Annotated in this window: 54 protein-coding genes and 1 pseudogene (1 of these 55 running past the window's edge); 14 read left to right on the forward strand and 41 right to left on the reverse strand. The window is 65.0% G+C overall.

The annotated features are described in order from the left end of the window. Positions 1-168: 168 nt before the first annotated feature. The 3 genes from queD to F3I16_RS14795 form a co-directional block, all read right to left on the reverse strand. A complete protein-coding gene (queD, locus tag F3I16_RS14785) occupies positions 169-525 on the reverse strand; it encodes a 6-carboxytetrahydropterin synthase QueD (RefSeq protein ID WP_160494340.1) in 357 nt (118 codons plus the stop codon). Between the two features lie 89 nt (positions 526-614). Continuing rightward, positions 615-986: a DUF5329 domain-containing protein gene (locus F3I16_RS14790; RefSeq protein WP_160494341.1), complete on the reverse strand. Its 372-nt coding sequence runs from the start codon at positions 984-986 to the stop codon at positions 615-617. Positions 987-1,008: 22 nt separating this feature from the next. Beyond that, positions 1,009-2,088 carry a patatin-like phospholipase family protein gene (locus tag F3I16_RS14795; RefSeq protein ID WP_160494342.1) on the reverse strand — a complete coding sequence of 360 codons (1,080 nt, stop codon included), beginning with the start codon at positions 2,086-2,088 and terminating at the stop codon, positions 1,009-1,011. Between the two features lie 185 nt (positions 2,089-2,273). On the opposite strand from F3I16_RS14795, the gene F3I16_RS14800 reads away from it, so the two are divergent. From F3I16_RS14800 to F3I16_RS14815, 4 genes are read left to right on the forward strand one after another with little or no spacing between them, the layout of a single operon-like run. Further along, positions 2,274-2,579 (forward strand): PepSY domain-containing protein, encoded by a 306-nt coding sequence (locus tag F3I16_RS14800; protein ID WP_160494343.1) that lies wholly within the window; start codon positions 2,274-2,276, stop codon positions 2,577-2,579. Continuing rightward, positions 2,579-2,893, forward strand: coding sequence for a PepSY domain-containing protein (locus F3I16_RS14805; protein ID WP_160494344.1), 315 nt, complete (start codon positions 2,579-2,581; stop codon positions 2,891-2,893). The genes F3I16_RS14800 and F3I16_RS14805 overlap by 1 nt, the downstream gene beginning before the upstream one ends. Then, positions 2,893-3,561 (forward strand): response regulator transcription factor, encoded by a 669-nt coding sequence (locus F3I16_RS14810; protein WP_160494345.1) that lies wholly within the window; start codon positions 2,893-2,895, stop codon positions 3,559-3,561. The genes F3I16_RS14805 and F3I16_RS14810 overlap by 1 nt, the downstream gene beginning before the upstream one ends. Beyond that, entirely contained in the window at positions 3,558-4,880 is a 1,323-nt protein-coding gene (locus F3I16_RS14815) for a sensor histidine kinase (protein ID WP_160494346.1), read from the forward strand. The genes F3I16_RS14810 and F3I16_RS14815 overlap by 4 nt, the downstream gene beginning before the upstream one ends. Positions 4,881-4,905: 25 nt before the next feature. Here the strand turns inward: F3I16_RS14815 and F3I16_RS14820 are convergent, their stop codons facing one another. The 3 genes and pseudogenes from F3I16_RS14820 to F3I16_RS21420 all read right to left on the reverse strand — a co-directional run. Then, positions 4,906-5,502, reverse strand: a complete 597-nt coding sequence (locus tag F3I16_RS14820; protein WP_160494347.1) for an NADPH-dependent FMN reductase — start codon at positions 5,500-5,502, stop codon at positions 4,906-4,908. 131 nt (positions 5,503-5,633) lie between these two features. After that, positions 5,634-6,389: a methyl-accepting chemotaxis protein gene (locus tag F3I16_RS21415; protein ID WP_372239638.1), complete on the reverse strand. Its 756-nt coding sequence runs from the start codon at positions 6,387-6,389 to the stop codon at positions 5,634-5,636. 102 nt (positions 6,390-6,491) lie between these two features. After that, a pseudogene (locus F3I16_RS21420) lies at positions 6,492-7,778 on the reverse strand (HAMP domain-containing protein); the annotation flags it as partial. A 254-nt stretch (positions 7,779-8,032) separates the two neighbouring features. Here F3I16_RS21420 and F3I16_RS14830 point away from each other — a divergent pair. Continuing rightward, positions 8,033-9,352 (forward strand): Na+/H+ antiporter family protein, encoded by a 1,320-nt coding sequence (locus F3I16_RS14830; protein WP_160494349.1) that lies wholly within the window; start codon positions 8,033-8,035, stop codon positions 9,350-9,352. A gap of 350 nt (positions 9,353-9,702) precedes the next feature. Here the strand turns inward: F3I16_RS14830 and nuoN are convergent, their stop codons facing one another. The 24 genes from nuoN to F3I16_RS14950 form a co-directional block, all read right to left on the reverse strand. Next, a complete protein-coding gene (nuoN, locus tag F3I16_RS14835; protein WP_160494350.1) occupies positions 9,703-11,178 on the reverse strand; it encodes an NADH-quinone oxidoreductase subunit NuoN in 1,476 nt (491 codons plus the stop codon). An 8-nt stretch (positions 11,179-11,186) separates the two neighbouring features. Next, a complete protein-coding gene (nuoM, locus tag F3I16_RS14840) occupies positions 11,187-12,716 on the reverse strand; it encodes an NADH-quinone oxidoreductase subunit M (RefSeq protein ID WP_160494351.1) in 1,530 nt (509 codons plus the stop codon). A gap of 15 nt (positions 12,717-12,731) precedes the next feature. Continuing rightward, positions 12,732-14,582 (reverse strand): NADH-quinone oxidoreductase subunit L, encoded by a 1,851-nt coding sequence (gene nuoL / locus F3I16_RS14845; RefSeq protein WP_160494352.1) that lies wholly within the window; start codon positions 14,580-14,582, stop codon positions 12,732-12,734. Beyond that, positions 14,579-14,887, reverse strand: a complete 309-nt coding sequence (gene nuoK, locus F3I16_RS14850) for an NADH-quinone oxidoreductase subunit NuoK (protein ID WP_160080851.1) — start codon at positions 14,885-14,887, stop codon at positions 14,579-14,581. Before nuoK ends, nuoL begins: the two co-directional genes overlap by 4 nt. Continuing rightward, entirely contained in the window at positions 14,884-15,393 is a 510-nt protein-coding gene (gene nuoJ / locus F3I16_RS14855; protein WP_160494353.1) for an NADH-quinone oxidoreductase subunit J, read from the reverse strand. Before nuoJ ends, nuoK begins: the two co-directional genes overlap by 4 nt. A gap of 9 nt (positions 15,394-15,402) precedes the next feature. Next, positions 15,403-15,951 (reverse strand): NADH-quinone oxidoreductase subunit NuoI, encoded by a 549-nt coding sequence (gene nuoI / locus F3I16_RS14860; protein WP_160491034.1) that lies wholly within the window; start codon positions 15,949-15,951, stop codon positions 15,403-15,405. A 13-nt stretch (positions 15,952-15,964) separates the two neighbouring features. After that, positions 15,965-16,957 carry an NADH-quinone oxidoreductase subunit NuoH gene (gene nuoH / locus F3I16_RS14865; RefSeq protein WP_160494354.1) on the reverse strand — a complete coding sequence of 331 codons (993 nt, stop codon included), beginning with the start codon at positions 16,955-16,957 and terminating at the stop codon, positions 15,965-15,967. Beyond that, positions 16,954-19,662, reverse strand: a complete 2,709-nt coding sequence (gene nuoG / locus F3I16_RS14870; RefSeq protein ID WP_160494355.1) for an NADH-quinone oxidoreductase subunit NuoG — start codon at positions 19,660-19,662, stop codon at positions 16,954-16,956. Before nuoG ends, nuoH begins: the two co-directional genes overlap by 4 nt. A 94-nt stretch (positions 19,663-19,756) precedes the next feature. After that, positions 19,757-21,112, reverse strand: a complete 1,356-nt coding sequence (gene nuoF / locus F3I16_RS14875) for an NADH-quinone oxidoreductase subunit NuoF (RefSeq protein ID WP_160494356.1) — start codon at positions 21,110-21,112, stop codon at positions 19,757-19,759. After that, positions 21,109-21,609 carry an NADH-quinone oxidoreductase subunit NuoE gene (gene nuoE, locus F3I16_RS14880; protein ID WP_178116682.1) on the reverse strand — a complete coding sequence of 167 codons (501 nt, stop codon included), beginning with the start codon at positions 21,607-21,609 and terminating at the stop codon, positions 21,109-21,111. Before nuoE ends, nuoF begins: the two co-directional genes overlap by 4 nt. Continuing rightward, positions 21,606-23,387 carry an NADH-quinone oxidoreductase subunit C/D gene (gene nuoC / locus F3I16_RS14885; protein ID WP_160494358.1) on the reverse strand — a complete coding sequence of 594 codons (1,782 nt, stop codon included), beginning with the start codon at positions 23,385-23,387 and terminating at the stop codon, positions 21,606-21,608. Before nuoC ends, nuoE begins: the two co-directional genes overlap by 4 nt. A 58-nt stretch (positions 23,388-23,445) precedes the next feature. Continuing rightward, positions 23,446-24,123: an NADH-quinone oxidoreductase subunit B family protein gene (locus F3I16_RS14890; RefSeq protein ID WP_160491040.1), complete on the reverse strand. Its 678-nt coding sequence runs from the start codon at positions 24,121-24,123 to the stop codon at positions 23,446-23,448. 10 nt (positions 24,124-24,133) lie between these two features. Further along, positions 24,134-24,547 carry an NADH-quinone oxidoreductase subunit A gene (locus F3I16_RS14895; protein ID WP_160080833.1) on the reverse strand — a complete coding sequence of 138 codons (414 nt, stop codon included), beginning with the start codon at positions 24,545-24,547 and terminating at the stop codon, positions 24,134-24,136. An 817-nt stretch (positions 24,548-25,364) separates the two neighbouring features. After that, positions 25,365-26,960, reverse strand: coding sequence for an isocitrate lyase (locus tag F3I16_RS14900; RefSeq protein WP_160080831.1), 1,596 nt, complete (start codon positions 26,958-26,960; stop codon positions 25,365-25,367). A 459-nt stretch (positions 26,961-27,419) separates the two neighbouring features. Next, entirely contained in the window at positions 27,420-28,229 is an 810-nt protein-coding gene (locus F3I16_RS14905; protein WP_160494359.1) for a secretin N-terminal domain-containing protein, read from the reverse strand. After that, positions 28,226-28,855, reverse strand: coding sequence for a histone acetyltransferase HPA2 (locus F3I16_RS14910; protein ID WP_160494360.1), 630 nt, complete (start codon positions 28,853-28,855; stop codon positions 28,226-28,228). Before F3I16_RS14910 ends, F3I16_RS14905 begins: the two co-directional genes overlap by 4 nt. 41 nt (positions 28,856-28,896) lie before the next feature. Beyond that, complete coding sequence (locus F3I16_RS14915; RefSeq protein WP_160494361.1) at positions 28,897-29,322, reverse strand: GNAT family N-acetyltransferase; 426 nt, start codon at positions 29,320-29,322, stop codon at positions 28,897-28,899. Continuing rightward, on the reverse strand, positions 29,315-30,481 hold the full coding sequence (locus tag F3I16_RS14920; RefSeq protein ID WP_160494362.1) for a cupin domain-containing protein: 1,167 nt from the start codon (positions 30,479-30,481) through the stop codon (positions 29,315-29,317). The genes F3I16_RS14915 and F3I16_RS14920 overlap by 8 nt, the downstream gene beginning before the upstream one ends. 60 nt (positions 30,482-30,541) lie before the next feature. Next, positions 30,542-31,912: an adenylosuccinate lyase gene (purB, locus tag F3I16_RS14925; protein WP_160494363.1), complete on the reverse strand. Its 1,371-nt coding sequence runs from the start codon at positions 31,910-31,912 to the stop codon at positions 30,542-30,544. 419 nt (positions 31,913-32,331) lie between these two features. Continuing rightward, positions 32,332-33,846, reverse strand: a complete 1,515-nt coding sequence (locus F3I16_RS14930) for a M28 family metallopeptidase (protein WP_178116673.1) — start codon at positions 33,844-33,846, stop codon at positions 32,332-32,334. Positions 33,847-34,220: 374 nt separating this feature from the next. Then, the gene (locus F3I16_RS14935; protein ID WP_160494364.1) at positions 34,221-35,084 is read right to left on the reverse strand and encodes a DMT family transporter; all 864 of its coding nucleotides are present in this window, start codon (positions 35,082-35,084) and stop codon (positions 34,221-34,223) included. Position 35,085: 1 nt separating this feature from the next. Continuing rightward, positions 35,086-35,706: a high frequency lysogenization protein HflD gene (gene hflD, locus F3I16_RS14940; RefSeq protein ID WP_160494365.1), complete on the reverse strand. Its 621-nt coding sequence runs from the start codon at positions 35,704-35,706 to the stop codon at positions 35,086-35,088. Continuing rightward, positions 35,703-36,833: a tRNA 2-thiouridine(34) synthase MnmA gene (mnmA, locus tag F3I16_RS14945; protein WP_160494366.1), complete on the reverse strand. Its 1,131-nt coding sequence runs from the start codon at positions 36,831-36,833 to the stop codon at positions 35,703-35,705. The genes hflD and mnmA overlap by 4 nt, the downstream gene beginning before the upstream one ends. A gap of 64 nt (positions 36,834-36,897) precedes the next feature. Further along, positions 36,898-37,344, reverse strand: a complete 447-nt coding sequence (locus F3I16_RS14950) for an NUDIX hydrolase (RefSeq protein WP_160494367.1) — start codon at positions 37,342-37,344, stop codon at positions 36,898-36,900. A gap of 323 nt (positions 37,345-37,667) precedes the next feature. Here F3I16_RS14950 and icd point away from each other — a divergent pair, with 323 nt between their 5' ends. Continuing rightward, positions 37,668-38,924, forward strand: a complete 1,257-nt coding sequence (gene icd / locus F3I16_RS14955) for an NADP-dependent isocitrate dehydrogenase (protein WP_160491050.1) — start codon at positions 37,668-37,670, stop codon at positions 38,922-38,924. A gap of 64 nt (positions 38,925-38,988) precedes the next feature. Here the strand turns inward: icd and cspD are convergent, their stop codons facing one another. Then, positions 38,989-39,252: a cold shock domain-containing protein CspD gene (cspD, locus tag F3I16_RS14960; protein WP_160080807.1), complete on the reverse strand. Its 264-nt coding sequence runs from the start codon at positions 39,250-39,252 to the stop codon at positions 38,989-38,991. A gap of 231 nt (positions 39,253-39,483) precedes the next feature. Here cspD and clpS point away from each other — a divergent pair, with 231 nt between their 5' ends. Both clpS and clpA read left to right on the forward strand, forming a co-directional pair. Next, positions 39,484-39,846 carry an ATP-dependent Clp protease adapter ClpS gene (gene clpS / locus F3I16_RS14965; protein ID WP_160491052.1) on the forward strand — a complete coding sequence of 121 codons (363 nt, stop codon included), beginning with the start codon at positions 39,484-39,486 and terminating at the stop codon, positions 39,844-39,846. A gap of 29 nt (positions 39,847-39,875) precedes the next feature. Beyond that, positions 39,876-42,146, forward strand: coding sequence for an ATP-dependent Clp protease ATP-binding subunit ClpA (gene clpA, locus F3I16_RS14970; RefSeq protein WP_160494368.1), 2,271 nt, complete (start codon positions 39,876-39,878; stop codon positions 42,144-42,146). A gap of 61 nt (positions 42,147-42,207) precedes the next feature. Here clpA and infA read toward each other — a convergent pair whose 3' ends face one another. From infA to trxB, 4 genes are all read right to left on the reverse strand, one after another. Continuing rightward, the gene (gene infA, locus F3I16_RS14975) at positions 42,208-42,426 is read right to left on the reverse strand and encodes a translation initiation factor IF-1 (RefSeq protein ID WP_002553999.1); all 219 of its coding nucleotides are present in this window, start codon (positions 42,424-42,426) and stop codon (positions 42,208-42,210) included. 100 nt (positions 42,427-42,526) lie between these two features. Continuing rightward, positions 42,527-43,234, reverse strand: coding sequence for an arginyltransferase (locus tag F3I16_RS14980; protein WP_160494369.1), 708 nt, complete (start codon positions 43,232-43,234; stop codon positions 42,527-42,529). A gap of 54 nt (positions 43,235-43,288) precedes the next feature. Beyond that, positions 43,289-43,969: a leucyl/phenylalanyl-tRNA--protein transferase gene (aat, locus tag F3I16_RS14985; protein WP_160494370.1), complete on the reverse strand. Its 681-nt coding sequence runs from the start codon at positions 43,967-43,969 to the stop codon at positions 43,289-43,291. A 45-nt stretch (positions 43,970-44,014) separates the two neighbouring features. Then, entirely contained in the window at positions 44,015-44,962 is a 948-nt protein-coding gene (gene trxB / locus F3I16_RS14990) for a thioredoxin-disulfide reductase (RefSeq protein ID WP_160494371.1), read from the reverse strand. Positions 44,963-45,181: 219 nt separating this feature from the next. Between trxB and ftsK the strand changes: the two genes are divergently transcribed. From ftsK to cysG, 6 genes are all read left to right on the forward strand, one after another. Continuing rightward, the gene (gene ftsK, locus F3I16_RS14995) at positions 45,182-47,587 is read left to right on the forward strand and encodes a DNA translocase FtsK (RefSeq protein WP_178116674.1); all 2,406 of its coding nucleotides are present in this window, start codon (positions 45,182-45,184) and stop codon (positions 47,585-47,587) included. Positions 47,588-47,616: 29 nt separating this feature from the next. Then, positions 47,617-48,243: an outer membrane lipoprotein chaperone LolA gene (gene lolA, locus F3I16_RS15000; protein ID WP_160494372.1), complete on the forward strand. Its 627-nt coding sequence runs from the start codon at positions 47,617-47,619 to the stop codon at positions 48,241-48,243. A gap of 19 nt (positions 48,244-48,262) precedes the next feature. Next, positions 48,263-49,588: a replication-associated recombination protein A gene (locus F3I16_RS15005; protein WP_160494373.1), complete on the forward strand. Its 1,326-nt coding sequence runs from the start codon at positions 48,263-48,265 to the stop codon at positions 49,586-49,588. Next, positions 49,585-49,959, forward strand: coding sequence for a fluoride efflux transporter CrcB (gene crcB / locus F3I16_RS15010; RefSeq protein ID WP_160494374.1), 375 nt, complete (start codon positions 49,585-49,587; stop codon positions 49,957-49,959). The genes F3I16_RS15005 and crcB overlap by 4 nt, the downstream gene beginning before the upstream one ends. Before the next feature lie 18 nt (positions 49,960-49,977). After that, positions 49,978-51,258, forward strand: coding sequence for a serine--tRNA ligase (gene serS / locus F3I16_RS15015; RefSeq protein ID WP_160494375.1), 1,281 nt, complete (start codon positions 49,978-49,980; stop codon positions 51,256-51,258). A gap of 74 nt (positions 51,259-51,332) precedes the next feature. Then, positions 51,333-52,721 (forward strand): siroheme synthase CysG, encoded by a 1,389-nt coding sequence (gene cysG, locus F3I16_RS15020; RefSeq protein WP_160494376.1) that lies wholly within the window; start codon positions 51,333-51,335, stop codon positions 52,719-52,721. On the opposite strand, the gene F3I16_RS15025 is transcribed toward cysG, so the two are convergent. The 6 genes from F3I16_RS15025 to F3I16_RS15050 all read right to left on the reverse strand — a co-directional run. Beyond that, positions 52,706-53,692, reverse strand: coding sequence for a glycosyl transferase family protein (locus F3I16_RS15025; RefSeq protein ID WP_160494377.1), 987 nt, complete (start codon positions 53,690-53,692; stop codon positions 52,706-52,708). The genes cysG and F3I16_RS15025 overlap by 16 nt on opposite strands. A gap of 11 nt (positions 53,693-53,703) precedes the next feature. Further along, entirely contained in the window at positions 53,704-54,039 is a 336-nt protein-coding gene (locus F3I16_RS15030; protein ID WP_160494378.1) for a TusE/DsrC/DsvC family sulfur relay protein, read from the reverse strand. Next, a complete protein-coding gene (gene tusB, locus F3I16_RS15035; protein ID WP_160494379.1) occupies positions 54,036-54,335 on the reverse strand; it encodes a sulfurtransferase complex subunit TusB in 300 nt (99 codons plus the stop codon). The genes F3I16_RS15030 and tusB overlap by 4 nt, the downstream gene beginning before the upstream one ends. Next, positions 54,335-54,694: a sulfurtransferase complex subunit TusC gene (tusC, locus tag F3I16_RS15040; protein WP_160494380.1), complete on the reverse strand. Its 360-nt coding sequence runs from the start codon at positions 54,692-54,694 to the stop codon at positions 54,335-54,337. The genes tusB and tusC overlap by 1 nt, the downstream gene beginning before the upstream one ends. Next, positions 54,694-55,086 carry a sulfurtransferase complex subunit TusD gene (gene tusD / locus F3I16_RS15045; protein ID WP_160494381.1) on the reverse strand — a complete coding sequence of 131 codons (393 nt, stop codon included), beginning with the start codon at positions 55,084-55,086 and terminating at the stop codon, positions 54,694-54,696. Before tusD ends, tusC begins: the two co-directional genes overlap by 1 nt. Positions 55,087-55,197: 111 nt before the next feature. After that, positions 55,198-55,250 carry the final stretch of a Bax inhibitor-1/YccA family protein gene (locus F3I16_RS15050; protein WP_160494382.1) on the reverse strand. It continues 616 nt past the right edge of the window, so the window shows 53 of its 669 coding nt (coding positions 617-669); the start codon falls outside the window, past its right edge; its stop codon occupies positions 55,198-55,200.

Genomic DNA, 55,250 nt, shown 5'->3' on the forward strand with positions numbered 1-55,250 from the left:
GCTCCTATCCCAAACCCCCGATCATCGTAAGATGGTCGGGGGTTTGTCTTTGCGCGACAGAAATCTAAACGAAGCCTGCTGTTGTGTGGCAGGGGCATCAGCCCCGGCGCACCGCACTATGCGCACAAAAAAGCCACCCGCAGGTGGCTTTTGCATTTCCAGGCTCTCTCAGTCCCCGCGGTATTCGCAGCCGCTGGTACAGGTTTCCTTGATGCAGATGCGCGAGAGCTCCGGCAACAGCGGTTTGAGCTGTTGCCAGATCCACTTGGCGAGGTTTTCGCTGGTCGGGTTTTCCAGGCCTGGGATGTCGTTCAGGTAATTGTGGTCGAGCTGTTCGTAGATAGGCTTGAAGATGGCCTTGATCTCCGAGAAGTCGCGAATCCAGCCGGTGTAAGGGTCCACTTCGCCTTCGATATAGATGGCGGCGCGAAATGAGTGGCCATGCAGGCGGCCGCACTTGTGGCCTTCCGGCACATGCGGCAGGCGGTGGGCGGATTCGAAAATGAATTCTTTGAACAGTTCCAAGATCTGACGCTCTTCGAAGGGGGTGGCCGCGAGGGGCGGCCAAAGCAGGTGGCCAGTTTAACAGCTCACCCTGCGCTTGGCCCCCACCGTCAGTGCTGGATCTGGCGCAGGCGCTGCAGTTCGGCCTTGAGCCAGTCGGCCGAATTCTGCTTCTGACCGTTGCAGCTGACCTGGTAGGGGGTGCCGCTGAAGCTGCTCTCCGTGGCGGCACGGGCTATGAAGGTTTCTGCCGAGTCGACCAGACCCTTGTCATTCAGGTAATCGAGTTTTTTCTGCAGATGGGCGCGCGCATCCTTGGGGCTGTGCTCGCTGCCGTTGCGGATGAAGTTGCAGCCACTGCTCTCGACGAAGCGGAGCAGGCCATCGACTTCCTGCTGACCCTGCGCGTCCAGGGCCGCTTCGGCATTGCTCAGCAAGCACAGGCTTGCACAGGCAAGCCAGAGCGTTTTGCGGGGTGTCATGGATACAGTCCTTTGCTGGGGGTTAGAGCGGTTGGAGCCGGTCAGCCAGACGGCCGCTGTCGGCCAGCTCGAGAAACTCGTCGCCGAGTCGTTCGCTCTCGGCCATGGCCTGGCGCCAGTAGCGTTCGCGTCCGCCATCGTCACCGAGGAAGCGCTTGAAGTCGCTGCGGTCCGGCAGTTTGCCATGCGGCAGCGCCGCCAGGTATTCCCGTGAAGGGGAGAGCAGCAGCACATCCTGCAGCTGTTCGGGGTTGCCGCGGCGCCAGGGCAGGCTCTTATCGAACCAGCCGGGAATGACCTTGTCGGTGAAGTGCGGGTAGAGCACCACGCCATCACCGACATAGGGTAGATCCAGGTGATAGTCGAGCAGGCCGCCATCACGGTAGGCGCCGGGCTCCAGGCCCGGGATCTCGCGGATGGCCTCCATCACCATGGGGATGGATCCCGAAGCCAGCAGTGCATGGCGCAGGTTGCCGCCGTCGAGCGCATGAAAATGCGAGCGGAAGTCCTTCAGCTTCGCCAGCGGTGGTGCCTGGCGCGCATCGTGGAGAATGACTCGGTCGAAGTGGCGGGCCAGGCGCTGGCGGGCCAGCAGGTTATTGCCGATGACGGAAGACAGGCCCAGGCCCAGCTTGGCCTTGTGATCGTGCTGCATCAGGCCGTGGCTCTTGACCACCACGATATTCAGACGATACAGCGGGTTGTCCAGAATGGCAGCATCCTGCCCTTCGAGCAGGTCGTCGAGCAGTTGCACGCAGCTGCGCGAAACCTCGGCCATGCTCACGTCCTTGGCGAAGCGCTGGCTGGTATACAGCTCACCGAGGCGGCGGATACCCGCGCAGGCATCCGGCAGGCAGGCGCTGGCGAAGCGCCAGGAGCCGATCGAGGCACCGATCAGCGCGCGTTCCCGTGGGGCCCGCGGCAGCCAGTCACCGAACAGCGCCAGGTCCAGGCCCTGGATGCCCAGGCCCTTCGGACCGCCTGCCGCACCGGGCAGAATGCCGACATCGGCCGGCTGCAGGCCGCGCTCGCGGATGCGTGCGAGTGCGCGCTTGCCGGCGCGCAGGCTGAGGGCGGGTGACTTGATCTGGATGCTGCTCATACGGGTCTCCATGGGGCAAGCCAGCGATTATAGTGCGCTGCATTTCCAGGCCAAGCAGGTTCAGCCCGTGAATGATGCGCTCATCGCGCATGTGCTGGGGGCAGGATGAATTCAGCTTGAATTAAGTCGGCCTGGGTATCTTGGCTCTCGTAGCAAGCCAATAGCCTTCCCCAAGGAGAACCACCATGAACAAGTTGACTGCCCTGTTTGCCGTTGCCGCCCTGACTTCTGCCGGCATTGCCCAGGCTCGCGATCTGGGTCCGGATGAAGCCCTGAAACTGCGTGATGCGGGTACCATCCAGTCGTTCGAAAAGCTCAATGCCGCGGCCATGGCCAAGCATCCGGGCGCGACTGTCGAGGATACCGAGCTGGAACAGGAACATGGCCGCTATATCTATCAGGTCGAGCTGCGTGACGCCCAAGGCGCGCAGTGGGATCTGGACCTGGATGCCAGCACCAGCGAGGTGCTGCAAGATCAACGAGATGACTGATGAAATTCGTGGCACGTTATAGCGGCATCGTCGCCCTGGTCCTCGCCGTACTGGCCCTGCAGGTGCAGGCGCGCGACCTGGACCATGACGAGGCGCTGCGCCTGCGCGAGAAGGGCGCGATCCTGCCCCTGGAGCAGCTGATGCAGCCGGCCCTGGAGCGTTACCCCGGGGCCACCTTGCTGGAGGCCGAGCTGGAAGAGGAGGATGAAGTGCGGGTTTACGAGGTCGAGTTGCTGACGGTCGACGGCAGGGTGCGCGAACTGGAGCTGGATGCCCGCAATGGTCGCATCCTGAAGGACGAGGTGGAGGACTGATGCGCCTGTTGCTGGTTGAGGATCATGTGCCGCTGGCCGACGAGCTGATCGCCGGCCTGGGGCGCCAGGGCTACGCGGTGGACTGGCTGGCCGACGGCCGCGATGCGGTCTACCAGGGCGCCAGCGAACCCTATGACCTGATCATTCTCGATCTGGGCCTGCCCGGCAAACCCGGCCTGGAGGTATTGCGCGAGTGGCGCAGTTCGGGCCTGAGTACCCCGGTGCTGATCCTCACCGCTCGCGGCTCCTGGGCCGAGCGCATCGACGGCCTCAAGGCCGGGGCCGACGACTACCTGACCAAGCCCTTTCACCCGGAAGAACTGGCCCTGCGCATCCAGGCCTTGCTGCGCCGCGCCCACGGCTTGGCCAACCAGCCGCAGCTGGAAGCCGCCGGCTTGCAGCTGGACGAAGGGCGCCAGTGCGCGACGCGCGAGGGTGAAGAGATCGAGCTGACTGCGGCCGAGTTCCGTCTGCTGCGCTACTTCATGTTGCACCCGGGGCAGATCCTGTCGAAGAGCCATTTGGCCGAGCACCTGTACGACGGCGAGACCGAGCGCGACTCGAATGTGCTCGAGGTGCACGTCAATCGCCTGCGCGGCAAGCTCGGCCGCGAAGTGATCGAAACCCGCCGCGGCCAGGGTTATCGCTTCACCGGGGTGACCGGGTGAAGTCGATCCAGCGCCGCCTCAGTCTCGGTCTGGCCGGGGCCCTGCTGGTCGTGGGCCTGGCGCTGGCGCAGACCAGCCTGTGGCTGTTCGATCACAGCCTGCGCGGCTATCTGGAAGCGGGCCTGCGCGATGAAGCCGAGGCCCTGCTGATTGCCATCGTGCGGGGCCCGCAGGGCCTGCAGCTGGACGAGCGGCGCCTGACCTCGGCCTACCAGCGGCCCTTTTCCGGGCTGTATTTCCGTATCGACTTCGCCGACAAGACCTGGCGCTCGCGCTCGCTGTGGGATCGCCAGCTCGACCAGGCTGCCAGAGCGGGGCTGCAACCGGGCCTCGGCGACGGCCCGCGTGGCCAGCAGCTGCTGCGCTTTCGCGCCGATTACCAGCGCCACGGCGAGCGGTTCGCCATAGTCGTGGCGCAGGATTACACGCCGATCCTGCAGAGCTTCCGGCGGATCCAGTGGATCGGCCTGGGCCTGGGCGCCGCCGCCTTGCTGCTGATCCTGCTGGCGCAGCGCTATACGGTACGCAGCGCATTGCGCCCGCTGGAGCAGGTGCGCCAGCAGATCGCGCAGTTGCAGCAGGGCCGGCGCAGCGAGCTGGACAGCACGGTACCGCAGGAGTTGGAGCCCCTGGTGACCCAGGTCAACCACCTGCTGGCCCACACCGAGGACACTCTCAAGCGCTCGCGCAACGCCCTGGGCAACCTGGGCCATGCGCTGAAGACGCCGCTGGCGGTGCTGGTCAGCCTGGCTAACCGCGCGGAGTTGGACGCTCAGCGCGAGCTGCGCAGCGGCCTGCTCGAACACCTGGCGCAGATCGAACAGCGCCTGGCCCGCGAGCTGGGGCGCGCGCGCCTGGCCGGGGAGGTATTGCCGGGCGCGCATTTCGATTGTGCGCAGGAGCTGCCCGGCCTGCTGAGCACCCTGCAGATGATCCATGACCGCGGCTTGCAGCTGGACTGGCAGGCCGCCGCCGGTCTGCGTCTGCCCTGGGACCGCGAGGACATGCTGGAACTGCTGGGCAACCTGCTGGACAACGCCTGCAAGTGGGCCGCCAGTCGCGTGCGCCTGAGCCTGGCGGCAACGGCGAGCGGCTACAGCGTGCTGGTCGACGACGATGGACCGGGTATTGCCGAAATCCGCCGCGGCGAGGTACTAGGGCGCGGCGTGCGCCTGGACGAGCAGGTCGCCGGCCACGGCCTGGGCCTGGGCATCGTGCGCGATATCGTCGAGGCCTGGGGCGGCAGCATTGAGCTGCACGACAGCCCCTGGGGCGGCCTGCGGGTGGCCATCGAGTTGCCGCAGCGCAAGGCTCGCTAAAGCCGCCCCTGCCAATGGCCGCCTGTTACATGCCGTTGGCGAAGGCGCCCTGGTTGAGGTCGATTGAGGCGCGTACCTGTTGCAGCGCCCGGGCGTACTTGGCGAGGATGTCCAGGGCGTAGTCGATGCGCTTGCGCAGGCGCTGGTCGTCCTCGCTGGCGGGTTGCGCCTGGTTCAGTACGGTCTCCACATGACGCACGATCAGGTGTTCCGGCAGGTAGCAGAGGCGGCAGTTCTTGTAGCTGGAGGCGCGCAGTTCGCTGATCGGATAGGCGCCACCGATGCCCGAGGAAATCCCGACCAGCAGGCCCGGCTTGTGCCCCAGCTCGGCTTTGCCGGCATACAGGAAGAAGTTCTTCAGCGCCGGCGCGGCCATGCCGTTCCACTCGGGGGCGATCACCACCACGGCGTCGGCACCCTGCAGCAGCGGCTGGTACTCGGCCCACGGGCCGTTGTCGTCGGCCGGCCAGAGCGGCAAGGGCTGCCGGCCGAGGTCGAGCACGGTGGTACTGCCCGCGGTACTCAGGCCCAGTTCGATCATGCGCCGGCCCAGGTAGCGGGCGACCTTGGCGGATTGGCTGTCAGTGCGGCTGGAGCCGGCGAGCAGAACGATATTCAGCATGCGGTGGATCTCGGCAGGGGAAGGTGGCGGCAGAGGCTAGCGGGCGCTCTGCGCCGGGGCAAGGGCCGTGGCGCCAGGCGCAGGGACGGCAGGCGTCAACCTGGCGCCATTGCGGCGCCAGGGGCTGGCGATCAGACGCGGAACTGGTCCATCAGCCCTTGCTGATGGTTGGCCAGGCTGTTCAGCGACTGGCTGACCCGGGCCGATTCCTCGGCCTGGCCGGAGAGGGTCTCGGTGACATCGCGGATGCTCGCCACGTTGCGGTTGATCTCCTCGGCCACCGCGCTCTGCTCCTCGGCGGCACTGGCGATCTGCAGGTTCATGTCGCTGATCACACTGACCGCGTCACCGATGCGGCGCAGCGCGCCGACTGCCTGTTCGACCTGCTCGACGCTGCCCTGGGCCTGCTTGTGGCTGCTGTGCATGGAGCCAACCACTTCGCGGGTGCCATGCTGCAGGCCCTCGATCACTTGGCGGATTTCCTCCACCGAGTCCTGGGTGCGCTTGGCCAGGTTGCGCACCTCGTCGGCCACCACGGCGAAGCCGCGCCCGGCCTCGCCGGCGCGCGCCGCTTCGATCGCGGCGTTGAGCGCCAGCAGGTTGGTCTGGTCGGCAATGGCGCGGATCACCTCCAGCACCGAGCCGATCTGTTCGCTGCTGCTGGCCAGGCCTTCGACTTCCTGCATGGCCGCGTTCAGTTCGCCGGCCAGCTGTTCGATGGACAGGGTGGTGCGATCGATCACTGCCAGCCCCTCGCGGGTTGCCGCATCGGCGCCGCGGGCGGCGTCGGCGGCCTGCGAGGCGCTGTTGGCGACGTCATGGGCGGTGGCGCTCATCTCGTGGGAGGCGGTGGCCACCTGGTCGACTTCGCGGAACTGCTGCTGCATGCCGGCGCTGGTCTGGCTGGCGATGGCGGCGGACTGGTCGGCGGTGTGGCGGGCGTCCTGCACGCTGTGTTTGACGTCGGCGATCACCGGCTGCAGCTTGTCAAGGAAACGGTTGAACCAGCCGGCCAGGGTGCCCAGCTCGTCGGCCCTGGCGTAGTCGAGGCGGCGGGTCAGATCACCTTCGCCGCTGGCGATGTTCTGCAGCATGGCGGCCACCTGGAGAATCGGTCGGGTCACGCCGCGGGCGGTCAGCCACATCAGCAGTGCGCCGAGCAGGATGGCGATCAGGGCCAGGGTCAGGGATATCAGGGTGTCGCCGGTGCGCTGCTGGTCCAGCTGTTGCTCCAGCTGATGGGCCGGGCCGAGCAGGGTGTCCATCGGCACTTCCAGCAGCACGCCCCAGGGCTTGCTCTCCGGGATCGGCAGCAGCGGTTCGAGCACGCGCAGCGTGCTGCCCTGTTCGCTGTACTGGGCCTTGCCGCTGTCGACCATGCGTTTGAGCTCGTTGCCATGCTCGGGGTAGCCGCTGGCCACGGGCTTGCCGAGCATGCCGGCATCGCGGCTGTGGCCGGCGAGCAGGCCTGCCGGGCTGATGATGCTGACATGGCCCTGGCCGTCGTACAGCTCCTGACTGGCCTTGGCGCTGAGCTGCTGCAGGCTGGCCAGGCTGATGTCCACGCCGAGTACGCCGATCACCTTGCCGTTCTGCTCGAGGGGGAAGGCGATGCTGGTCATCAGCACCTGCTGGCCATTGATATCGTCGTAATAGGGGTCGAGCACGCAGGCCCTGCGGCCGTCGCGCGGGCAGGTGTACCAGGCGTTGTAGGGCGTGCCGCTGGGGCCGGCGGTGGTGTCGTTGAGCATTTCCTCGCTCAGGGCCTCGGACTCCAGGGCGCCGGGCGTGCTCTGCGACCAGTAGAGGGCGAAGCGGCCGCTGTCATTGCTGCCCAGTTCGGCCTGGCTGGCGAACAGCTCGTCCTTGCCATCCAGGGCATTGGCCTCGAACACCACATAGAGGCCGAGCAGGTCGGGGTTGGCCGCCAGGGCGGTGCGCACTTGCCGGGTCAGGTCTTCGCGCAGGTCGAAGGCATCCAGAAAGCGCTTTTCCGCCTGATCCTTGAGGAACAGCACCTGGCGCGAGAAGCCCTTGCCGTACTGGTAGGCGTCCATGAAGTAGCGCTGGATGCGGATGCCTTGCAGCTCGCCGCGGGCGGCCATGCGCAGGCGCGCCGACTCGTCGAGCATCCGGCTGCTGGACGCCTTGACCAGCTCGGCGCTGCGGGTGGACTGGAATAGCGAGGCGCCGACCAGCAGCGTCACGATGGCCAGCAGGCAGAGGCCGGCGAGCAGGGTGATCTTCCATTGGATGGACAGGCTACGGGACTGCATTGGCGAGGGTCCTTATCAGTTCAGACTTCTAGCCCCAGATCGGTGCGCAGGGTGCGGGCTTGATCCGCGATGCGGCGAAATAGGCGGCTACTTGAGCTTCACGTTGAGCAGCTGAAACGGTTGCAAGAATTATGCACAGGTCGCTCAGTATTCTGCACGTTTTTACTTTTGACAGAAGCTGACCCATCGGGCAGAGTGCTGCGCTTTTTTCCTGGGCTTGCGGGCCCGCTTTATCGTCCTGATGGGAGCAAGTCATGAACGCAGTTGTGGCCGCAGTCGGCATCATGCTGATCCTCAGCCTGTGCCGGGTGCATGTGGTGGTGGCACTGATCATCGGCGCCCTGGCCGGCGGCCTGTTCGGTGGCCTGGGGATCGAGGGGGCGCTGGCCGCCTTCAACAAGGGCCTGGGGGCCGGCGCTACCGTGGCGCTGTCCTATGCGCTGCTCGGCGCCTTTGCCGTGGCCATCGCCAAGTCGGGCCTGGCCCATGCCCTGGCCGACAAGGCCCTGGCCCTGGTCGGGCGCAACCACGAGAAAGGGGCCCGCGAGGTCAAGTGGCTGCTGGTCGGCCTGCTGCTGGCGGTATCGGTAGCGTCGCAGAACATCCTGCCGATCCATATCGCCTTCATCCCGCTGCTGGTGCCGCCGCTGCTGTATGTGCTGACCAGGCTGCAGATCGACCGCCGGCTGATCGCCTGCGTGATCACCTTCGGCCTGATCACCCCCTACATGTTTCTGCCGGTGGGTTTCGGCGGGATTTTCCTCAACGACATCCTCCTGGCCAACGTGGCCAAGGGCGGGGTCGACGTGGCGGGCGTCAACGTCACCGAGGCCATGCTGATCCCGGCCATCGGCATGCTGGCCGGCCTGCTCGTCGCGGTACTCTTCAGCTACCGCAAGAAGCGCGTCTATGACCTGGAGAAGATCGAGCAGGCCGAGCAGGTCCGTGTGGTCTACAACCCGCTGAGCCTGCTGGTGGCGGCCGTGGCCGTGGCGGCGGCGTTCGTCGTGCAGCTGTGGCTGGACTCGATGATCATCGGCGCGCTGGTCGGCTTCGTGATCTTCTCGGTGTCCGGCGTGGTGCGCTGGAAAGAGGCCGATGACCTGTTCACCGAAGGCATGAAGATGATGGCCATGATCGGCTTCATCATGATCGCCGCCCAGGGGTTTGCCGAGGTGATGAATGCCACCGGCGACGTGAAGACCCTGGTGGACGCCTCCACTGCCTGGATCGGCAACAGCAAGGCCATCGGTGCGTTGCTGATGCTGCTGGTCGGCCTGCTGGTGACCATGGGCATCGGTTCGTCCTTCTCCACCGTGCCGATCATCGCCGCGATCTTCGTGCCGCTGGGCGTGCAGCTGGGCTTCAGCCCGCTGGCCATCGTCAGCATCATCGGCACCGCGGGCGCCTTGGGCGACGCCGGTTCGCCGGCTTCCGACTCGACCCTCGGGCCGACCTCCGGCCTCAATGTCGACGGCCAGCACAACCATATCTGGGACAGCGTGGTGCCGACCTTCCTGCACTACAACCTGCCGCTGCTGGCCTTCGGCTGGGGCGCGGCCATGGTGCTGTAACCCGGGCATCTGCACGGGGCGGGGGCCAAGCCGGAATCCGAGCCCCTTGGTGAACCGAGTTGCAGCCGGCCTGTCAGGCCGATGAGCAACGAGCCGGTCAAGCCCAGCAGTGCCGTGGCGGTCGATCCGGGCCGCCGGGTGGGCCAGTTGCTTAGTTGAGGTAAGCGAGTTGTGAGGAGGGCGCCTGCGGGCGCCCTTTTTCATGGGCACGGTTCGCGGCTAAAGCCGCTCCTACGGTGAACGCCTCTGTAGGAGCGGCTTTAGCCGCGAATCGCTGCCGCCCGAGCGACTCACTTTTGGCACAGACAAAAAACCCGGCCTGGGCCGGGTTCTTCGCAGCGCTTGGCGCTTCAGGGGGCGATGGCCACCAGGCCCGCCTGCTGCACCAGCTCCAGCAGCGGCTGCGGGTAGACGCCGAGGAAGAAGGCCAGCACGGCCACGAACAGCAGCATGATGCCGCCAGCGTGCTGGGCCCAGTGCATGTCGGCATCGTGGCGACGCAGGTTGGGCTGGACCAGGAACAGGGTGACCATCACCCGCAGGTAATAGAACACGCCAATGGCGCTACCCAGCACCAGCGTGCCGAGCAGCCACCACAGCTGGCCCTGGACACCTGCGGCGACCACGTAGAACTTGCCGATGAAGCCGGCGGTGAGCGGGATGCCGGCCAGCGACAGCATCATCACGGTGAGCACGGCGGTCAGGTACGGACGGCGCCAGAACAGGCCGCGGTACTCGTACAGGGCATCGCAATCGCGGCCGCTGTAGGGCGTCGACATCAGGGTGATCACGCCGAACGCGCCCAGGCTGGTCAGCACGTAGGTGGCCAGGTACACGCCGACCGCTTCCACGGCCAGGCCCTTGCTGGCGATCAGCGCCACCAGCAGGTAGCCGAAGTGGGCGATCGAGGAGTAACCGAGCAGGCGCTTGATGTTGCTCTGCAGCAGGGCCAGCAGGTTGCCGAACAGGATCGAGGCGATGGCGATCACCGTCAGCAGCTCGCTCAGCCAGCCGCCGCTGGTGACCGGCGAGATCTGGTACAGGCGCAGCAGCACGGCGAACACCGCCACCTTGCTGGCAGTGGCCAGGAAGGCCGCCACCGGCGCCGGGGCGCCTTCGTAGACGTCCGGGGTCCACAGGTGGAAGGGCACCAGCGACAGCTTGAAGGCCAGGCCGACCAGCATCATGCCGATGCCGATCTGCGCGATCAGGCTCGGCAGGCCATTGGCCGCCATCTTGCTGCCGATGCCGGCGAAGCTCAGGCTGCCGGCCTCGCCATACAGCAGGGCCATGCCGAACAGCAGGAAGGCCGAACCGGCCGCCGACAGCACCATGTACTTGATGCCGGCTTCCAGCGAACGCTTGTTGAAGAAGGCGTAGGCGATCATCCCGTAGGTCGGTACCGACAGCAGCTCCAGGCCGATGAACAGGCCGGCCAGATGCTGGGCGCTGACCAGCACCAGGCCGCCGGCGGCGGACAGCAGCATCAGCAGGTACAGCTCTTCGCGGTTGCCCGGATAGCCCTTGCCCGAATCGCCACCCAGGTAGGCGTGGATCAGCGTCACGCAGGCCAGGGTCGCGGCCAGTACCAGGGCCATGTAGTAGCAGGCGAAGTTGTCCACCAGCAGCAGCGGGGTGACTTGCAGCGGGGTGACCTTGAGCGCCGGCAGCAGCGACAGCAGGGCCAGGTTGAGGCCCAGCACCGACAGGCCGTAGGTCCAGCTGTGGTTGCGTTTCCAGGCGATCGCCAGCATCACCACAACGATGGTGGCACTGGTGATCAGCAGGGGTAGCAGGGCGATGAAGTGTTGAGTCGTCAGTTGCATAGCTCTGCTTACCGGGCCGAAACGAGTTGATTGAGAGCGCTACCCAGCCACTGCTGCACACCGGACATGGTGGCGGCGGAGGTGTCGAGCACCGGCTGCGGGTAGACGCCAAGCAGGATCAGCAGCACCGCCAGGCCCAGCACCATGACCAGCTCGCGCGGTTTCAGGCCCTGCAGGACGGTGTCCGCCTTGGCCGGGCCGAAGTAGGCGCGGTGGATCATGATCAGCGAGTAGACCGAACCGAACACCAGGCCGGTGGCGGCCAGCACGGTGACCCAGGGCGCGGCCTGGAAGCTGCCGACCAGGATCAGGAACTCGCCGACGAAGTTGCCGGTACCCGGCAGGCCCAGGGCGGCGGCGGCGAAGAACAGGCTCACCGCCGGCAGCCAGGGCATGCGTGCCCAGATGCCGCCCATCTCGCGCATGTCGCGGGTGTGCAGGCGCTCGTAGAGCTGGCCGCAGAGGATGAACAGGGCCGCCGCGGACAGGCCGTGGGCCAGCATCTGCACCACCGCGCCCTGCAGGGCGATCTGGCTGCCGGAGTAGATGGCGATCAGCACGAAGCCCATGTGCGACACGCTGGAGAAGGCCACCAGGCGCTTGATGTCGGTCTGCGCGAAGGACAGCAGGGCGCCGTAGACGATGGCGAACACGCCGAGCCACTGGGCGATCGGCGCGAACTCGGCCGAGGCATTGGGGAACAGCGGCAGGGCGAAGCGCATCATGCCGTAGGCGGCGGTCTTCAGCAGGATACCGGCCAGGTCCACGGAACCTGCGGTCGGCGCCTGGGCGTGGGCGTCCGGCAGCCAGGAGTGGAACGGCACCACCGGAAACTTCACCGCGAAGGCGATGAAGAAGCCGAGCATCAGCAGGTACTCGGTACCGGCGCTCATCTGGGTCTTCAGCAGGTCGGCGTAGTTGAAGGTCAGCACGCCGGTGCTGTTGTAGTGGACAAATACCAGGCCGAGGATGGCCACCAGCATGATCAGGCCGCTGGCCTGGGTGAAGATGAAGAACTTGGTGGCGGCGTAGATGCGGGTCTTGCCTTCGCTGCCGCTATGACCCCAGAGCGCGATGAGGAAGTACATCGGCACCAGCATCATTTCCCAGAAGAAGAAGAACAGGAACAGGTCGACGGCGAGGAACACGCCGACCACGCCGCCGAGGATCCACATCAGGTTGAGGTGGAAGAAGCCGACGCGGTTCTGGATCTCGTTCCACGAGCACAGCACGGACAGCACGCCGAGCAGGCCGGTGAGGCTGATCATCAGCACCGACAGGCCGTCCAGCGCCAGGTGCACGCTGATGCCGAAACGCTCGATCCACTGCAGCTTGAACTCGGCCGCCCATACCGGATCGGCGCCGGGAGCCGGGGCCAGGGCGAAATTGCCGGTGGCCCACAGCCACAGACCGAGGCCGAACAGCAGCACCATGCTGAGCAGGGCGATCCAGCGCGGCAGGGTGTTGCCGAAGCGCTCGCACAGCCAGCACAGCAGGCCGCCGATGAAGGGGATCAGGATTAGCCAGGGCAGAATCATGACGGGCTATTTTCCTTAATTCAGAAACAGGAGGACGGCGAGCACCAGCACGGCACCCCCGGCGATGGACGTGGCGTACCAGCGCACCTGACCGGTCTGGGCACGCGCCAGCACGGCGTTGCCGCCCCGCACCAGGCGCGGCACCAGGCCGATGCTGCGGTCGATCGGGTCACGCCCGAGCAGGCGGCAGGTTAGCAGGTAGGGCTGCACGAACAGCTTGTCGTAGAGCCAGTCGAAGCCCCAGGCGGCGAACCACCAGGCCGACAGGAAACGCCCGGGGGCGCTTTGCGCCACGGCAGCGACCAGGCTGCGCTTGCCGAGGAACAGCAGGGCGGCCAGGAGGATGCCGGCGATGGCGATGGCACCCGAGGCGATTTCCAGGCCGTGCTGGGCTTCGCCACCGGCATGGCCGACGCTCTGCGGCAGCACGCCGGCCAGCGGCGGGGAGATCAGCGCGCCGATGAAGGTCGACAGCACGATCAGCACCACCAGCGGTAGCCAGTGGGCCACGCCATGACCGGCATGGGCCTCGGTCTGCTGCTCGCCGTGGAAGGCGATGAAGATCAGGCGGAAGGTGTACAGCGAGGTCATGAAGGCACCGACCAGGCCGGCATACAGCAGCTCCTGGTGACCGCTGGCGAAGGCTTCCCAGAGGATCTCGTCCTTGGAATAGAAGCCGGCGGTGATCAGCGGCAGGGCGGCCAGGGCGGCACCGCCGACGATGAAGCTGGCATAGGCCAGCGGCAGCTTCTTCCACAGGCCGCCCATCTTGAAGATGTTCTGCTCGTGGTGACAGGCGTTGATCACCGCACCGGAGGCGAGGAACAGCAGGGCCTTGAAGAAGGCGTGGGTCATCAGGTGGAAGATCGCCGCGTCCCAGGCCTGCACGCCGAGGGCGAGGAACATGTAGCCGATCTGGCTCATGGTCGAGTAGGCGAGGATGCGCTTGATGTCGGTCTGTACCAGGGCGGCGAAGCCGGCCAGGACCAGGGTCACGCCGCCGACGATGCCGACCAGCTCGAGGATCTCCGGGGTCAGCAGGAACAGGCCGTGGGTACGGGCGATCAGGTAGACGCCGGCGGTGACCATGGTCGCCGCGTGGATCAGTGCGGAGACCGGGGTCGGGCCGGCCATGGCGTCGGCCAGCCAGGTCTGCAGCGGCAGCTGGGCGGATTTGCCGACCGCACCGCCGAGCAGCATCAGGGTGGCGATCCACAGCCAGCTGTCGCCGGCCACGTACTTCTGCGGTGCCAGCACCATCAGCTCCTGGATGTTCAGGGTGCCGAGGTGGAGGAACAGGATGAACAGGCCGATGGCCATGAACACGTCGCCGACGCGGGTGACGATGAAGGCCTTCAGCGCTGCATTGCCGTTGGGCACGTGCTTGAAGTAGAAGCCGATCAGCAGGTAGGAACACAGGCCCACGCCTTCCCAGCCGAAGTACAGCACCAGCAGGTTGTCGCCCAGCACCAGCATCAGCATGCTGAAGATGAACAGGTTGGTGTAGGCGAAGAAGCGCGAATAGCCCTCTTCGCCGCGCATGTACCAGCTGGCGAACAGGTGGATCAGGAAGCCGACGCCGGTGACCACGCCGAGCATGGTCAGCGACAGGCCGTCCAGATACAGGGTGAAGCTCGGCGCGAAGCCGGCGACGTTCATCCACTGCCACAGCACCTGGGTGAACACGCCGCCTTCCGGCGGGTTGAGGTTGAACTGCAGGATCACCCAGGCGGCGCTGAGCGCCGACAGGCCGACCGAGCCGACGCCGATCAGGGCGGACAGGTTCTCGGACAGACGACCACGGGAGAAGGCCAGGAGGAACCAGCCGAGCAGGGGAAACAGGCAAGTCAGGAATAGAAGATTCATCCGCGCATCTCGCTGGCAGCGTCGATATCGAGGGTGTGGAAGCGGCGATACAGCTGCAGCAGGATCGCCAGGCCGATGCTGGCCTCGGCGGCTGCCAGGGTGATCACCAGAATGAACATTATCTGCCCGTCGGCCTGCACCCAGCGGCTGCCGGCGACCACGAAGGCCAGGGCGGTCGCGTTCATCATCACTTCCAGGCTCATCAGTACGAACAGGATGTTGCGCCGTACCATCAGGCCGATCAGGCCGAGGCTGAACAGCACGCCGGCCAGGGCCAGGCCGTGCTCCATGGGAATCGCATTCATGGCGTTAGATCCTTAGCTTCGTGGCGGCCCAGGTGGTAGGCGGCGACCAGCGCGCCGAGCAGCAGCATGGAGGCCAGTTCGACGGCCAGCAGGTAGGGGCCGAACAGGGCGATGCCGACCGCCTTGGCGTCGACCGTGACCAGACCGATCGAGGCACCGCTGGGCGCCTGGAACAGCCCGTACAGCAGCTGGCCGAGGAGCAGGGCGGACAGAATGGCCGGACCGGTCCAGATGCCGGGCTTGAGCCACTTGCGTTCCTGCTCGGCGGCCGCCGGGCCGAGGTTGAGCATCATCACCACGAAGACGAACAGCACCATGATGGCGCCGGCGTAGACGATGATCTCCAGGGCGCCGGCAAAGGGCGCACCGAGGGCGAAGAAGGTCATGGCCACGGCGAGCAGCGAGACGATCAGGTACAGCAGGGCGTGCACCGGGTTGGTGTTGGTGATCACCCGCAGGGTCGAAGCCACGGCAACCCCCGCGGCGAAGTAGAAAGCGAATTCCATCGTTCGTCCTTAGGGCAGCAGGCCTTTCACGTTGATCGGTTCGGCCTCGTTCTGCGCGGCGCCTTTCGGCTTGCCGGCAATGGCCATACCGGCGACGCGGTAGAAGTTGTAGTCCGGGTTCTTGCCCGGGCCGCTGATGAGTAGGTCTTCCTTCTCGTACACCAGGTCCTGGCGCTTGAACTCGCCCATCTCGAAATCCGGGGTGAGCTGGATCGCGGTGGTCGGGCAGGCTTCTTCGCACAGGCCGCAGAAGATGCAGCGCGAGAAGTTGATGCGGAAGAAGTCCGGGTACCAGCGGCCGTCCGGGGTCTCGGCCTTCTGCAGGGAGATGCAGCCGACCGGGCAGGCCACGGCGCACAGGTTGCAGGCCACGCAGCGTTCCTCGCCGTCGGGGTCGCGGGTCAGGACGATGCGCCCGCGGTAGCGCGGCGGCAGGTAGACCGGTTCTTCCGGGTATTGCAGGGTGTCGCGTTTGCGGAAGCCGTGACTGAACACCATCACCAGGCTGCGCAGTTGGGTAAAGGTGCCGTGCACCACTTCCCAGATGTACTTGAGCATCGTGTGTTTCTCCTTACTGGGCCGAAGCCAGCACGAGCGCGCCGGTCACCAGCAGGTTGATCAGGGTCAGCGGCAGGCAGAACTTCCAGCTGAAGGCCATCACCTGGTCATAGCGCGGGCGCGGGATGGAGGCGCGCAGCAGGATGAACAGCATGATGAAGAAGCAGGTCTTCAGGGCGAACCAGAAGAACGGGATCTGCGGCAGGATGCCGAACGGCCCGTGCCAGCCACCGAAGAACAGCGTTACCAGCAGCGCCGAAATGGTCACGATGCCGACGTATTCGCCGACGAAGAACATGCCCCATTTCATCCCGGCGTATTCGATGTGGTAACCGTCGGCCAGCTCCTGCTCCGCTTCCGGCTGGTCGAAGGGGTGACGGTGAGTCACGGCCACGCCGGCGATGAAGAAGGTACAGAAGCCGAAGAACTGCGGAATGATGAACCACAGGTTTTCGGCCTGGTAGTCGACGATGTCGCGCATGTTGAACGAGCCGACCTGGGCGACGATGCCCATCAGCGCCAGGGCCAGGAACACCTCGTAGGACACGGTCTGCGCCGAGGCGCGCAGGGCGCCGAGCAGGGCGAACTTGTTGTTGCTCGACCAGCCGGCGAACAGCACCGCATACACCGACAGGCCGGCCATGGCGAAGAAGAACAGGATGCCGATGTTGAGGTCCGCGACATACCAGGTCGGGGTGACCGGGATGATGGCGAAGGCCATCAGCATGGCGGCGAAGGCGATCATCGGTGCCAGGATGAAGATGAACTTGTCGGCGAACGGCGGGGTCCAGTCCTCCTTGAAGAACATCTTGATCATGTCGGCGGCGATCTGGAACATGCCGAACGGACCGACCCGGTTGGGACCGTAGCGATCCTGCCACCAGCCGAGCAGGCGGCGTTCGACGAAGCTCAGCAGCGCGCCGCAGACCACCACGGCGAGCAGGATGACGATGGCCTTGAACACCGCGATGATCACGTCCACCACTTCAGGCGTGAGCCAGTTCATTGCGCGGCCTCCTGAACACCAGTCACCACGGCGCCGGCGATGAGCGGCGGGATGCCCGGCAGACCGACCGGCAGGCCGACCAGGCCGATGGCCAGCTCTTCGTTGATCTGCAGCGGCAGGCGCAGGGCCTGGCCGCCCACGGTCAGGCTGAGCAGGGCGCCTTCATGCGCGCCGAGGCGCTCGGCCTCGGCCTTGGCCAGGGCCACATAGGGCTGCGGGATGCGCTCCTGCACTGGGGCGGCGCGCGACGAGGTTTCCTCGCTGCCGAACAGGTGGTGCAGCGGCACGGCCTGCAGGGTACCCGGCGCCGGATTGAACGCCGCGGGTACGCCGAACCAGGCGAGGCTGGTGCCCTTGGCTTCGATCAGGCGCACGCCCGGATCGCCGGCACGCAGATGGCCGCCGACCTCGTCCTGGAACTTGTTCCAGGCCTGCGGCGAGTTCCAGCCCGGCGACCAGGCGAACGGAATCTGCTGACGGTCTTCCTGGCTGCCGGCATAGCCTTCCATGGAGAAGGCGAAGGCCGAGTCCGCATCCTGCGGCTGGCGCGGCTCGTGCACGCTGATGTTGGCGCGCATCGCCGTGCGGCCGCTGTAGCGGTGCGGCTCGCGGGCCAGCTTGAGGCCCTTGATGCGGAACGAGGCGCTCGGCGCGGCGCCGGTGATGCCGGCCAGCACGTTGCTGCTGGCGGCGCAGGCCTCGGTGACCTGGTCCAGCTGGGTCCAGTCCACGGGCTTGCCCTGCAGGGTGCTGTGTAGCGCATGCAGCCAGCGCCAGCCTTCGCGGATCAGGATGCTGCTGTCGTAGTAGCTCGGCTCGAACACCTGGAAGAAGCGCTGGGCACGGCCCTCGAAGCTGACCAGGGTGCCGTCGCCTTCGGCGAAGCTGGCAGCCGGCAGCACCAGGTCGGCCTTGGCGCTGGTGGCGGTCTGCTGATGGTCGGCGACTATCACCACCTTGGTCGCGGCCAGGGCGGCATCCACCTTGGCGGCGTCGGCGCGGCGGTACAGGTCGTTTTCCAGCACGATCAGGGCATCGGCCTGGCCGGCGCTGAGCGCGGCCAGGGCGGCGTCGACCGATTCGCCACCGAGCAGGACGGCGCCCATGCTGTTGGCTTCGGCGACGATCAGGCTGAGGGAACCGTTCTTCTCGCGATTCTTCAGGGCGCCGGCGATGTTGGCGGCGGCTTCGATCACGGCCTTGTTGCCCAGCGAGGCGCCGGAGACGATCAGCGGGCGCTTGGCATTCAGCAGGGCGTCGGCGATGCGCTGCACCAGCTGCGCGGCGTCGCTGTCCAGGCCGCTGACGGCCGGGGCGCTCGGGTCGATGGCGTGGGCCACGGCGAAGCCGAGGCGGGCCAGATCGTCGGGGGCGGCGTGCACGCATTCGGCGGCGACGTCATCCAGGCGGGTGGCGGCGACGCTGGCGATGAACAGCGGGTGCAGGGCGTCCTGAGCGACGTTCTGCACGGCGGCCATGTGCCAGTCCTGGATCTTCATCGAGGCGGCGATTTCGGTGGCCTTGCCCTTGACCGCCTGGCGCAGTGCCAGGGCCAGACGCGCGGCGGTCTGGGTCAGGTCTTCGCCGAGGACGAACACCGCGTCGTGGCTTTCCACCTCGCGCAGGGTCGGCGCCGGCAGCGGGCCGTTCTGCAGGATGTCGCGGATCAGCCGGGTGTTTTCCAGCTCGCCGGCGGCGATGCCGCAGTAGTAGTTGCCGGCACCGACCAGTTCACGCAGGGCGAAGTTGCTTTCCAGGCTGGCGCGCGGCGAACCGATGCCGATCACGCGCTTGCCCTTGAGCAGCTCGGCGGCCTTGTCCAGGGCCGCGTCGATGCCCAGTGGCTGGTTGCCTTGAAGCGGCTGACGCGGACGATCGCTGCGGTTGACGTAGCCGTAGCCGAAACGGCCGCGGTCGCAGAGGAAGTACTGGTTGACCGAGCCGTTGAAGCGGTTCTCGATGCGGCGGATCTCGCCGTAGCGCTCGCCGGGGCTGATGTTGCAGCCGCTGGAACAGCCGTGGCAGATGCTCGGGGAGAACTGCATGTCCCACTTGCGGTTGTAGCGCTCGGAGTGGGTCTTGTCGGTGAACACGCCGGTCGGGCAGACCTCGACCAGGTTGCCGGAGAACTCGCTTTCCAGCGTGCCGTCCTCGACGCGGCCGAAGTACACGTTGTCGTGGGCGCCGTAGACGCCCAGGTCGGTGCCGCCGGCGTAGTCCTTGTAGTAGCGCACGCAGCGGTAGCAGGCGATGCAGCGGTTCATCTCGTGGGAAATGAACGGGCCGAGCTGCTGGTTCTGGTGGGTGCGCTTGGTGAAGCGGTACCGGCGCTGGTTGTGGCCGGTCATCACCGTCATGTCCTGCAGGTGGCAGTGACCGCCTTCCTCGCACACCGGGCAGTCGTGCGGGTGGTTGGTCATCAGCCACTCGACGACGCTGGCGCGGAACTGCTTGGCCTCTTCGTCGTCGATGCTGATCCAGGTCTTGTCGGTGGCCGGGGTCATGCAGGACATGACCAGGCGGCCGCGGGTGTCGTTTTCGTCGCTGTACTGCTTGACCGCACATTGGCGGCAGGCGCCGACGCTACCGAGCGCCGGGTGCCAGCAGAAGTAGGGGATATCGAGCCCGAGGGACAGACAGGCCTGCAGCAGGTTGTCCGCACCGTCGACTTCGAAATCTTTGCCGTCTACGTGGATAGTGGCCATGGTTCAGGTTTCTTCTTACCCGCGTGAGCGGGCTTGGCTAATGGAATCACGCTGTGTCGCGGGGCCAGGTCAGTGGCCGCCGTAACGCCAATCTTCACGCCGGGGCGAATTGCCCCGCGCTGGCCGGGGCGCTCGAGCTGGCCACGCCAGCCTCGAACTCCGGACGGAAATACTTGATCGCACTGCCCAGCGGCTCGACGGCGCCCGGTGCATGGGCGCAGAAGGTCTTGCCGGGGCCGAGGAAGTTGACCAGGCCGAGCAGGGTCTCGATGTCCTCGGCGCGGCCTTGGCCACGTTCCAGGGCGCGTAGCATCTTCACGCTCCACGGCAGGCCGTCGCGGCATGGGGTGCACCAGCCGCAGGATTCGCGGGCGAAGAACTCTTCCATGTTGCGCAGCAGGGCGACCATGTTCACCGAGTCATCGATGGCCAGGGCCAGGCCGGTGCCCATGCGGGTGCCGACCTTGGCGATACCGCCGGCATACATCAGGGCGTCCAGGTGTTCCGGCAGCAGGAAGCCGGTACCGGCGCCGCCGGGCTGCCAGGCTTTCAGCTTGTAGCCGTCGCGCATGCCGCCGGCGTAGTCCTCGAACAACTCGCGGGCCGGCAGACCGAACGGCAGTTCCCACAGGCCGGGGTTCTTCACCTTGCCGGAGAAACCCATCAGCTTGGTGCCGTGGTCTTCGCTGTCCGGGCGGGCCAGGCTCTTGTACCAGTCGACGCCGTTGGCGACGATGGCCGGCACGTTGCACAGGGTCTCGACGTTGTTGACGCAGGTCGGCTTGCCCCACACGCCGACGGCGGCGGGGAAGGGCGGCTTGGAGCGCGGGTTGGCGCGGCGGCCTTCCAGGGAGTTGATCAGCGCGGTTTCTTCACCGCAGATATAGCGCCCGGCGCCGGTATGCACGAACAGCTCGAAGTCGAAGCCGCTGCCGAGGATGTTCTTGCCCAAGAGGCCGGCGGCCTTGGCTTCCTCGATGGCGCGATTGAGGTTGGCGGCCGCGTCGACGTACTCGCCGCGCAGGAAGATGTAGCCGCGATAGGCCTTGAGCGCGCGCGCGCTGATCAGCATGCCTTCCACCAGCAGGTGCGGCAGCTGCTCCATGAGCATGCGGTCCTTCCAGGTGTTGGGCTCCATTTCGTCCGCATTGCACAGCAGGTAGCGGATGTTCATGGATTCGTCGGCCGGCATCAGGCCCCACTTCACCCCGGTGGGGAAGCCCGCACCGCCGCGGCCCTTGAGGCCGGAGTCCTTGACCGTCTGCACGATGTCGGCCTGGGCCATTTCGGCGAGGGCCTTGCGCGCGGCAGCGTAGCCGTTCTTCGCCTGGTATTCCTCCAGCCATACCGGCTGGGCGTCGTCGCGCAGGCGCCAGGTCAGCGGGTGGGTTTCCTCGCTGCGGGCGATGCGGTTGGCCGGGCCGATGGAGGTCAGCGTCTTGTTTGTCATACGTAGGCCTCCAGCAGTTGGGCGATGCCATTGGCATCGAGGTTGCCGTAGGTGTCATCGTCGATCATCACCGCCGGGGCCTTGTCGCAGTTGCCCAGGCAGCACACCGGCAGCAGGGTGAAGCGGCCGTCGGCAGTGGTCTGACCGGGGGCAATGCCGAGCTTGTCCTTGAGACTGTCCAGCAGGCTTTCGTGGCCGCCGACGAAGCAGGTCATGCTGTCGCAGACGCGGATGATGTGGCGACCCACCGGCTGACGAAAGATCTGACTATAGAAGGTGGCCACGCCTTCGACGTCGCTGGCCGGAATGCCGAGGATCGCGCCGATGGCATCGGCGGCGCCGTCCGGCACCCAGCCGCGGGCTTTCTGCACGATCTTCAGGGCTTCGATGGACGCCGCGCGCGGGTCTTCGTAGTGATGCATCTCGTGCTCGATGGCCGAGCGCTCGGTTTCGCTGAGAGTGAAACGGTCAGTCTGGATAAGCGTGCTCATAATCAGCGGTCCACGTCGGCCATAACGAAGTCGATACTGCCCAGATAGGCGATGAGGTCGGCCACCATGCTGCCGCGGATCACCGAGGGGATCTGCTGCAGGTGGGCGAAGCTCGGGGTGCGGATCCGGGTGCGGTAGCTCATGGTGCTGCCGTCGCTGGTCAGGTAATAGCTGTTGATGCCCTTGGTCGCCTCGATCATCTGGAAGCTCTCGTTGGCCGGCATGACCGGGCCCCAGGAAACTTGCAGGAAGTGGGTGATCAGGGTTTCGATGTGCTGCAGCGTGCGCTCTTTCGGCGGCGGCGTGGTCAGCGGGTGATCCGCCTTGTACGGGCCTTCCGGCATGTTGCGCAGGCACTGGTCGATGATTCTGATGCTCTGGCGCATCTCTTCCACGCGCACCATGCAGCGGTCGTAGGCATCGCCGTTGTGCGCCAGCGGCACTTCGAACTCGAAGTTCTCGTAGCCCGAATACGGGCGCGCCTTGCGCAGGTCGAAGTCACAGCCGGTGGAGCGCAGGCCGGCACCGGTGACGCCCCATTCCAGGGCTTCCTTGGTGTTGTACTGCGCCACGCCGACGGTGCGGCCCTTGAGGATGCTGTTCTTCAGCGCGGCCTTGGTGTATTCGTCGAGGCGCTTGGGCAGCCAGTCGACGAACTCCTTGACCAGGCCGTCCCAGCCACGCGGCAGGTCGTGGGCGACGCCGCCGATGCGGTACCAGGCCGGGTGCAGGCGGAAGCCGGTGATGGCCTCGATCACCTTGTAGGCGCGCTGGCGGTCGGTGAAGGTGAAGAACACCGGAGTCATGGCCCCGACGTCCTGGATATAGGTGCCGAGGAACAGCAGGTGGCTGGTGATGCGGAAGAACTCGGCCAGCATCACGCGGATGAAGTCGACCTTCTGCGGCACCTGGATACCGGCCAGCTTCTCGACTGCCAGCACGTAGGGCAGGTTGTTCATCACCCCGCCGAGGTAGTCGATGCGGTCTGTATAGGGGATGAAGCTGTGCCAGGACTGGCGCTCGGCCATCTTCTCGGCGCCGCGGTGGTGGTAGCCGATCTCCGGCACGCAGTCGACGATCTCTTCGCCATCGAGCTGCAGGATGATACGGAACGCGCCGTGGGCGGACGGGTGGTTGGGGCCGAGGTTGAGGAACATGTAGTCCTCGTGCTCGCCGCCGCGCTTCATGCCCCAGTCTTCCGGCTTGAAGCGCGCGGCTTCTTCTTCGAGCTGCTGCTTGGCCAGGTTCAGGCTGTACGGGTCGAATTCGGTGGCGCGCGCCGGGTAGTCCTTGCGCAGCGGGTGACCTTCCCAGGTCGGCGGCATCATGATGCGGGTCAGGTGCGGGTGGCCGCTGAAGGTGATGCCGTACAGGTCCCACACTTCGCGCTCGTACCAGTTGGCGTTGGGCCAGATGCCGGTGACGCTGGGCAGGCTGAGGTCGCCTTCTTTCAGGGCAACCTTGATCATGATGTCGCTGTTACGCTCGAGCGACATCAGGTGGTAGAACACCGTGAAGTCGGCGCCCGGCAGGCCGCGACGCTGGGTGCGCAGGCGCTCATCGACGCCATGCAGGTCATACAGCATGACGTAGGGGCGCGGCAGGTTGCGCAGGAAGGTCAGGACATTGATCAGGCGATCACGGGAAACCCACAGCACCGGCATGCCGGTGCGGGTGCTCTGGACGGTGAACGCCTCGGCACCAAAACGGGAATTGAGCTCGACGACCACATCTTGGTCATCGGCTTTGTATGGCGGTATGGACAGAATGCTGTCTGCAGTCATGGTCTCGGTCGCTATCGGTCAACGGCGTCAGTGAGCGGGCTCGAACGGGAGTCCGGGCTCACACTTCGTCGGGGCTGCGCAGGTTGGTGACAGCTATGCGCTGTTCGCGGCGCTGTTCTTTCTGCGAAGGCATTTCGGCACGGTAGATGCCTTGATCGCCCACGACCCAGGACAGCGGACGACGCTCCTTGCCGATGGACTCCTGCAGCAGCATCAGGCCTTGCAGGAACGCCTCGGGGCGGGGCGGGCAGCCGGGAATGTAGACGTCGACCGGAAGGAACTTGTCGACCCCCTGAACCACCGAGTAGATGTCGTACATGCCGCCGGAGTTGGCGCACGAGCCCATGGAAATCACCCACTTGGGCTCCAGCATCTGCTCGTACAGGCGCTGGATGATCGGCGCCATCTTGATGAAGCAGGTGCCGGCGATGACCATGAAATCGGCCTGGCGCGGGGACGCACGGATAACTTCCGCGCCGAAGCGCGCGATATCGTGGGGCGCAGTGAAGGCCGTGGTCATTTCCACGTAGCAGCAGGACAGGCCGAAGTTGTACGGCCACAGGGAGTTCTTGCGACCCCAGTTCACCGCACCGTTGAGAACATCTTCGAGCTTGCCCATGTAGATGTTCTTGTGGACCTGATCTTCTAGCAGCGGGTCGGAGACAGTCTCCCGCTCGCCGACCGGATACTGCTCATTAGGCGCATCCGGATCGATCCGAGTAAGTTTGTATTGCATTGCCAAAGCCTCATTGTTTTAGCTTCGCCTGTCGATTGCGACGGCCCTCGGGTGCCCAGTCGAGCGCGCCGATACGCCAAAGATAGACAAGACCTGCCAACAGAATTGCTATGAAAACTGTAGCTTCGATCAGGCCGGCCCAGCCGCTTTCGCGCACCGAGACTGCCCAAGCGAAGAGAAAGAGGGCTTCAACATCGAAAATCACGAAGAGCATCGCGACCAGATAGAACTTCGCCGAGAGGCGTAGACGGGCCGTGCCGGTAGGCAGCATGCCGGATTCGAAGGGATCATTCTTGCTCCGCCCCCAGGCCCGGCTGCCGAGCAGGCTGGAAACGCCGAGCATGAACGCGATGAGCCCGAACACGCCGAGCAGGAAAATGGCAAAAGCCCAGTTGTGGGACATGGTCGTTACCGCATCAGGCATGCCGCTTCTCCTTGGATTAAGGAACGGCCTTCTATTTATATGGAGAGCCCCGATCCGGAGCCCTGCAAAGTATGGGCGCAATTTTATGCGCGCAGGGCAAGGTAAGTAAATTTTTCTGAATAAAAAAATGAACGGATCCGGCCGCTCATTTCGGCCGTCTACGCCTGTAACGCAGGCCCTATCACCCCTGCAGGGCGCTCTACTCCTTTGGTAGTACGCCTAAATTGACGTTTTTTGACTCCCGGGTGACGCCTTTGTGAAAGCTATCTGTCCGTAATTGTTTACGTGGCATTGTATTGACCGCCGATCAGGAACAAGTTTTTTGTCTGCAGCGGCAGTAAAAAACATTCAGCACCGGCCTGGATAGTTGTAGTTGGGATCATGACCTTCTGCGCTTTGTACAAAGATCATGGGGGCGGCCTTCAAGCTGGCAATCTTCCGGCGTGAGCGGTGCTGGCCGGTGAGGCATGGTGGTACGGGGCGATGGCACGTTGCTAGGCCTCTGCGGGCTCATGGGGAAGTCGTGATGCGAGCCAGTACGGCATGGCTGTCATGGCCGTAGTGTGGGCTGCGGTAGTAGAGGGTGTGCCCTGACGGCGCCGGTCGAGCGGCGCAAGGCGTGGTTCGCCGGGATGGGGTGGCGCGTTGCAGATGCGGCAGAGGTGCGTGAGTGGTGGCGACCGGCGGGCCTGCGGGCCTGCGGGCGTCATTGATGTCGCCGCTGCACAAAAAAAACAAACCCCAGCATCGCTGCTGGGGTTTGTCTGGCAACACTCTCGAACAGGGGCGTGGCTCTGTCCGGGAGAACCGGTTCCTATTAGTGGAACTGGTTCATGGTGTTGTCTTTACCAGAGGCTTTCAGAGCGGCTTCGCCAGCGAAGTACTCTTTGTGGTTGTCACCGATGTCGGAGCCAGCCATGTTCTGGTGCTTGACGCAGGCGATGCCCTGACGCAGTTCTTCACGCTGCACGCCTTTCACGTAGGCCAGCATGCCCTGGTCGGCGAAGTAACCCTTGGCCAGGTTGTCGGTGGACAGCGCGGCGGTGTGGTAGGTCGGCAGGGTGATCAGGTGGTGGAAGATGCCGGCATGAGCCGAACCGTCGCGCTGGAAGGTGCGGATCTTCTCGTCGGCAACCTGGGCCAGTTCGGTGGCGTCGTACTCGATGCTCATCAGCTTGGCGCGGTCGTAGGCGGAAACGTCTTTGCCTTCGGCAACGAACGCATCGAACACCTGCTGGCGGAAGTTCAGAGTCCAGTTGAAGGACGGGCTGTTGTTGTAAACCAGCTTGGCGTTCGGGATGACCTTGCGGATCTCGTTAACCATGGCCGCGATCTGACCAACGTGCGGCTTCTCGGTTTCGATCCACAGCAGGTCGGCGCCGTTCTGCAGCGAGGTGATGCAGTCCAGTACGCAACGGGCTTCACCGGTGCCAGCACGGAACTGGAACAGGTTGGACGGCAGACGCTTCGGACGCAGCAGCTTGCCTTCGCGGTTCAGAACGACGTCGCCGTTCTTCAGCTCGGCAGCGGAAACTTCTTCGCAATCCAGGAAGGAGTTGTACTGGTCGCCCAGGTCGCCCGGAGCGTTGGTTACGGCGATCTGCTTGGTCAGGCCGGCACCCAGGGAGTCGGTACGAGCAACGATCACGCCGTTGTCGATGCCCAGTTCCAGGAAGGCGTAGCGAACGGCAGCGATCTTGGCCAGGAAGTCGGCGTGCGGAACGGTGACTTTACCGTCTTGGTGACCGCACTGCTTCTCGTCGGAAACCTGGTTTTCGATCTGGATGCAGCAAGCGCCTGCTTCGATCATGCGCTTGGCCAGCAGGTAGGTGGCTTCCGGGTTGCCGAAGCCGGCGTCGATGTCGGCGATGATCGGTACGATGTGGGTTTCGTAGTTGTCGATCTGAGCTTGCAGCTCGGCTTCCTTGGCCTTGTCGCCAGCGGCGCGAGCAGCGTCAACGGCGGTGAACAGCAGGTCCAGCTCGCGGCTGTCAGCCTGGCGCAGGAAGGTGTACAGCTCTTCAATCAGGTCGGAGACGGCAGTCTTCTCGTGCATCGACTGGTCCGGCAGCGGGCCGAAGTCGGAACGCAGGGCGGCAACCATCCAGCCGGACAGGTACAGGTAGCGCTTGTTGGTGGTCTTCAGGTGCTTCTTGATCGAGATCAGCTTCTGCTGACCGATGAAGCCGTGCCAGCAACCCAGCGACTGGGTGTAGACGGACGAGTCGGCGTCGTACTCGGCCATGTCTTTGCGCATGATGTCAGCGGTGTACTGGGCGATTTCCAGGCCGGTCTTGAAACGGTTCTGGGCGCGCATGCGGGCCACGGATTCCGGGTTGATAGCGCTCCAGCTGCTGCCTGCGGCTTCTTTCAGGGCGGCAACGGCTTTGATGTCGTTTTGATAAGCTGACATGGTCAATCCTTCAAAGTGTGAGTTTGGTTGAGCACCGACTTCCCACCCAAAACCAACGTGCAAAAAACTTGCTGTTGCGGGCGACACAAAACAGAACGCCGAAATATCGACAGGGACGAGAGCAGAACGCGGAGGAGGGGGTGACGAGACAAGCAGTCCGCAACCGAGTCGTCTGCTGGCTTGCCGGGGGCAGGCGCTGACTGGTCAAACGGTCTGGCTGATACGCTGGCTTCCCCGTCCCTCAGGACAACTTTCGTTCCAGTCGCAACCTCGTCGAAACGCCTTGTGGGCTGTTAAAACACGGATCGTTCCGAATGGTGGTACGGAGCCGATCTGGAGACCCCTTGACGGAGCCCCTGGCTAGCGGGAGCGGGGCCATGATGCCCTTCAAAGAAGGTTGCGTCAACGATTTTGTAGTGTCCGTGCGTCGCCACTACACGGCAAGCCAGAGCCTTCGCGTCAGTCCAGCGCGTCGACCTTGATGCGCATGCTCATGTCGCTGGCGCCCTGGGTGGAGTGGCGGCGCAGGAAGCCGCTGTCGTCGTTCTGGCTCTGCTCGCTGACCCCGCCGAGGGTGATCCATTCGCCCAGGCGCCCGCTGACGCGGGTGTCGGTGCTCTGCACGTCGATCACCCCGGGTTGCGAGCGGTTCATGCGATCGTTGTTGCTGCTGATGCTGACGTGGACCCTGTCCCCGGTCACGCTGGCGGTGACGTAGAAGCCCTGGGTGACATTGCGGTACTCGGTGTTCTGTGAAATCTGCCCGTAGGGACCGATGCTGGTGTTGGTCAGCGGTACGCTCTGGCCGACCTGGATCAGTGCCGGGTAGCCCTCGGTGGTCTGCACCTGCTGGATGCCACCGGTGCGGCTGTCGGTGGAGCGGCGAATGATGCGCACCTGGTCACGACCGTGGACTTCGCCGCGGCCGGCCTCGATCTCCACGTTGCCGGCACTGGCGGAGCCGTTGACGGCATAACCTTCGCTGTCCTGATAGCCCGATTCGCTGGTGTCGACGCTGATCAGCAGGCGGCGTGGCGCGGTGTCCAGTTGGCTGAGCAGCTCGCGAATCTCCTGGATTTTCTCCGCCGAGGCATTGACCACCAGCTGGTTGCCATAGGCGCTGACCTTGCCCTGGCCGTCGAGTACCGATTGCACCACCGGAATCACCTCGTCGGCGGTACGGTAGTTCAGCGGCAGCAGTTCGGTGGCGGCCTGCAGCGGCAGGCACAGGGCCAGCAGCAGGCTGGCCAGGCAGGTACGCAAGGTCATAGCAGAAAACTCCGTAGGTCGGGGTCGAGCACGCTGGTATTCCAGGCCTGGTCGAATTGTGCCTGTTGCTGGCGCACGCGTGCCGGGTCGTTATACCAGGCGTAGCCGGCCCAGACATCGGCCTGCGGGCGCAGGAGCAGGCCGTGCGCATCGGCCAGCAGGTAGGCGCTTTCTTCGCTCGGCAGGTCGGGGTTGAGGCGGCGGACGTGCAGGTTGCTGGTCACCCGTCGGCCCAGGTTGAGCAGGCGGTGGCCGAGGCTGACCGGGCGGCCGACGTCGCGCACCAGGATGCGCAGGCGATTCCTCGGGCTGGCCAGGAGCAGCCGGGTGCAGGCCTCCTGCACGCTGCTGTGGTTGTACAGCCAGGGCTCCAGATCCGGGGTGTACAGGCACAGGCTGTGCCGGCTCTGTTGCAGCAGGGCCAGGGCGTGGGCCTGGGCCTCTTCGGCGCTGGCGAAGCGCTGCAGGCTGGCCTCGCGGCCCAGCTCGAAGGGCGCCGGTTCGCGGCGTTCGGGGGCGGGGAGCTCGGGCTGTGGATTGTGCACGGCGAAACGCCCCGGCGAGTGGAAATCGATGGCCGGCAGGTCGGGCTCGCTTTCGTTCGGCGGGGCGTCTTCTGGGTTCATCGCTACCTCTGGGCGCCGTGGCAAGGGGCGCTGCTTACAGGCTAGTCGCTATGGCGCACCATCAATACGTGGGGGATGCCGGCCTCCAGGTATTCGGCGCCCTCGCTGTGGAAGCCGAGGCGTTCATAGAATGCCGTGGCATGCACCTGGGCGCTGAGCTTCTGTTCACGCTGGCCGCGCTTTTCCGCCTCGGCGATGGCGGCGTGCATCAGCGCGTCGCCGACCTTCAGGCCGCGCCAGTCCTTGAGCACGGAAACCCGGCCGATCTGGCCGTCGGCCAGCAGGCGGGCGGTGCCGATCGGGTAGTCGCCTTCGAGGGCGAGGAAGTGCACGGCCTCGCTGTCTTCATCGTCCCATTCGAGTTCGGCCGGCACGGCCTGTTCGGCAATGAATACCGCTTGGCGGATGCGGCGCAGCTCGGCATTGTCCTTCTGCCAGCTGGCGAGGCGGACGTGGATGTCATTCATCGGCAAACTCCAGACTGCCTTGTTTGACCAATTCGCAGAGCAGCTTACGCCCCTCTTCATCGGCGAGCCATTGGCCGAGGTTGTCGGCATGCAGGGCGTCGGCGGCGCAGATCAGGCGCAGCAGATCCTTCAGGTTGGCTGGCAGAAGGCGGCTCTGGCCGCTGGCGAACAGCACCAGGCCGACATCCACCTCGCTCCAGGCCATGCGCGCGCTGGGGTTGCGCACCAGTACCGCGCCTTGCTCGATGGCGGCGAGGAACTCGTCGTCGTCGATTTCGCTGCCGGCGATCAGTTCCGGGTAGCGCGGCTCGGTCATGAACTGGCCGAACCAGGTCAGCAGCAGGCGCTCGTCGCCCATGTGCTCGGCCAGCAGGGCCTTCAGGCGGTCGAGGGCGTCGCGCTGGATCTGGTGTGGGTCGGCGGTCGGTGCGGTGCCGGCGTCGCTGTAGCGTTCTTCGTCCGGCAGGAACTGGGCGAGGAAGTCGGTGAAGTGGGTCAGCACTTCGGCGGCGCTGGGTGCGCGGAAACCCACCGAATAGGTCATGCAGTCGTCCTCGGCGGTGCCGAAGTGGGCCAGGCGCGGCGGCAGGTAGAGCATGTCGCCGGGCTCCAGCACCCATTCGTCGGTCTGTTCGAAGTCGGCGAGGATGCGCAGGTCGCTGTGTTCCAGCAGGGCGCTGTCGGCGTCGCACATCTGGCCGATGCGCCAGCGGCGCTGGCCGTGGGCCTGGAGGAGGAACACGTCGTAGTTGTCGTAGTGCGGGCCGACGCCGCCGCCGGGCGCGGCGAAGCTGATCATCACGTCGTCGATGCGCCAGCTGGGTAGGAAGTTGAACTGCTTGAGCAGTTCGGCGACTTCCGGAACGAACTGGTCGACGGCCTGCACCAAGAGGGTCCAGTCGTGCTCCGGCAGCTGGCCGAAGGTGTCCTCGGCGAACGGGCCGCGGCGCAGTTCCCAAGGGCGCTCGCCGTGCTCTATGACCAGGCGCGACTCGACTTCCTCTTCCAGGGCCAGGCCGGCCAGTTCGTCCGGGCTGATCGGGCTTTCGAAGTCGGGGATGGCCTGGCGGATCAGCAGGGGTTTCTTCTGCCAGTAATCGCGCAGGAATTCACGGGCTGTAAGACCGCCGAGCAGTTGAAGAGGTACATCAGTAGTCATGTGCAAGCCTTTGAAATAAAAACGCCCGGCACAGCCGGGCGTGCAAAAGAGATGCGTCTGTCAGACGCGCTTGGCCTGGGCTACGGCGTTGCCGATGTAGTTGGCCGGGGTCAGTTGCTTGAGTTCTTCCTTGGCGGCGGCCGGCATGTCCAGGCCGTCGATGAAGGTCAGCAGGGCTTCCGGGCTGATGCCCTTGCCGCGGGTCAGCTCCTTGAGCTTCTCGTAGGGGTTCTCGATGGCGTAGCGGCGCATCACGGTCTGGATCGGCTCGGCGAGCACTTCCCAGCAGGCGTCCAGGTCGGCGGCGATACGCGCTTCGTTCAGCTCCAGCTTGCCGATGCCTTTGAGGCTGGCTTCGTAGGCGATGACGCTGTGGGCGAAGCCGACACCGAGGTTGCGCAGCACGGTGGAGTCGGTCAGGTCGCGCTGCCAGCGGGAGATTGGCAGCTTGCTGGCCAGGTGCTGGAACAATGCGTTGGCGATGCCCAGGTTGCCTTCGGAGTTTTCGAAGTCGATCGGGTTGACCTTGTGCGGCATGGTCGAGGAGCCGATTTCGCCGGCCACGGTCTTCTGTTTGAAGTAGCCGAGGGAGATGTAGCCCCAGATGTCGCGATCGAAGTCGATGAGGATGGTGTTGAAACGGGCGATGGCATCGAACAGCTCGGCGATGTAGTCGTGCGGCTCGATCTGCGTGGTGTAGGGGTTGAACTGCAGGCCCAGGTCGCCTTCGATGAACTGGCGGGCGTTGGCTTCCCAGTCGATCTGCGGGTAGGCCGACAGGTGGGCGTTGTAGTTGCCCACGGCGCCGTTGATCTTGCCCAGCAGCGGCACGGCCGCCACTTGTGCGATCTGCCGCTCCAGGCGGTAGACCACGTTGGCCAGTTCCTTGCCCAGGGTGGTCGGCGAAGCCGGCTGGCCGTGGGTGCGCGAGAGCATCGGCACGTCGGCGAACTTGATCGCCAGCTCGCGGATGGCGGCGGCGATCTGCTTCATCAGCGGCAGCAGCACGCCGTCGCGGCCTTCGCGCAGCATCAGGGCATGGGACAGGTTGTTGATGTCCTCGCTGGTGCAGGCGAAGTGGATGAACTCGCTGACTGCGGCCAGTTCCGGCAGCTTGGCGGCCTGCTCCTTGAGCAGGTACTCCACGGCTTTGACGTCGTGGTTGGTGGTGCGCTCGATCTCTTTCACGCGCTCGGCGTGCTCGACGGCGAAGTTATCCGCCAGTTCGTTGAGCAGGGCATTGGCTTCGGCGGAGAAGGGCGCGACTTCGCTGACGCCTTCGTGGGCGGCCAGGCGCTGCAGCCAGCGCACTTCGACCATGACGCGGAAACGGATCAGGCCGTATTCGCTGAAGATCGGGCGCAGGGCGCTGGTTTTGGAGGCGTAACGGCCATCAACGGGGGAAACCGCGGTGAGCGAGGAGAGCTGCATGGAGGCGTTCTCGGGCTGTCGGTCAACGAAAAGGGCGCACATCATACATGAAATCGTGACGCAGGCCGTAGCCTGAAGGTTGCCGGTCAGGGCAATCGGTGCTGGACGTACAGCTTTGCGAAGATGGCAACCGAAGCCGCAGGGGGCATTTGGCCAGCTACCCGTCAGTCATCCGGCGCACCACCCTGAACCTCATCCGGCAGAATGACAGTGGCGCGTCGAGCATGGGCCGCCGCAGGTGGGCTTACGCAAGCGATAACTACCGTTCGCAACTGCTGTGTGGCGCAGGGCCGCTGTAGCGCGATTGCCCTGCGAGGTAGATCTTCTGTGCGAAGAGGAGCTGGCATCAGTTCAGGCGCAAGCGCCGCCCTTGATATCCAGGGGTTGCCGGGAGGGCAGGGCCTCCCGGCCGCTACGCCTTAGCGGCGCAGTTTGTTGCCCTGGTAGTCGAGTGCGTCTGCGGCCTTCTGCGCCTTGTCCGAGCCCTTGTCGGTGCCATTGACCGACGAACTGGTCATCGCGAAGGTGTAGAGCGCATGAGCCGCGGCATCGGACATCTGATCCAGTGCCTCGTCACTGTTGTTGGCATAGGTGTCGCAGGCCTGATGGTAGCAGGGGTCGTACGGAGCTCCGGCGGTTCCACCGTAGATTACCGCCTGCTCGGCGGTCTTGATGTCCTCGGCGCCAGTGAAGAGGCCGCCGGCCGGAATGCCCACCGCGATGAAGGGGCCATAGTCGGAGCGCCCATCGAAGGCGGTCGGTTCGATCGGCAATCCCTGACCGGCGAAGTAGTCAAGGAAGGTTTGCTCGATATTGCCGGAGCCGTTGGGGCCCGCAGTGCCGGTCGCCGAGCCGTCACCGTCGTAAACGAAGCGCACGAAGTTGGGTGAGCCGATCATGTCGAAGTTGAGGTTCACTGCGATGTTCTTGATGTCGCGCGCACTCAGACTGTCGACGTAGGCCTGGGAGCCGTGCAGCCCGGCCTCCTCGGCCCCCCACCAGGCGAAGCGCAGCTGGTTGACGGGCTCGGCGCCCATTTTGGCCAGCTGCAGCGCCATTTCGAGCAGCGCTGCCGAGCCGCTGCCGTTGTCATTGATACCGGGGCCTTCCGGCACCGAGTCGAGATGCGCACCGACCACCACGACGCGATCGTCGCGCCCTCCAGGTGTCTCGGCAATCAGGTTTTCGGTGCTGCGAAGCTCCGAGATGGCGTCGACGAGGACGCGCGCTACGACGCCCTCTGTCGCCAGCTCCTCGCCGACGGCGAAGGCGGCGCCGACCACCGGTATGCTCACGGACGGTTCACCGAGGGTGCCGCTGAAGGCCTCGGTACGATCCGCCTGGCCCTCGTTGAATATCACTACGCCGCTCGCACCCGCCGCTTCGGCATTCTGTGCCTTCAGCAAGAAGCTGCAGGTACCGCGCTGGATAATGGCGATATTACCGGGCGTGAATCCGGCAAAGTCCTCCGCCTCGCAGCCGCTGGTCGAGCTGTTGGCTGTGGCGGCCGGAGGCAACTGCAGGTCGACGCCTTCGGCAGTGCTGGTAACTACGCCGGCGCCAGAGTATTCCATGGTGGTGAAGCCGGCGACGTCGGAGTAGGGATACACAGTGGCCACTGGCGCCACTTGTTCGAGCTGTGCGGGTGACAGTTCCTCGAAGTAGGGAAATTCGAAGGGCTGCACCGTTACGTAGTAGCCGGCGGATTCGACCAGCCCCCTGATATGCTCGAGGGAAGCCTCATAGCCTGGTGTCGCTGCGGCGCGCGTACCGCCGTTGGCATCGGCGATAGCCTGAAGGTCTAACTGATGCGCGCGCACGCCTTGCGGCGTAATGGCCGCGCGGAAGACTTCGGTATCGACCGGGACGGCCGCGGTGCTCTGCTGAGCGGCGAGGAGGGCTGCTGTCAGCAGCGTCAGCTTCATCGTTCTCATGGGGGGGGCTCCTGTGTGAAAAAAATCTCACCGAAGACAACGCCTTTGAGCACTTCAGTGGCCATAGTCGCCTGGCCGACTGCCATTTCAATCTCATCCATTGCCGTGTCAGGCTGCTTGGGAAGCGTAGAGCAAATCCCGGCAACTGCTAGCGGGGCAATTGCTCTATAGCGGCCCTGCTGGTGGCGGGTGGGGCGTCTGCCTGACGCCTGGGCCCGACTCGGCCAATGGCCGGCAGCCCCAGCCATTCGCCGCGCGACCTCAGCCGGCCCCGTTCATCGCCCAGGCTGTAGCGGCATATTGCGGCGATGATCGACAAGGTTGGTGACATGGCGCTGGAATTGGCCGGCAGGGGTGGTTGCCCTGCTTGCCGTTCAGCCGGTGCGCCGGGGGATCGATAGCAGGCTGGCGGCGAAGATCAGCGCGGCGCCGAACAGCGAGGTCAGGTCGGGCATTTCGCCCCAGCGCAGCCAGGCGATCAGCCCGGCAAAGACGATGGCCAGGTAGGCGATCGGGCCGATGATGCCGGGCGGGGCCAGGGCGTAGGCCTTGGACATGACGATCTGGCTGACGGTGGCGAGCAGGCCGATCACCAGCAGCAGGCCCAGGTCGTGGCTGTCCAGCGGCTGCCAGGCCCAGGTCAGCGGGATGGCCGAGATCAGGGAGCTGAACAGGGCGAAGTAGAAGACGATGCGAAAGGCCGGTTCGGTATTGCTCATCTCGCGGATCGAGACAAAGGCGAAGGCGGCCAGGATGCTGGCGGCCAGGCCGACCAGCGCCTGGCTGTCTAGCAGCGCCTGGCTGGGCTTGGCCACCAGCAGTACGCCGATCAGGCCGATGCCGGTGGTCAGCAGCATGCGCCGGGTCAGTGGTTCTTTCAGCCACCACCAGGCGATCAGTGGGGTGAACACCGGGGCCGAGTAGGTGAACAGCATGGCGTCGGCCAGCGGCAGGTGGGCGATGGCGTAAAAGAAGCAGTACATCGCCGCCAGGCCGTAGGTGGTGCGCCACAGGTGGGATTTCAGGCGCCCGGTCTTCAGCGGTTGGGTGCCCTTGAGCAGCACCAGTGGCAGGAAGAACAGCACGCCGACCAGGTTGCGGAAGAACACCACGGACTCGTTGTTGACGCTGAGCGAGACCTCGCGAATGCCGACGCCCATCAGCGAGAACAGCAGGGCGGAAAGCGCCAGCAGCAGGGCGCCCTGGGCTGGCTTGCTGCTGCGCGAGGATGGCTTCATGTCAGCCGCGCAGCAGCGGGTAGAGTTCCTTGAGCAGCTTGCGGCGACCGAGCACCAGTTGCCAGCGGCTGCCGCCGAGCTGGCGCCACAGGCGCGCCGAACGGATGCCGGTGAGCAATAGGGCGCGGATCTTCGCTGCATTGCCGGCCTGCTGCAGGAAGCGCATGTCGCCCTGCACCTGGATGCGCTGGCGGAAGGTGCTGATGGTGTCCTGGTACAGGGCGCCGCAGGAGGAAATCACGTTCTCGTGGGTCAGGCCGAAGTGGCCGACCTGCTGCTGGATCTGGTCCAGGCGGCTGCCGATCACCTGCAGCAGGTCGTCGCGCTTGGCCAGCTGGCGCTCCAGGCCGAGCAGGGCCAGGGCATAGCGCAGCGGTTCGCGCTGCAGGCTCGCCGGGTTGCGTTCGAGGGCACTGGCCAGGGCCTTGTAGCCCTCGCGCAGGTTGAGGTCGTCGCCGCCGTAGACCTCCAGGGTGTTCTTCGGCTCGCGGACCAGCAGGCTGCCGAGCAGGCAGGTGATATCGGCTTCGCTGGCCTGGCCGGTGCGGGCGATCTTGTCGACCAGGGTAGTGGCTTCGAAGACGGCGGCCAGGGCGGTCAGTTGTTCCTGAATCGGGCTCATGCCAGGCTGGCTCCGGCAAACCAGGGCTCGGCGCTCTCGATCACGCCGCCGCCGAGGCAGACTTCGCCATCGTAGAACACCACGGACTGGCCGGGAGTGACGGCGCGCTGCGGTTCGGCGAACACGGCGCGGTAGCCGTCTGCGGTCTGTTCCAGGGTGCAGGTCTGGTCGCTCTGGCGGTAGCGCACCTTGGCGGTGAGCTGGCGCGGGTTGCTCAGGTCGACCGGGTTGACCCAGTAGATCTCCGAGGCGAGCAGGGCGCGGCTGAACAGCCAGGGGTGTTCGTTGCCCTGGCCGACCAGTAGCACGTTGCGCTTGAGGTCCTTGGCCAGTACGTACCAGGGCTCGTCACTGGCGTCCTTGAGGCCGCCGATGCCGAGGCCCTGGCGCTGGCCGATGGTGTGGTACATCAGGCCGTGGTGGCGGCCGATCACCTCACCCTCAATGGTCTCGATATCGCCGGGTTGGGCGGGCAGGTACTGCTTGAGGAAGTCGCTGAAGCGCCGCTCGCCGATGAAGCAGATGCCGGTGGAGTCCTTCTTCTTGGCGGTGGCCAGCTCGTATTTCGCAGCGATGGCGCGTACCTGGGGTTTCTCCAATTCGCCCACCGGGAACAGGGTGCGGCCGATCTGCTCGCCGCCGACGGCGTGCAGGAAGTAGCTCTGGTCCTTGTTTGGGTCCAGGCCCTTGAGCAGCTCGCTGCGGCCGTCGATGTCGCGGCGGCGCACGTAGTGGCCGGTGGCGATCAGGTCGGCGCCGAGGCTCAGGGCGTAGTCGAGGAAGGCTTTGAACTTGATCTCGCGGTTGCACAGGATGTCCGGATTCGGCGTGCGCCCAGCCTTGTACTCGGCGAGGAAATGCTCGAACACGTTGTCCCAGTATTCGGCGGCGAAGTTGGCGGTGTGCAACTTGATGCCGATCTTGTCGCACACGGCCTGGGCGTCGGCCAGGTCGTCCATGGCGGTGCAGTATTCGGTGCCGTCGTCCTCTTCCCAGTTCTTCATGAACAGGCCTTCCACCTGGTAACCCTGTTCGAGCAGCAGGAGAGCGGACACGGAGGAGTCCACGCCGCCGGACATGCCGACGATTACGCGTTGTTGGGCGGGGGCTGGGGTGCTGCTGGGCATAGGAATCGAAGGTGGTGACTGCAGAAGGGCGCGATTCTAGCAGGCGCGGGTGCTCGGCGGCGAATCAGGCCGGATCGCGGATCAGGCTGAGCGGGAAACGCTCGCCAGCCAGGTAATCGTCGATGCAGCGCAGCACCAGTTCACTGCGCCAGCGCTCGGGTTGGTCGGCCAGCTCATCGCGGGTCAGCCAGCGCGGACCGATGATGCCGTCGTCCAGCGGGCTGTCCGCCAGGTGGCGCACTGGCTTGGCGGCGAAGCACACGCGCTGGTAAGTCACGCCGTTGCTTGGGGCGGTGTAGAGGTAGATGCCGGTGACGGCACTCAGCTCGACCTGCCAGCCGGTCTCTTCCAGGGTTTCGCGCAAAGCAGCGTCGATGAGACTTTCGTCGGCTTCCAGATGGCCGGCAGGCTGGTTTAATACCACCCGGCCGCCAGCCAGCTCTTCGACCAGAAGGAAGCGCCCTTGGTCTTCTACGATGGTCGCCACCGTGACGTGGGGGGTAAAGCGCATATGCACCTCCGCAAATTGGGCGTCGGATGGTAGCGGCAGATTCTGCCAGCGACCAGATCCGCGCATTCCAGAGCCGAGCTGCTAGGATAAAAGTCGGTTGCGATTCAGGCTTTGTAGTGCTGTGTGTAGTTTGACTACAAGAAATGCTGCAAGGCAGCATTGGCGCAGTTCTCGTAGCCGCAATGCGGTAAGGAAATGTCGAAAAGTGCGTGACTTTCTGTAGAAAAACTACAAGAATGAGCCACCTTTCCGAGACCCAAAGTTCCATTCGTCACGCCATCCGCGTGGCGGAATGTCAGACCACGAAAACAACGGAGTCAAGCATGGGATACCAGAAGATCCAGGTGCCAGCGACCGGTGACAAAATCACCGTCAACGCCGACATGTCCCTGAACGTACCGAACAACCCGATCATCCCGTTCATCGAGGGTGATGGCATCGGTGTCGATATCAGCCCGGTGATGATCAAGGTCGTCGACGCGGCCGTCGAAAAAGCCTACGGCGGCGCGCGCAAGATTTCCTGGATGGAAGTCTACGCCGGCGAGAAAGCCACCCAGGTCTACGACCAGGACACCTGGCTGCCGAAAGAAACCCTGGAAGCCGTACGTGACTACGTTGTTTCCATCAAGGGCCCGCTGACCACTCCGGTCGGTGGCGGCATTCGCTCGCTGAACGTGGCCCTGCGTCAGGAACTGGATCTGTATGTCTGCCTGCGCCCGGTGCGCTGGTTCGAAGGCGTGCCGAGCCCGGTGAAGAAGCCTGGCGATGTCGACATGACCATCTTCCGTGAAAACTCCGAAGACATTTATGCCGGTATCGAGTGGAAGGCCGGTTCGCCCGAGGCGAACAAGGTCATCAAGTTCCTGAAGGAAGAAATGGGCGTCACCAAGATCCGTTTCGACCAGGACTGCGGTATCGGCGTCAAGCCGGTTTCCAAGGAAGGCACCAAGCGCCTGGCGCGCAAGGCTCTGCAGTACGCTGTCGACAACGACCGTGACTCGCTGACCATCGTGCACAAAGGCAACATCATGAAGTTCACCGAAGGTGCCTTCAAGGATTGGAGCTACGAAGTCGCACGTGACGAGTTCGGCGCCGAGCTGCTGGATGGCGGCCCGTGGATGCAGTTCAAGAACCCGAAGACCGGCAAGAACATCGTGGTCAAGGACGCCATCGCCGACGCCATGCTGCAGCAGATCCTGCTGCGTCCGGCCGAGTACGACGTGATCGCCACCCTGAACCTGAACGGTGACTACCTGTCCGACGCCCTGGCGGCCGAAGTGGGTGGTATCGGTATCGCGCCGGGTGCCAACCTGTCCGACACCATCGCCATGTTCGAGGCGACCCACGGCACTGCGCCGAAGTACGCCGGCCTGGACAAGGTCAACCCAGGCTCGCTGATCCTCTCCGCCGAGATGATGCTGCGCCACATGGGTTGGACCGAGGCGGCCGACCTGATCATCAAGGGCACCAACGGTGCCATCGCCGCGAAGACCGTGACCTACGACTTCGAGCGTCTGATGGAAGGTGCCGAGCTGCTGTCCTGCTCGCAGTTCGGTGATGCCATGATCGCCAAGATGTAAGGCGACCAGTGGCAACAAAAAAAGGCCGGTCATATGACCGGCCTTTTTTATTCCAGGCTCTTTATCAGGCTTCTACCGGTACGCTCTGTGGCGAGCTGCTGGTCGCCGGCGTTTCATTGGTAGCCTGGGCGGCGCTGATATTCACGGCGTGCAGGCCCTTGGGGCCTTGCAGAATATCGAAGCTTACCGGTTGGCCGGCCTTGAGAGTCTTGTAACCGTCCATCTGGATGGCCGAGTAGTGGGCGAACAGGTCCTCATCTCGGCCGTCGGCCACGATGAACCCGTAGCCCTTGGCGTTGTTGAACCACTTGACCTTACCGCTAAGCATGCTGACATCCCTCTGCAAAGGACTCCATCTCTGGAGTATCATCCACTTCAGTCCCGCGCATGCAATCAACCGGGCTGGGCGAATGCGCGGAACCCCGATACCCGAGACGGGTACTAACTGTTTTTAACACCCTTTTGCCGTTAGTCAAGGCGCTTCGGCGGCTGGCTGAGAAGCCGGTCATAAACCTGTCTAGCATCCCTGTTCGCTCAGCCATGAAGCATTCAATTTCGCATGCATGCAAGTAGCCAGATTCGTCTAACATTCAATCAGGATCGTCCCGCAACGCGTGAGGACGAAGGTTCCGGTCTGGCCGTTCAGGAAGCCAAGCCGTCGCTGCAGGCACCGCCGATGTACAAGGTGCTGCTGTTCAACGATGACTACACGCCGATGGACTTCGTGGTCGAGGTGTTGGAGTTGTTCTTCAACCACAATCGCGAGCTGGCCACCAAGATCATGCTGACCGTCCATACAGAGGGACGGGCAATCTGCGGTCTGTATACCCGCGATATCGCAGAAACCAAGGCCATGCAGGTCAACCAGTACGCCCGGGAAAGCCAGCATCCGCTACTCTGTGAGATAGAGAAGGACGGTTAATACCGGCCGCTTGGGTAAGAGGTGAAGCTATGTTGAATCGAGAGCTGGAAGTCACCCTCAATCTGGCCTTCAAGGAGGCACGCGGCAAGCGACACGAATTCATGACGGTAGAGCACCTGCTGCTCGCCCTGCTGGATAACGAGGCTGCCGCCACCGTGCTGCGTGCGTGCGGCGCCAATCTGGACAAGCTGCGTCACGATCTGCAGGAGTTCATCGACTCCACCACGCCACTGATTCCCCAGCACGATGAAGAGCGCGAAACCCAGCCGACCCTGGGCTTCCAGCGCGTGCTGCAGCGTGCGGTATTCCACGTGCAGAGTTCGGGCAAGCGCGAAGTGACCGGCGCCAACGTGCTGGTGGCGATCTTCAGCGAGCAGGAAAGCCAGGCCGTGTTTCTGCTCAAGCAGCAGAGCGTGGCGCGCATCGACGTGGTCAACTACATCGCCCATGGCATCTCCAAGGTGCCGGGGCATGGCGATCATTCCGACAGCGAGCAGGAAATGCAGGATGACGAGGGCGGCGACTCGCCCGCCTCGAGCAATCCGCTGGATGCCTATGCCAGCAATCTGAACGAATTGTCCCGGCAGGGGCGCATTGATCCGCTGGTCGGCCGCGAGCAGGAAGTCGAGCGCGTGGCGCAGATCCTGGCGCGCCGGCGCAAGAACAACCCGCTGCTGGTTGGCGAGGCCGGGGTGGGCAAGACCGCCATCGCCGAGGGCCTGGCCAAACGCATCGTCGATGGTCAGGTGCCGGACCTGCTGTCCGGTAGCGTGGTGTATTCCCTCGATCTCGGTGCGCTGCTGGCGGGCACCAAGTACCGCGGCGACTTCGAGAAGCGCTTCAAGGCCTTGCTCAACGAGTTGCGCAAGCGCCCGCAGGCGATCCTGTTCATCGACGAGATCCACACCATCATCGGTGCCGGGGCGGCGTCGGGCGGGGTGATGGATGCCTCCAACCTGCTCAAGCCGCTGCTGTCCTCGGGCGAGATCCGCTGCATCGGTTCCACCACCTTCCAGGAATTTCGCGGCATCTTCGAGAAGGACCGTGCCCTGGCGCGGCGCTTCCAGAAGGTCGATGTCAGCGAGCCGTCGGTCGAGGATACCGTGGGCATCCTGCGCGGGCTCAAGGCGCGCTTCGAACAGCATCACCATATCGAGTACAGCGACGAGGCCCTGCGTGCGGCTGCCGAGCTGGCTGCGCGCTACATCAATGACCGGCACATGCCGGACAAGGCCATCGACGTGATCGACGAGGCGGGCGCCTACCAGCGCCTGCAGCCGGAGGAGAAGCGCGCCAAGCGCATCGAAGTCGCCCAGGTCGAAGACATTGTCGCCAAGATCGCGCGGATTCCCCCGAAGCACGTCACCAGCTCCGACAAGGAACTGCTGCGTAACCTGGAGCGCGACCTCAAGCTGACCGTGTTCGGTCAGGATGCGGCGATCGACTCGCTGGCGACCGCGATCAAGCTGTCGCGTGCCGGCCTGAAGGCGCCGGACAAGCCGGTGGGCTCCTTCCTGTTCGCCGGGCCGACCGGTGTCGGCAAGACCGAGGCCGCTCGTCAGCTGGCCAAGGCCATGGGTATCGAGCTGGTGCGTTTCGACATGTCCGAATACATGGAGCGCCACACCGTGTCGCGCCTGATCGGCGCGCCACCCGGTTACGTCGGATTCGATCAGGGCGGTCTGCTGACCGAGGCGATCACCAAGCAGCCGCATTGCGTGCTGCTGCTCGACGAGATCGAGAAGGCCCATCCGGAAGTCTTCAACCTGCTGCTGCAGGTGATGGATCACGGTACCCTGACCGACAACAACGGGCGCAAGGCGGATTTCCGCAACGTGATCCTGATCATGACCACCAACGCCGGGGCGGAAACCGCGGCGCGGGCCTCGATCGGTTTCACCTATCAGGACCACTCGTCCGATGCAATGGAAGTGATCAAGAAGAGCTTCACCCCGGAGTTCCGCAATCGCCTGGATACCATCATCCAGTTCGGTCGCCTGAACCACGAAGTGATCAAGAGCATCGTCGACAAGTTCCTCACCGAACTGCAGGCGCAGCTCGAGGACAAGCACGTGTTGCTGGAAGTCAGCGATGCGGCGCGTGGCTGGCTGGCCGAGCGGGGCTACGATGTGGCGATGGGGGCAAGGCCCATGGCGCGCCTGATCCAGGACAAGATCAAGCGTCCGCTGGCGGAGGAAATCCTCTTCGGCGAACTGGCCGAGCATGGCGGTGTGGTGCACATCGACCTGGTCGGCGACGAGCTGCATTTCGAGTTCGAGACCACGGCAGAGCCGGCCTGACCTGAAAAAGAGGCAAACGAAAACGCCCGGCAGTGCCGGGCGTTTTCATTTCAACTGGTTCTTAGCGGGCGCGGTAGGTGATGCGGCCCTTGCTCAGGTCGTACGGCGTCAGCTCGACGCGGACCTTGTCGCCAGTGAGAATGCGGATGTAGTTCTTGCGCATCTTTCCGGAGATATGCGCGGTAACGACGTGCCCATTTTCCAACTCCACACGGAACATGGTGTTGGGCAGGGTGTCGACGACAGTGCCTTCCATTTCGAAGCTGTCTTCTTTCGACATGCAGTAAAGCCCTCGGTGTCCAATGAATGGCCCGGCGCAACTGGCCCCAGGCAAAAGCGGCGTGCATTGTGCCCGAAAATGCGGTCTGCCGCCAAGGGCTTCAGGTGAGGGCGGTCCAGCGCTGGTTGACGAACAGCTCGATGGGGCGGTACTGGGTCTTGTAACTCATCTTCCGGCAGTTCTTGATCCAGTAGCCGAGATAGACGGCCTGCAGGCCCAGGCGAGCGCTTTCGCCAATCTGCCAGAGGATGGCGAAACGGCCCAGGCTGCGGCGTTCTTCATCGGGGTCGTAGAAGGTGTAAACCGCCGAAAGACCGTTGGGCAGTACGTCGGTGACGGCGATGGCGAGCAGGCGTTGGTTCAGGCGGAACTCGTAGAAGCGCGCAAAGGGTAGGTCGCGGACCAGGAAGGTGCTGAACTGGTCGCGGCTGGGTGGGTACATGTCGCCATCGGCATGGCGCTGCTCGATGTAGCGCACGTAGAGGTCGTAGTACTCCTCGTTGAACGCCGGGCGCACGGCGCGCACCTGAATGTCTGCGTTGCGCTTGAGGATGCGCTTCTGCTGGCGGTTGGGGATGAACTGGGCGGCGGGGATGCGGGCTGGGACGCAGGCCGTGCAGCGCTGGCAGTGGGGGCGGTACAGGTGATCGCCGCTGCGGCGGAAGCCCATCTCGGACAGTTCGGCATACACCTGCACATCCATGGGCTGGCTGGGGTCGAGAAACAGCGTGGTGGCCTGTTCCTCGGGCAGGTAGCTGCAAGGATGTGGCTGGGTGGCGTAGAACTTGAGACGGGCCAGCTCGGTCATGGTCAACCCTCGGGAAAACCCATAAGCAAGTGTATGCCAGCCTGGCGGTGTCGCCTAGGCAAGCCAGTCTGCCGGGCTGGGTTGGTCGAGGTAGCGCTGCAGGTGGCTGGCAAACTCGCTGCGCGGGATCGCTCGGGCGCCGAAACTGTGCAGGTGCTGGGTGTGCATCTGGCAGTCGATCAGGACGAACCCCCAGTGGCGCAGTTTGTCGACCAGGGTGGCGAAACCGACCTTGGAGGCGTTGTCGCGGCGGCTGAACATCGACTCGCCGAAGAACAGTCGGCCCATGGCCAGGCCATACAGGCCGCCAACCAGCTGCTCGCCTTCCCACACCTCGACGGAGTGGGCGATGCCCTCGCGGTGCAGCTGCAGGTAGGCATGCTGCATGCTTTCGGTGATCCAGGTGCCGTCGGCGTAGGCGCGCGGTTCGGCGCAGGCCTGGATGACGGCGGCGAAATCGTGGTCGAAAGTGACGCTGAAGCGTTGCTGGCGGATCAGCTTGGCCAGGCTGCGCGACAGGTGGAATTCGTCGGGAAACAGCACGGTGCGCGGATCCGGCGACCACCACAGCAGCGGCTGGCCTTGCGCGTACCAGGGGAAGCAGCCATGCCGATAGGCGGCGACCAGGCGAGCCGGCGAGAGATCGCCGCCAGCCGCGAGCAGGCCATTGGGCTCGCGCAGGGCTTTATCCAGCGGTGGGAAGTCGAGGGTGTCGCGTTGCAGCCAGGTCAGCATGCGGGGGAGGGCAGGGCGGGCGCATGGCACCCGCCTGCGCGCACCTTAGACGTCGAGGTATTTTTCGGCGTCGAGCGCGGCCATGCAGCCGGCACCAGCCGAGGTGATGGCCTGGCGGTAGACGTGGTCGGCCACGTCGCCGGCGGCGAACACGCCATCGATGCTGGTGGCGGTGGCGTTGCCTTCGTTGCCGCCCTGCACGATCAGGTAGCCGTCGCGCATTTCCAGTTGGCCCTGGAACAGATCGGTGTTGGGCTTGTGGCCGATGGCGATGAACACGCCGGCCAGTTGCAGCTCCTTGCTGCTGCCGTCGGCTGTGTTCTTCAGGCGTACGCCGGTCACGCCGCTGGCGTCGCCGAGGACTTCGTCCAGGGTGTGGTTCCAGTGTAGGCGGATATTGCCGTTGGCGGCCTTTTCGAACAACTTGTCCTGCAGGATCTTCTCCGAGCGCAGCTTGTCGCGGCGGTGGATCAGGTGCACTTCCTTGGCGATGTTGGCCAGGTACAGGGCCTCTTCCACGGCGGTGTTGCCGCCACCGATCACGCAGACCACCTGGTTGCGGTAGAAGAAACCGTCGCAGGTCGCGCAGGCGGATACGCCCTTGCCGGAAAAGGCCTCTTCCGAAGGCAGCCCGAGGTACTGGGCGCTGGCGCCGGTGGCGATGATCAGGGCGTCGCAGGTGTAGGTGGCGTTGTCGCCCTTGAGGGTGAAGGGCTTGCTCTGCAACTCGGCGGTGTGGATGTGGTCGTAGACGATCTCGGTATCGAAGCGTTCGGCATGCTCCTGCATGCGCTGCATCAGTGCCGGCCCGGTCAGGCCTTCGACGTCACCCGGCCAGTTGTCGACTTCGGTGGTGGTGGTCAGCTGGCCGCCAGGCTGGATGCCGGTGATGACCAGGGGCTTGAGGTTGGCGCGGGCGGCATAGACGGCAGCGGTGTAGCCGGCAGGGCCAGAGCCCAGAATGATCAGGCGTGAATGCTTGACTTCGCTCATAAAAAGACCTCATAAGCCTTTGTCACAAAAGAGAATGCGTGCTCCAATTGAGCCGCAGGTAAGAAGCTGCCGGGTATGCTACACCGAAGCGCAAGGGCCGGCAAAACGCGCCGCCGCGCTGCGGCTGGCATGGCATCGGACCTGTAAATCCGTACAATAGTCCGACTTTAGGTTTTCAACTGATCGTTGGTCGCGCCCAGGGCGCAGGAATAGCAGCGCTTGAAAAACTCCACTCCTACCGCCCAGGTTCCGCTCTGGCGCCAGCAATTGCACTACCGACTCAAGGAAGGTGCATTGATCGCACTCGGTGCGCTCTGCCTCTACCTGTGGATGGCGCTGCTGACCTACGACCGGAACGATCCGGGCTGGAGCCACACCAGCAACGTCGAGCAGGTGCAGAATGCCGCCGGCCGCGCGGGCGCCTGGTTCGCCGATATCCTGTTCATGGTCCTCGGCTATTTTGCCTACGTGTTCCCCCTGCTGCTGGCGGTGAAGACCTGGCAGGTATTCCGCAATCGCCACCAGCCCTGGCAGTGGAGCGGCTGGCTGTTCTCTTGGCGCCTGATCGGCCTGGTCTTCCTGGTGCTGGCCGGGGCCGCGCTGGCCGATATCCACTTCCATGATGGCGCCGGCCTGCCGGCCTCGGCCGGTGGTGCGCTGGGCGAGAGCCTCAGTGTGCTGGCGGTCGGCGCCCTGAACGTCCAGGGCAGCACGCTGCTGTTCATTTCCCTGTTCCTCTTCGGCCTGACCGTATTCGCCGACCTGTCCTGGTTCAAGGTGATGGATGTCACCGGCAAGATCACCCTGGACCTGATCGAACTGATCAACAGCCTGATCAACCGCTGGTGGAGCGCCCGGGTCGAACGCAAGCAACTGGTAGCCAAGTTGCGCGAGGTCGATGACCGGGTCAGCGAAGTGGCCGCCCCGGTGGTGCCCGATCGTCGCGAACAGGCCAAGGTCAAGGAGCGTCTGATTGCCCGCGAGGACGCCCTGACCAAGCACATGAGCGAGCGCGAGAGCCGCCCAGCGCCGGTGATCGCCCCGCCGCCAGCCCCCAAGGCGCCCGAGCCGAGCAAGCGCGTGCTGAAGGAGAAGCAGGTGCCGCTGTTCGAAGACAGCGCCGTGGCCGGTACCTTGCCGCCGATTTCCCTGCTCGATGTGGCCGAGAAGAAGCAGAAGCAGTATTCCCCCGAGTCCCTGGAGGCCATGTCGCGCCTGCTGGAAATCAAACTCAAGGAGTTCGGCGTCGAGGTCATGGTCGAATCCGTGCACCCCGGCCCGGTGATCACCCGCTTCGAGATCCAGCTGGCACCGGGGGTCAAGGTCAGCCGCATTTCCGGCCTGGCCAAGGACCTGGCGCGCTCAATGGCGATCATCAGCGTGCGCGTGGTCGAGGTGATTCCGGGCAAGACCACCGTGGGCATTGAGATTCCCAACGAAGACCGGCAGATCGTGCGCTTCTCCGAGGTGCTCTCGTCGGCCGAGTACGACGACGCCAAGTCGCCGGTGACCCTGGCGCTGGGCCACGATATCGGCGGCAAGCCGGTGATCACCGACCTGGCCAAGATGCCGCACCTGCTGGTGGCCGGTACCACCGGTTCCGGTAAGTCGGTGGGGGTCAACGCGATGATCCTGTCGATCCTGTTCAAGTCCACGCCAGACGAGGCGCGGATGATCATGATCGACCCGAAGATGCTCGAACTGTCGATCTACGAGGGCATTCCGCACCTGCTGTGCCCGGTGGTGACCGACATGAAGGAGGCCGCCAATGCCCTGCGCTGGTCGGTGGCCGAGATGGAGCGCCGCTACAAGCTGATGGCCGCCATGGGCGTGCGCAACCTGGCCGGCTTCAACCGCAAGGTCAAGGATGCCGAGGAGGCCGGCACGCCGCTGACCGACCCGCTGTACCGCCGCGAGTCGATGGAAGACGAGGCGCCGCTGCTGAAGAGCCTGCCGACCATCGTGGTGGTGGTCGACGAATTCGCCGACATGATGATGATCGTTGGCAAGAAGGTTGAAGAGCTGATCGCGCGTATCGCGCAGAAGGCCCGGGCCGCCGGTATCCACCTGATCCTCGCCACCCAGCGCCCGTCGGTCGACGTGATCACCGGCCTGATCAAGGCCAACATTCCGACCCGCATGGCGTTCCAGGTATCCAGCAAGATCGACTCGCGCACCATCCTCGACCAGGGCGGCGCCGAACAGCTGCTCGGCCACGGCGACATGCTCTACCTGCCACCGGGCACCGGCCTGCCGATCCGCGTGCATGGTGCCTTCGTTTCCGACGATGAAGTGCACCGCGTGGTCGAAGCCTGGAAGCAGCGCGGCGCTCCCGATTACATTGAAGACATCCTGGCTGGCGTCGAAGAGGCCGGCATCGGCTTCGACGGCGGCAGCAGCGGCGAAGGCGGCGAGGGCAGCGAGTCCGATCCCCTGTATGACGAAGCCGTCAACTTCGTCCTGGAGAGCCGCCGTGCCTCCATTTCCGCCGTGCAGCGCAAGCTGAAGATCGGCTACAACCGTGCCGCACGCATGATCGAGGCCATGGAGATGGCCGGCGTGGTCACGTCGATGAATACCAATGGCTCGCGCGAAGTGATAGCGCCGAGCCCGGTTCGAGATTAACCCCCAGTTCGTAGATGAAGAGGATTTCCATGCGACTGTTGCGCATGCTGTTGCTGGCCGCCATGGCCTGTCTGGCCATTCCCGCCCAGGCGGACGACGAGGCGGCGGTCAAGCGCCTGACCGAGCTGCTCAACCAGGCGCAGACCATCAGCGCCCGCTTCTCCCAGCTGACCCTGGACGGTAGCGGCACCCAGCTGCAGGAAACCGCCGGCCAACTGGCGCTGAAACGCCCGGGGCTGTTCCGCTGGCACACCGATGCGCCGCAGGAGCAGCTGCTGGTGTCCAACGGTGAGAAGGTCTGGCTGTACGACCCGGACCTGATGCAGGTGACCATCCAGAGCCTCGACCAGCGCCTGACCCATACCCCGGCGCTGCTGCTGTCCGGCGATGTGTCGAAGATCCGCGAGAACTTCGAGATCAGCTTCAAGGAAGCCGGCGAAGTGGTCGACTTCATGCTCAAGCCCAAGGCCAAGGACAGCCTGTTCGACAACCTGCGCCTGTCGTTCCGCCGCGGCGTGATCAATGACATGCAGCTGATCGACAGCATCGGCCAACGCACCAATATCCTGTTCCTCAGCGTGAAGATGAACGAGAAGCTCGACGCCAAGCTGTTCACCTTCGACGTGCCTGAGGGCGCCGACGTCATCCAGGAATAAGAGGCCGCTGCCACCCGCCATGGACCTGTTTCGCTCTGCCCCCGTCGCCCAGCCCCTGGCCGCGCGTTTGCGCGCGACCAGCCTGGACGAGTACGTCGGTCAGGAGCATGTGCTGGGCCACGGCAAGCCGCTGCGCGAGGCGCTGGAGCAGGGCGCGCTGCACTCGATGATCTTCTGGGGCCCGCCGGGCGTCGGCAAGACCACCCTGGCCAGGCTGCTGGCGCAGGTCTCCGCGGCGCACTTCGAGACGATTTCCGCAGTGCTCTCCGGGGTCAAGGAAATCCGCCAGGCGGTGGAGATGGCCAAGCAGCAGGCCGCCCAGTACGGCCGCCGCACCATCCTGTTCGTCGACGAAGTGCACCGTTTCAACAAGAGCCAGCAGGACGCCTTCCTGCCCTACGTGGAAGACGGCACGCTGATCTTCATCGGTGCGACGACAGAAAATCCCTCCTTCGAGCTGAACAACGCGCTGCTGTCACGCGCCCGCGTCTATGTGCTGAAGAGCCTGGACGAAGCCGCCATGCGCAAGCTGGTGCAACGCGCGCTGACGGAAGAAAAGGGCCTGGGCAAGCAGCGCCTGAGCCTGCCGGAGGAGAGCTTCCAGATCCTCCTGGCCGCCGCCGATGGCGATGGTCGGCGCCTGCTCAACCTGCTGGAAAACGCCGCCGACCTGGCCGAGGACGGCAGCGCCATCGCTCCCGAACTGCTGCAGAACCTGCTGGGCGACAGCCGCCGGCGCTTCGACAAGGGCGGCGAAGCCTTCTACGACCAGATTTCCGCGCTGCACAAGTCGGTGCGCGGCTCCAACCCGGACGGTGCGCTGTACTGGTACGCGCGCATGCTCGATGGCGGCTGCGACCCGCTGTACCTGGCCCGGCGCGTGGTGCGCATGGCCAGCGAGGACATCGGCAACGCCGACCCGCGCGCCCTGAGCCTGTGCCTGAATGCCTGGGACGTGCAGGAACGCCTGGGCAGCCCGGAAGGCGAGCTGGCCGTGGCTCAGGCCATCGTCTACCTGGCCTGCGCGCCGAAGAGCAACGCGGTGTACATGGGCTTCAAGGCGGCCATGCGCGATGCCGCCGAGCACGGCTCGCTGGAGGTGCCGCTGCATCTGCGCAATGCGCCGACCAAGCTGATGAAGGAACTGGGCTACGGCGAGGAATACCGCTACGCCCACGACGAGCCGGATGCCTATGCCGCCGGCGAGGACTATTTCCCCGACCAGCTCGAGCCGCGCCAGTACTACCAGCCGGTGCCGCGCGGCCTGGAGCTGAAAATCCGCGACAAGCTGGCCCATCTGGCGGCACTGGATGCCGCCAGCCCGCGCCAGCGGAGAAAGCCATGATCGGCGTGGTCATCGCGGTCGCCTTGGGCGGCATGGCCGGCACCCTGCTGCGTTTCTTCACCAGCAACTGGGTCAGCGCGAACTGGCCGCAGCACTTCTATGGCGCTACCCTGGCGGTCAATATTGCCGGCTGCCTGCTGATCGGCTCCCTGTACGGCCTGTTTCTGCTGCGCCCCGAGGTGCCGCTGGAGCTGCGCGCCGGGCTGATTGTCGGCTTCCTCGGCGGCCTGACCACTTTTTCATCCTTCTCCCTCGACACGCTGCGCCTGCTGGAAAGCGGCCAGGCACCGCTGGCCATCGGCTATGCGTTGCTGAGCGTGCTGGGTAGCCTGCTCGCCACCTGGGCCGGCCTGACATTAACCAAGCTCTGATCTAGACGAGAACATCCCATGCTCGACTCCAAACTGGTTCGTACCCAACTGCAGGAGATTGCGGACCGCCTGGCTACCCGTGGCTTCCAACTGGACGTGGCGCGTTTCGAGGCCCTCGAGGCCCAGCGCAAGACCGTGCAGACCCGCACCGAACAGCTGCAAGCCGAGCGCAATACCCGCTCCAAGTCCATCGGCCAGGCCAAGCAGCGTGGCGAGGACATCGCCCCGCTGCTGGCGGAAGTCGACAAGATGGGCAGCGATCTGGAAGCCGGCAAGCGCGAACTGGACGCCATCCAGACCGAGCTGGACAACCTGCTGCTGAACATCCCCAACCTGCCCGATGAGTCGGTGCCGGTGGGCGAGGACGAAGAAAGCAACGTCGAGGTCTCGCGCTGGGGCACGCCGCGCGGTTTCGACTTCCCGGTGCAGGATCACGTCGCCCTCGGCGAGCAACACGGCTGGCTGGATTTCGAAACCGCCGCCAAGCTGTCCGGCGCCCGTTTCGCCTTGCTGCGCGGGCCGATTGCCCGTCTGCACAGGGCGTTAGCGCAGTTTATGCTCAACCTGCATACCGCCGAGCATGGCTACGAGGAGGCCTACACGCCTTACCTGGTGCAGGCCTCTGCGCTGCAGGGCACCGGCCAGCTGCCGAAGTTCGAGGAAGACCTGTTCAAGATCCAGCGCGAAGACCAGGCCGACCTGTACCTGATCCCGACTGCGGAAGTGTCGCTGACCAACATCGTCGCCGGCGCGATCCTCGACGCCAAGCAGCTGCCGCTCAAGTTCGTCGCCCACACCCCGTGCTTCCGCAGCGAAGCCGGCGCCTCGGGCCGCGATACCCGTGGGATGATCCGTCAGCACCAGTTCGACAAGGTCGAGATGGTGCAGATCGTCGAGCCGGGCAAGTCCTTCGAAGCCCTGGAAAGCCTGACCGCCAACGCCGAGCGCGTGCTGCAGCTGCTCGAACTGCCGTACCGCAAGCTGGCGCTGTGCACCGGCGACATGGGCTTCGGCGCGGTGAAGACCTACGACCTGGAAGTCTGGGTGCCGAGCCAGGACAAGTACCGCGAGATTTCTTCCTGCTCCAACTGTGGCGACTTCCAGGCCCGCCGCATGCAGGCGCGCTACCGCAACCCGGAAACCGGCAAGCCGGAGCTGGTGCACACCCTCAATGGCTCCGGCCTGGCGGTGGGCCGGACCCTGGTGGCGGTGCTGGAGAACTACCAGCAGGCCGACGGCAGCATCCGCGTGCCTGAGGTGCTGAAACCCTATATGGCTGGCATCGAAGTCATCGGCTAAGCCGTACTTCAGTTGCAGAATACGGGGTGGCCAGTGCTGCCCCGTTTTGTTTCGTCCGACCGAGAGCGTGCGCCATGGATTTTCTCCCCCTGTTCCACAAACTGCAGGATCGCCTGGTGCTGGTCGTCGGCGGTGGCGAAGTGGCGCTGCGCAAGGCGCGCCTGCTGGTCGAGGCTGGCGCGGTCTTGCGTGTGGTGGCTCCGGAGATTCGTGACGAGCTGCGCGAGCTGGCCGGGGCGGGCGCCCAGCTGCTGCGTGGCTATCAGGCGGATGATCTGGATGGCGTGTGCCTGGTGATCGCCGCCACCGACGACGAAGCGCTGAATGCGCAGATTTCCGCCCAGGCCCAGGCGCGAGGCATTCCGGTCAATGTGGTGGATGCGCCCAAGCTGTGCAGCGTGATCTTCCCGGCCATCGTCGACCGCTCGCCGCTGATCGTCGCCGTCACCAGTGGCGGCGACGCGCCGGTGCTGGCGCGGCTGATCCGCGCCAAGATCGAGACCTGGATTCCCGCCACCTACGGCCAGCTGGCCGGCCTGGCGAAGAAGTTTCGTGCCCAGGTCAAGGGCCTGTTCCCCGATGTGCAGCAGCGCCGGGTGTTTTGGGAGGACGTGTTCCAGGGGCCGATTGCCGAGAGCGTGTTCGCCGGCAAGCTGGGCGAGGGCGAACGTCAGCTCGAGGCCAAGATCGCCGGCATCGCGCCGCGCGCCCTCGGTGAGGTCTACCTGGTCGGCGCCGGCCCGGGCGATCCGGACCTGCTGACCTTCCGCGCCCTGCGCCTGATGCAGCAGGCCGATGTGGTGCTGTATGACCGCCTGGTGGCCCCGGCCATCGTCGACCTGTGCCGGCGCGACGCCGACCGCATCTATGTCGGCAAGCAGCGCTCGGCCCACGCGGTGCCGCAGGAGGAGATCAACCAGCTGCTGGTCGACCTGGCCAGGCAGGGCAAGCGGGTGCTGCGCCTCAAGGGCGGCGATCCGTTCATCTTCGGTCGTGGCGGCGAGGAAATCGAAGAGCTGGCGGCCCAGGGCATCCCGTTCCAGGTGGTGCCGGGGATTACCGCCGCCTCGGGCTGCGCGGCCTATGCCGGGATTCCGCTGACCCATCGCGACCATGCGCAGTCGGTGCGCTTCGTCACCGGTCACCTCAAGGACGGCAGCAGCAACCTGCCCTGGGCTGAGCTGAGTGCGCCGGGGCAGACCCTGGTGTTCTACATGGGCCTGGTCGGGCTGCCGGCCATCTGTGCGGAGCTGATCCGCCATGGCCGCGCCGCGGAGACTCCGGCGGCGCTGGTGCAGCAGGGCACCACGCAGAACCAGCGGGTGTTCACCGGCACCCTGGCCAACCTGCCGCAACTGGTGGCCGAGCACGAAGTGCACGCGCCGACCCTGGTGATAGTCGGCGAGGTGGTGCAGCTGCGCGAGAAGCTGGCCTGGTTCGAAGGGGCTCAGGCGGGCGTTTGAAGGCGCGTATCCCAGACTGTTTGCGCGCGGGCGAGGGCGCTCTCGCGCGGCTCGCCCAGGGCGCGTAGGCCCAGGGCGATGGTGCTGAGTACGGCCAGGCGGCCGTAGGAGTCTTCCACTGCACCGTTCCAGAAGGCCAGCAGGTGCGCCGGGTCGAGCCGTTCCGGCTTGACGTGGCGCTGCGCGGTCAGCGCCGGCCATTCCTCGTCCCAGTTCACGCCGTGCGCCGTGCCGTACAGGTGGCAGGCGCCATCCGGATTGACCTCGATTTCGCCCCCTTCGCCTTTGATGACTATGGCGGTGTCGCCGAGCAGCTGGCTGGCCTCGCGGTGGGTGGCCTGGTAGCCGGGGTGGAAGATGCTTTGCATCACGCAGCGCGCCGCCAGCGGGTTGAGGATGCGCGCCAGCGAGTGGATCGGCGAACGCAGGCCGAGGGTATTGCGCAGGTCGATCATCCGTTGCAATTGCGGTGCCCAGGCGCCCAGCGGGGTGAAGGCCAGGTTGTGGCGCTCCAGGCTCTCGGCAACTGCCGCCCAGGACTGGCAGACCGGAATGGCGAGTTGTTCCAGCAGTTGCTCGCTGTACAGGCGGCCGGCCGTATGCGCGCCGCCGCCGTGCAGGTGGATGCGCACGCCGCTGGCGGCCAGGGCTTTGACGGCCAGGAGGAACCAGGGCAGGTGGCGCTTCTTGCCGGCATAGCTCGGCCAGTCCAGATCGACGGCAATCGGCGGCGCCTGCAGGCGCTCGCGCAGGGCCTCGGTGAAGCCGGCCAGTTCCTCGGCGCTTTCCTCCTTGTGCCGCAGCAGCATGAGGAAGGCGCCCAGCTGGGTGTCCTCGACCTTGCCGTCGAGCAGCAGGCCCATGGCCTCGCGGGCTTCCTCGCGGCTCATGTTGCGCGCGCCGCGCTTGCCCTTGCCGAGGATGCGCACGAACTGGGCGAAGGGGTGTTCCGGTGGGGCTACGAGGATCATGGGCGCTACTTTCACAGGCAATTGGTCGGTTTCGGCAGGCCGGCCAGCTTGGCGGCGAGCTTGGCGGGCGTGCCCTTGAACAGGCGGTTGAGGTGCAGGCTGTTGCCCTTTTCCGGGCCGAGCTTGAGGGCCACGTACTTGATCAGCGGGCGGGTGGCCGGCGACAGCTGAAACTCGGCGTAGAAGGCGCGCAGCAGCTCGAGGATTTCCCAGTGCTCGGTACCCAGTTGCAGCTCTTCGCCGGCGGCCAGGGCCTCGGCGACGGCGGGCGACCAGTCGGCCAGTTCGGCCAGGTAGCCGTCCTGGTCCAGGGCGATGCTGCGGCCAGCAACGATCAGGTTGCTCATAGCCAGCTGTTGACCTTGGCGTAGGCCGTGCACAGCTCGACGAAGGCCGGGTAGTCGACCACCCTGGCGCGTGCCGGGGCGGCCAGGTTGCGCGCCTGCAGGTCTTCGTCGAGGGCATACAGGCCGATGCCCTCCGGCATCAGCAGCAGGGCCTGCAGTTGCGCACTGCCGGGTTGCAGGGCGTACACGGCGTCGCCGTTCAGCAGCAGGCCGTCCTGCGGGCCGAGCAGGCGCAGGCAGCTGCTCAGGCGGCTATCGCTGAAGGGCGAGTGGGAAAGCAGATGCAGAGTGGCCATCAGAGCGTGATCACCTGGTCGTAGCGGTCGATAAGCTGGCTCAGGTCGGCATCGTCGAGGCATTCGACCGGCAGGGCCAGTTCCTGCCCGTGCAGGCCGCGCTCACTGAGGCTGCGGTTGGAGACGTACAGCGACTCGACGCCGAACAGCGGCAGGGCCTGCAGGTTGGCGGTCAGGTCTTTCTGCTGCAGGGCGGCGGGTTGCTGCTGCGGCAGGAGCTGGAACACGCCGTCATCGAGAAACAGCAGGCCCAGCGGCAGGTCGAAGGCGCCGCCGGCCAGGGCGATATCCAGGGCCTCGCGGGCGCTGGGCCCGGCCCAGGGCGCCTGGCGGCTGATCAGCAGCAGGGATTTGCTCATCAGTGGCCTCCGAAGCAGACCAGGCGGTCGGCCAGCTGGTTGGCTTCGTGCAACTGGCCCAGGCCGGACAGTTCCCAGGGCGCGCCGAGGTTGGCGGCCGGCTTCTGGTAGCGCTGCGCCTCTTCCGCGTTGAGCACGCCGCGGCGCAGGGCGGCGGCGATGCAGACCACGGCGTCCAGCTGCTGCTGGGCAACAAAATCGCGCCAGGCGGCCGGCAGGTCCAGCTCGTCCTGGGCGCTGACCACATTGGCCGAGGCGCTGTGGACGCCGTCCTGATAGAAGAACAGGCGGACGATTTCATGCCCGCCCGCAATCACCGCCTCGGCAAAGCGCAGGGCGCGGCGCGAGGAGGGCAGATGGGCCGGGGCGAACAGGGCGATGGCGAATTTCATGACGATTCCGCGAGCTGACTCATGCGCCATGATAAAGGCAGAACGGCGCAGATGCTTGTCGCAGACACGAAAAAGCCCGCCGAAGCGGGCTCTTTTAGCGCAGTGAATCACTCAGTCATCGCTGCCCATGATGCCGAAGATCTGCAGCAGGCTGATGAACAGGT

This window comes from Pseudomonas sp. L-22-4S-12 (assembly GCF_009799935.1).
Taxonomy (GTDB): Bacteria; Pseudomonadota; Gammaproteobacteria; order Pseudomonadales; family Pseudomonadaceae; genus Aquipseudomonas.

Bases quoted from the DNA above. Each gene is read 5' to 3' on its own strand.
- F3I16_RS14800 (WP_160494343.1), top strand. From the start codon at position 2,274: ATGAACAAGTTGACTGCCCTGTTTGCCGTTGCCGCCCTGACTTCTGCC.
- aat (WP_160494370.1), bottom strand. From the start codon at position 43,969: ATGCTGACCTGGCTGCAACGCGACACCCTCGACTTCCCACCGCTGGAT.
- tusD (WP_160494381.1), bottom strand. From the start codon at position 55,086: ATGAAATTCGCCATCGCCCTGTTCGCCCCGGCCCATCTGCCCTCCTCG.
- nuoK (WP_160080851.1), bottom strand. From the start codon at position 14,887: ATGAATGCGATTCCCATGGAGCACGGCCTGGCCCTGGCCGGCGTGCTG.
- F3I16_RS14895 (WP_160080833.1), bottom strand. From the start codon at position 24,547: ATGCCTGATGCGGTAACGACCATGTCCCACAACTGGGCTTTTGCCATT.
- nuoG (WP_160494355.1), bottom strand. From the start codon at position 19,662: ATGGCCACTATCCACGTAGACGGCAAAGATTTCGAAGTCGACGGTGCG.
- nuoH (WP_160494354.1), bottom strand. From the start codon at position 16,957: ATGAACTGGCTCACGCCTGAAGTGGTGGACGTGATCATCGCGGTGTTC.
- serS (WP_160494375.1), top strand. From the start codon at position 49,978: ATGCTCGACTCCAAACTGGTTCGTACCCAACTGCAGGAGATTGCGGAC.
- F3I16_RS21415 (WP_372239638.1), bottom strand. From the start codon at position 6,389: ATGCAGCAGCAGTTCCGCGAAGTCGACCAGGTGGCCACCGCCTCCCAC.
- cspD (WP_160080807.1), bottom strand. From the start codon at position 39,252: ATGCTTAGCGGTAAGGTCAAGTGGTTCAACAACGCCAAGGGCTACGGG.
- clpS (WP_160491052.1), top strand. From the start codon at position 39,484: ATGCATGCAAGTAGCCAGATTCGTCTAACATTCAATCAGGATCGTCCC.
- F3I16_RS15025 (WP_160494377.1), bottom strand. From the start codon at position 53,692: ATGATCCTCGTAGCCCCACCGGAACACCCCTTCGCCCAGTTCGTGCGC.
- mnmA (WP_160494366.1), bottom strand. From the start codon at position 36,833: ATGCCCAGCAGCACCCCAGCCCCCGCCCAACAACGCGTAATCGTCGGC.
- cysG (WP_160494376.1), top strand. From the start codon at position 51,333: ATGGATTTTCTCCCCCTGTTCCACAAACTGCAGGATCGCCTGGTGCTG.
- nuoJ (WP_160494353.1), bottom strand. From the start codon at position 15,393: ATGGAATTCGCTTTCTACTTCGCCGCGGGGGTTGCCGTGGCTTCGACC.
- F3I16_RS14890 (WP_160491040.1), bottom strand. From the start codon at position 24,123: ATGCAATACAAACTTACTCGGATCGATCCGGATGCGCCTAATGAGCAG.
- lolA (WP_160494372.1), top strand. From the start codon at position 47,617: ATGCGACTGTTGCGCATGCTGTTGCTGGCCGCCATGGCCTGTCTGGCC.
- tusC (WP_160494380.1), bottom strand. From the start codon at position 54,694: ATGAGCAAATCCCTGCTGCTGATCAGCCGCCAGGCGCCCTGGGCCGGG.
- infA (WP_002553999.1), bottom strand. From the start codon at position 42,426: ATGTCGAAAGAAGACAGCTTCGAAATGGAAGGCACTGTCGTCGACACC.
- nuoM (WP_160494351.1), bottom strand. From the start codon at position 12,716: ATGATTCTGCCCTGGCTAATCCTGATCCCCTTCATCGGCGGCCTGCTG.
- F3I16_RS14980 (WP_160494369.1), bottom strand. From the start codon at position 43,234: ATGACCGAGCTGGCCCGTCTCAAGTTCTACGCCACCCAGCCACATCCT.
- F3I16_RS14900 (WP_160080831.1), bottom strand. From the start codon at position 26,960: ATGTCAGCTTATCAAAACGACATCAAAGCCGTTGCCGCCCTGAAAGAA.
- trxB (WP_160494371.1), bottom strand. From the start codon at position 44,962: ATGAGCGAAGTCAAGCATTCACGCCTGATCATTCTGGGCTCTGGCCCT.
- hflD (WP_160494365.1), bottom strand. From the start codon at position 35,706: ATGAGCCCGATTCAGGAACAACTGACCGCCCTGGCCGCCGTCTTCGAA.
- F3I16_RS14905 (WP_160494359.1), bottom strand. From the start codon at position 28,229: ATGACCTTGCGTACCTGCCTGGCCAGCCTGCTGCTGGCCCTGTGCCTG.
- F3I16_RS14820 (WP_160494347.1), bottom strand. From the start codon at position 5,502: ATGCTGAATATCGTTCTGCTCGCCGGCTCCAGCCGCACTGACAGCCAA.
- purB (WP_160494363.1), bottom strand. From the start codon at position 31,912: ATGCAGCTCTCCTCGCTCACCGCGGTTTCCCCCGTTGATGGCCGTTAC.
- icd (WP_160491050.1), top strand. From the start codon at position 37,668: ATGGGATACCAGAAGATCCAGGTGCCAGCGACCGGTGACAAAATCACC.
- F3I16_RS14795 (WP_160494342.1), bottom strand. From the start codon at position 2,088: ATGAGCAGCATCCAGATCAAGTCACCCGCCCTCAGCCTGCGCGCCGGC.
- F3I16_RS15005 (WP_160494373.1), top strand. From the start codon at position 48,263: ATGGACCTGTTTCGCTCTGCCCCCGTCGCCCAGCCCCTGGCCGCGCGT.
- nuoN (WP_160494350.1), bottom strand. From the start codon at position 11,178: ATGCAACTGACGACTCAACACTTCATCGCCCTGCTACCCCTGCTGATC.
- F3I16_RS14935 (WP_160494364.1), bottom strand. From the start codon at position 35,084: ATGAAGCCATCCTCGCGCAGCAGCAAGCCAGCCCAGGGCGCCCTGCTG.
- F3I16_RS14830 (WP_160494349.1), top strand. From the start codon at position 8,033: ATGAACGCAGTTGTGGCCGCAGTCGGCATCATGCTGATCCTCAGCCTG.
- F3I16_RS14930 (WP_178116673.1), bottom strand. From the start codon at position 33,846: ATGAGAACGATGAAGCTGACGCTGCTGACAGCAGCCCTCCTCGCCGCT.
- F3I16_RS14920 (WP_160494362.1), bottom strand. From the start codon at position 30,481: ATGACTACTGATGTACCTCTTCAACTGCTCGGCGGTCTTACAGCCCGT.
- F3I16_RS14810 (WP_160494345.1), top strand. From the start codon at position 2,893: ATGCGCCTGTTGCTGGTTGAGGATCATGTGCCGCTGGCCGACGAGCTG.
- F3I16_RS14790 (WP_160494341.1), bottom strand. From the start codon at position 986: ATGACACCCCGCAAAACGCTCTGGCTTGCCTGTGCAAGCCTGTGCTTG.
- nuoI (WP_160491034.1), bottom strand. From the start codon at position 15,951: ATGCTCAAGTACATCTGGGAAGTGGTGCACGGCACCTTTACCCAACTG.
- nuoL (WP_160494352.1), bottom strand. From the start codon at position 14,582: ATGAATCTTCTATTCCTGACTTGCCTGTTTCCCCTGCTCGGCTGGTTC.
- F3I16_RS14915 (WP_160494361.1), bottom strand. From the start codon at position 29,322: ATGAATGACATCCACGTCCGCCTCGCCAGCTGGCAGAAGGACAATGCC.
- clpA (WP_160494368.1), top strand. From the start codon at position 39,876: ATGTTGAATCGAGAGCTGGAAGTCACCCTCAATCTGGCCTTCAAGGAG.
- F3I16_RS14805 (WP_160494344.1), top strand. From the start codon at position 2,579: ATGAAATTCGTGGCACGTTATAGCGGCATCGTCGCCCTGGTCCTCGCC.
- crcB (WP_160494374.1), top strand. From the start codon at position 49,585: ATGATCGGCGTGGTCATCGCGGTCGCCTTGGGCGGCATGGCCGGCACC.
- F3I16_RS15030 (WP_160494378.1), bottom strand. From the start codon at position 54,039: ATGAGCAACCTGATCGTTGCTGGCCGCAGCATCGCCCTGGACCAGGAC.
- tusB (WP_160494379.1), bottom strand. From the start codon at position 54,335: ATGGCCACTCTGCATCTGCTTTCCCACTCGCCCTTCAGCGATAGCCGC.
- F3I16_RS14910 (WP_160494360.1), bottom strand. From the start codon at position 28,855: ATGAACCCAGAAGACGCCCCGCCGAACGAAAGCGAGCCCGACCTGCCG.
- F3I16_RS14950 (WP_160494367.1), bottom strand. From the start codon at position 37,344: ATGCGCTTTACCCCCCACGTCACGGTGGCGACCATCGTAGAAGACCAA.
- nuoC (WP_160494358.1), bottom strand. From the start codon at position 23,387: ATGACTGCAGACAGCATTCTGTCCATACCGCCATACAAAGCCGATGAC.
- nuoF (WP_160494356.1), bottom strand. From the start codon at position 21,112: ATGACAAACAAGACGCTGACCTCCATCGGCCCGGCCAACCGCATCGCC.